51 protein-coding genes (1 of these 51 cut by a window edge) are annotated in these 57,435 nt (G+C 61.3%); 24 read left to right on the top strand and 27 right to left on the bottom strand.

From position 1 onward, the window contains the following. Positions 1–106: 106 nt before the first annotated feature. The gene (locus tag Q1A34_RS18425; RefSeq protein WP_300037876.1) at positions 107–1,972 is read left to right on the top strand and encodes an EAL domain-containing protein; all 1,866 of its coding nucleotides are present in this window, start codon (positions 107–109) and stop codon (positions 1,970–1,972) included. A 510-nt stretch (positions 1,973–2,482) separates the two neighbouring features. On the opposite strand, the gene Q1A34_RS18420 is transcribed toward Q1A34_RS18425, so the two are convergent. Next, on the bottom strand, positions 2,483–3,868 hold the full coding sequence (locus Q1A34_RS18420) for a DUF3179 domain-containing (seleno)protein (protein WP_300037873.1): 1,386 nt from the start codon (positions 3,866–3,868) through the stop codon (positions 2,483–2,485). 606 nt (positions 3,869–4,474) lie between these two features. Here Q1A34_RS18420 and fabB point away from each other — a divergent pair. The 3 genes from fabB to Q1A34_RS18405 all read left to right on the top strand — a co-directional run bounded on the left by fabB (position 4,475) and on the right by Q1A34_RS18405 (position 6,926). Next, complete coding sequence (gene fabB / locus Q1A34_RS18415; RefSeq protein ID WP_300037870.1) at positions 4,475–5,704, top strand: beta-ketoacyl-ACP synthase I; 1,230 nt, start codon at positions 4,475–4,477, stop codon at positions 5,702–5,704. Positions 5,705–5,714: 10 nt separating this feature from the next. Next, positions 5,715–6,506, top strand: coding sequence for an enoyl-ACP reductase (locus Q1A34_RS18410; protein ID WP_300037867.1), 792 nt, complete (start codon positions 5,715–5,717; stop codon positions 6,504–6,506). Positions 6,507–6,605: 99 nt separating this feature from the next. Continuing rightward, positions 6,606–6,926 (top strand): hypothetical protein, encoded by a 321-nt coding sequence (locus Q1A34_RS18405; protein WP_300037864.1) that lies wholly within the window; start codon positions 6,606–6,608, stop codon positions 6,924–6,926. A gap of 19 nt (positions 6,927–6,945) precedes the next feature. On the opposite strand, the gene Q1A34_RS18400 is transcribed toward Q1A34_RS18405, so the two are convergent. Continuing rightward, a complete protein-coding gene (locus Q1A34_RS18400; RefSeq protein ID WP_300037861.1) occupies positions 6,946–7,380 on the bottom strand; it encodes a peptidylprolyl isomerase in 435 nt (144 codons plus the stop codon). 184 nt (positions 7,381–7,564) lie between these two features. On the opposite strand from Q1A34_RS18400, the gene Q1A34_RS18395 reads away from it, so the two are divergent. From Q1A34_RS18395 to Q1A34_RS18360, 8 genes are all read left to right on the top strand, one after another. Continuing rightward, positions 7,565–8,251, top strand: a complete 687-nt coding sequence (locus tag Q1A34_RS18395) for a haloacid dehalogenase type II (RefSeq protein WP_300037858.1) — start codon at positions 7,565–7,567, stop codon at positions 8,249–8,251. After that, entirely contained in the window at positions 8,251–9,075 is an 825-nt protein-coding gene (locus tag Q1A34_RS18390; RefSeq protein WP_300037855.1) for an alpha/beta hydrolase, read from the top strand. Before Q1A34_RS18395 ends, Q1A34_RS18390 begins: the two co-directional genes overlap by 1 nt. Beyond that, positions 9,072–10,049, top strand: a complete 978-nt coding sequence (locus Q1A34_RS18385) for a threonine/serine dehydratase (RefSeq protein WP_300038205.1) — start codon at positions 9,072–9,074, stop codon at positions 10,047–10,049. Before Q1A34_RS18390 ends, Q1A34_RS18385 begins: the two co-directional genes overlap by 4 nt. Before the next feature lie 15 nt (positions 10,050–10,064). Then, positions 10,065–10,853 carry a 3-oxoadipate enol-lactonase gene (gene pcaD, locus Q1A34_RS18380; protein WP_300037852.1) on the top strand — a complete coding sequence of 263 codons (789 nt, stop codon included), beginning with the start codon at positions 10,065–10,067 and terminating at the stop codon, positions 10,851–10,853. A 43-nt stretch (positions 10,854–10,896) separates the two neighbouring features. Beyond that, positions 10,897–12,222, top strand: a complete 1,326-nt coding sequence (locus tag Q1A34_RS18375; protein ID WP_300037849.1) for a lyase family protein — start codon at positions 10,897–10,899, stop codon at positions 12,220–12,222. Between the two features lie 3 nt (positions 12,223–12,225). Then, positions 12,226–13,434 carry a TCR/Tet family MFS transporter gene (locus Q1A34_RS18370; protein WP_300037846.1) on the top strand — a complete coding sequence of 403 codons (1,209 nt, stop codon included), beginning with the start codon at positions 12,226–12,228 and terminating at the stop codon, positions 13,432–13,434. A 99-nt stretch (positions 13,435–13,533) separates the two neighbouring features. Continuing rightward, complete coding sequence (locus Q1A34_RS18365; RefSeq protein WP_300037843.1) at positions 13,534–14,625, top strand: Zn-dependent alcohol dehydrogenase; 1,092 nt, start codon at positions 13,534–13,536, stop codon at positions 14,623–14,625. 27 nt (positions 14,626–14,652) lie between these two features. After that, positions 14,653–15,885, top strand: coding sequence for a mandelate racemase/muconate lactonizing enzyme family protein (locus Q1A34_RS18360; RefSeq protein WP_300037840.1), 1,233 nt, complete (start codon positions 14,653–14,655; stop codon positions 15,883–15,885). Between the two features lie 37 nt (positions 15,886–15,922). On the opposite strand, the gene Q1A34_RS18355 is transcribed toward Q1A34_RS18360, so the two are convergent. The 3 genes from Q1A34_RS18355 to Q1A34_RS18345 all read right to left on the bottom strand — a co-directional run bounded on the left by Q1A34_RS18355 (position 15,923) and on the right by Q1A34_RS18345 (position 18,849). Then, positions 15,923–17,293 (bottom strand): glutamate--cysteine ligase, encoded by a 1,371-nt coding sequence (locus tag Q1A34_RS18355; protein WP_300037836.1) that lies wholly within the window; start codon positions 17,291–17,293, stop codon positions 15,923–15,925. Between the two features lie 64 nt (positions 17,294–17,357). Continuing rightward, positions 17,358–17,879 (bottom strand): hypothetical protein, encoded by a 522-nt coding sequence (locus Q1A34_RS18350; protein ID WP_300037833.1) that lies wholly within the window; start codon positions 17,877–17,879, stop codon positions 17,358–17,360. Positions 17,880–18,117: 238 nt separating this feature from the next. Then, positions 18,118–18,849, bottom strand: coding sequence for a 16S rRNA (uracil(1498)-N(3))-methyltransferase (locus Q1A34_RS18345; RefSeq protein WP_300037830.1), 732 nt, complete (start codon positions 18,847–18,849; stop codon positions 18,118–18,120). Positions 18,850–18,861: 12 nt separating this feature from the next. On the opposite strand from Q1A34_RS18345, the gene ubiA reads away from it, so the two are divergent. From ubiA to Q1A34_RS18330, 3 genes are all read left to right on the top strand, one after another. Continuing rightward, positions 18,862–19,824, top strand: coding sequence for a 4-hydroxybenzoate octaprenyltransferase (ubiA, locus tag Q1A34_RS18340; RefSeq protein ID WP_300037827.1), 963 nt, complete (start codon positions 18,862–18,864; stop codon positions 19,822–19,824). Positions 19,825–19,893: 69 nt separating this feature from the next. Further along, positions 19,894–21,798, top strand: coding sequence for an OmpA family protein (locus tag Q1A34_RS18335; protein ID WP_300037824.1), 1,905 nt, complete (start codon positions 19,894–19,896; stop codon positions 21,796–21,798). Continuing rightward, entirely contained in the window at positions 21,785–22,111 is a 327-nt protein-coding gene (locus Q1A34_RS18330; protein ID WP_300037821.1) for a hypothetical protein, read from the top strand. The genes Q1A34_RS18335 and Q1A34_RS18330 overlap by 14 nt, the downstream gene beginning before the upstream one ends. Positions 22,112–22,145: 34 nt before the next feature. On the opposite strand, the gene Q1A34_RS18325 is transcribed toward Q1A34_RS18330, so the two are convergent. The 12 genes from Q1A34_RS18325 to Q1A34_RS18270 all read right to left on the bottom strand — a co-directional run bounded on the left by Q1A34_RS18325 (position 22,146) and on the right by Q1A34_RS18270 (position 31,548). Next, complete coding sequence (locus Q1A34_RS18325; protein ID WP_300037817.1) at positions 22,146–22,592, bottom strand: universal stress protein; 447 nt, start codon at positions 22,590–22,592, stop codon at positions 22,146–22,148. A gap of 79 nt (positions 22,593–22,671) precedes the next feature. After that, positions 22,672–23,118, bottom strand: coding sequence for a molybdenum cofactor biosynthesis protein MoaE (locus Q1A34_RS18320; protein WP_300037814.1), 447 nt, complete (start codon positions 23,116–23,118; stop codon positions 22,672–22,674). Positions 23,119–23,122: 4 nt separating this feature from the next. After that, positions 23,123–23,368, bottom strand: coding sequence for a molybdopterin converting factor subunit 1 (gene moaD / locus Q1A34_RS18315; protein WP_300037810.1), 246 nt, complete (start codon positions 23,366–23,368; stop codon positions 23,123–23,125). Then, the gene (pgsA, locus tag Q1A34_RS18310) at positions 23,368–24,033 is read right to left on the bottom strand and encodes a CDP-diacylglycerol--glycerol-3-phosphate 3-phosphatidyltransferase (RefSeq protein WP_300037807.1); all 666 of its coding nucleotides are present in this window, start codon (positions 24,031–24,033) and stop codon (positions 23,368–23,370) included. Before pgsA ends, moaD begins: the two co-directional genes overlap by 1 nt. Before the next feature lie 147 nt (positions 24,034–24,180). Beyond that, positions 24,181–26,058, bottom strand: a complete 1,878-nt coding sequence (gene uvrC, locus Q1A34_RS18305; RefSeq protein ID WP_300037804.1) for an excinuclease ABC subunit UvrC — start codon at positions 26,056–26,058, stop codon at positions 24,181–24,183. 292 nt (positions 26,059–26,350) lie between these two features. Further along, entirely contained in the window at positions 26,351–27,130 is a 780-nt protein-coding gene (locus Q1A34_RS18300; RefSeq protein ID WP_300037801.1) for an SDR family oxidoreductase, read from the bottom strand. 24 nt (positions 27,131–27,154) lie between these two features. Then, entirely contained in the window at positions 27,155–28,102 is a 948-nt protein-coding gene (locus tag Q1A34_RS18295) for a calcium/sodium antiporter (RefSeq protein WP_300038202.1), read from the bottom strand. 5 nt (positions 28,103–28,107) lie between these two features. Next, positions 28,108–28,281: a hypothetical protein gene (locus Q1A34_RS18290; RefSeq protein WP_300037798.1), complete on the bottom strand. Its 174-nt coding sequence runs from the start codon at positions 28,279–28,281 to the stop codon at positions 28,108–28,110. Between the two features lie 4 nt (positions 28,282–28,285). Beyond that, on the bottom strand, positions 28,286–29,083 hold the full coding sequence (locus Q1A34_RS18285; RefSeq protein WP_300037795.1) for a S49 family peptidase: 798 nt from the start codon (positions 29,081–29,083) through the stop codon (positions 28,286–28,288). Positions 29,084–29,153: 70 nt separating this feature from the next. Beyond that, positions 29,154–29,915, bottom strand: coding sequence for an ABC transporter permease (locus tag Q1A34_RS18280; protein ID WP_300037793.1), 762 nt, complete (start codon positions 29,913–29,915; stop codon positions 29,154–29,156). Further along, entirely contained in the window at positions 29,912–30,853 is a 942-nt protein-coding gene (locus Q1A34_RS18275; RefSeq protein WP_300037790.1) for an ABC transporter ATP-binding protein, read from the bottom strand. Before Q1A34_RS18275 ends, Q1A34_RS18280 begins: the two co-directional genes overlap by 4 nt. A gap of 182 nt (positions 30,854–31,035) precedes the next feature. Next, a complete protein-coding gene (locus Q1A34_RS18270; protein ID WP_300038199.1) occupies positions 31,036–31,548 on the bottom strand; it encodes a CoxG family protein in 513 nt (170 codons plus the stop codon). A 129-nt stretch (positions 31,549–31,677) separates the two neighbouring features. Here Q1A34_RS18270 and Q1A34_RS18265 point away from each other — a divergent pair, with 129 nt between their 5' ends. Continuing rightward, positions 31,678–32,655 carry a DMT family transporter gene (locus Q1A34_RS18265; protein ID WP_300037787.1) on the top strand — a complete coding sequence of 326 codons (978 nt, stop codon included), beginning with the start codon at positions 31,678–31,680 and terminating at the stop codon, positions 32,653–32,655. Positions 32,656–32,752: 97 nt separating this feature from the next. On the opposite strand, the gene Q1A34_RS18260 is transcribed toward Q1A34_RS18265, so the two are convergent. From Q1A34_RS18260 to Q1A34_RS18245, 4 genes are all read right to left on the bottom strand, one after another. Then, on the bottom strand, positions 32,753–34,765 hold the full coding sequence (locus Q1A34_RS18260) for a hypothetical protein (RefSeq protein WP_300037784.1): 2,013 nt from the start codon (positions 34,763–34,765) through the stop codon (positions 32,753–32,755). Positions 34,766–34,863: 98 nt separating this feature from the next. Further along, complete coding sequence (locus tag Q1A34_RS18255; protein ID WP_300037781.1) at positions 34,864–36,096, bottom strand: biotin/lipoyl-binding protein; 1,233 nt, start codon at positions 36,094–36,096, stop codon at positions 34,864–34,866. A gap of 1 nt (position 36,097) precedes the next feature. Continuing rightward, the gene (locus tag Q1A34_RS18250; RefSeq protein WP_300037778.1) at positions 36,098–36,448 is read right to left on the bottom strand and encodes a hypothetical protein; all 351 of its coding nucleotides are present in this window, start codon (positions 36,446–36,448) and stop codon (positions 36,098–36,100) included. A 409-nt stretch (positions 36,449–36,857) separates the two neighbouring features. Beyond that, positions 36,858–37,820 carry an NADPH:quinone oxidoreductase family protein gene (locus Q1A34_RS18245; protein ID WP_300038196.1) on the bottom strand — a complete coding sequence of 321 codons (963 nt, stop codon included), beginning with the start codon at positions 37,818–37,820 and terminating at the stop codon, positions 36,858–36,860. 194 nt (positions 37,821–38,014) lie between these two features. On the opposite strand from Q1A34_RS18245, the gene Q1A34_RS18240 reads away from it, so the two are divergent. Further along, the gene (locus Q1A34_RS18240) at positions 38,015–38,677 is read left to right on the top strand and encodes a DUF1045 domain-containing protein (protein ID WP_300037775.1); all 663 of its coding nucleotides are present in this window, start codon (positions 38,015–38,017) and stop codon (positions 38,675–38,677) included. 125 nt (positions 38,678–38,802) lie between these two features. Here the strand turns inward: Q1A34_RS18240 and Q1A34_RS18235 are convergent, their stop codons facing one another. Together Q1A34_RS18235 and Q1A34_RS18230 are read right to left on the bottom strand one after the other, a co-directional pair. After that, positions 38,803–42,003 (bottom strand): 4Fe-4S double cluster binding domain-containing protein, encoded by a 3,201-nt coding sequence (locus tag Q1A34_RS18235; protein ID WP_300037772.1) that lies wholly within the window; start codon positions 42,001–42,003, stop codon positions 38,803–38,805. Between the two features lie 163 nt (positions 42,004–42,166). Further along, entirely contained in the window at positions 42,167–43,777 is a 1,611-nt protein-coding gene (locus Q1A34_RS18230; protein ID WP_300037769.1) for a choline dehydrogenase, read from the bottom strand. A 93-nt stretch (positions 43,778–43,870) separates the two neighbouring features. On the opposite strand from Q1A34_RS18230, the gene Q1A34_RS18225 reads away from it, so the two are divergent. From Q1A34_RS18225 to Q1A34_RS18210, 4 genes are all read left to right on the top strand, one after another. Continuing rightward, a complete protein-coding gene (locus Q1A34_RS18225; protein ID WP_300037766.1) occupies positions 43,871–45,103 on the top strand; it encodes a TRAP transporter substrate-binding protein in 1,233 nt (410 codons plus the stop codon). Positions 45,104–45,222: 119 nt separating this feature from the next. Then, entirely contained in the window at positions 45,223–45,891 is a 669-nt protein-coding gene (locus Q1A34_RS18220) for a TRAP transporter small permease subunit (protein ID WP_300037763.1), read from the top strand. After that, positions 45,891–47,252, top strand: a complete 1,362-nt coding sequence (locus Q1A34_RS18215) for a TRAP transporter large permease (protein ID WP_300037757.1) — start codon at positions 45,891–45,893, stop codon at positions 47,250–47,252. Before Q1A34_RS18220 ends, Q1A34_RS18215 begins: the two co-directional genes overlap by 1 nt. 33 nt (positions 47,253–47,285) lie before the next feature. Further along, the gene (locus Q1A34_RS18210) at positions 47,286–48,050 is read left to right on the top strand and encodes an IclR family transcriptional regulator (protein ID WP_300037755.1); all 765 of its coding nucleotides are present in this window, start codon (positions 47,286–47,288) and stop codon (positions 48,048–48,050) included. Between the two features lie 150 nt (positions 48,051–48,200). Here Q1A34_RS18210 and Q1A34_RS18205 read toward each other — a convergent pair whose 3' ends face one another. Next, the gene (locus tag Q1A34_RS18205) at positions 48,201–49,085 is read right to left on the bottom strand and encodes a sugar phosphate isomerase/epimerase (protein WP_300037752.1); all 885 of its coding nucleotides are present in this window, start codon (positions 49,083–49,085) and stop codon (positions 48,201–48,203) included. Continuing rightward, on the bottom strand, positions 49,082–49,984 hold the full coding sequence (locus Q1A34_RS18200) for an NAD(P)-dependent oxidoreductase (RefSeq protein ID WP_300037748.1): 903 nt from the start codon (positions 49,982–49,984) through the stop codon (positions 49,082–49,084). The genes Q1A34_RS18205 and Q1A34_RS18200 overlap by 4 nt, the downstream gene beginning before the upstream one ends. A gap of 287 nt (positions 49,985–50,271) precedes the next feature. On the opposite strand from Q1A34_RS18200, the gene Q1A34_RS18195 reads away from it, so the two are divergent. Both Q1A34_RS18195 and Q1A34_RS18190 read left to right on the top strand, forming a co-directional pair. Then, positions 50,272–51,348: a PLP-dependent cysteine synthase family protein gene (locus Q1A34_RS18195; RefSeq protein WP_300037745.1), complete on the top strand. Its 1,077-nt coding sequence runs from the start codon at positions 50,272–50,274 to the stop codon at positions 51,346–51,348. A 78-nt stretch (positions 51,349–51,426) separates the two neighbouring features. Beyond that, positions 51,427–52,413, top strand: coding sequence for a LysR family transcriptional regulator (locus Q1A34_RS18190; RefSeq protein WP_300037742.1), 987 nt, complete (start codon positions 51,427–51,429; stop codon positions 52,411–52,413). On the opposite strand, the gene Q1A34_RS18185 is transcribed toward Q1A34_RS18190, so the two are convergent. After that, positions 52,397–53,917 (bottom strand): trimethylamine methyltransferase family protein, encoded by a 1,521-nt coding sequence (locus Q1A34_RS18185; RefSeq protein ID WP_300037739.1) that lies wholly within the window; start codon positions 53,915–53,917, stop codon positions 52,397–52,399. The two genes, Q1A34_RS18190 and Q1A34_RS18185, sit on opposite strands and share 17 nt — an antisense overlap. 188 nt (positions 53,918–54,105) lie before the next feature. Here Q1A34_RS18185 and Q1A34_RS18180 point away from each other — a divergent pair, with 188 nt between their 5' ends. Next, the gene (locus tag Q1A34_RS18180) at positions 54,106–56,526 is read left to right on the top strand and encodes an FAD-dependent oxidoreductase (protein WP_300037736.1); all 2,421 of its coding nucleotides are present in this window, start codon (positions 54,106–54,108) and stop codon (positions 56,524–56,526) included. A 40-nt stretch (positions 56,527–56,566) separates the two neighbouring features. Here the strand turns inward: Q1A34_RS18180 and Q1A34_RS18175 are convergent, their stop codons facing one another. Beyond that, positions 56,567–57,435, bottom strand: the 3' portion of a protein-coding gene (locus tag Q1A34_RS18175) for a sodium:alanine symporter family protein (RefSeq protein ID WP_300037733.1). 685 nt of this gene lie beyond the right edge of the window; 869 of the gene's 1,554 nt are visible here — the last part of the coding sequence; its start codon lies beyond the right edge, outside the window; its stop codon occupies positions 56,567–56,569.

Here is a 57,435-nt window from a genome sequence, read left to right as displayed (position 1 = left end):
AACGGGCCACCATAATCCCACGGGCATCACATGCGGCAATGAAAGCGCCGCCATTAACGTCAAACTAATCGCTGGCAGCATAGTTTTCGGACAACGGAAGCGAGTTATGTCAGTGATACCATCACAGATTCTGGAACAGGTCCCTCTGAAATGTGCAGAGGGCCTCGGTCTCGCTCTGGCCAGCGATCAGGACGGTGCTGTCATGGTCTTCAAATGGTGCAACAAGGCATTTTCAGAAACAACAGGATATTCATCTGACGACGCGATTGGTCAGCGTGGGAAAATACTCATCGGCCCGGATACGGAGCAGGGAACACACCTTCTGATCATCGACAAACTCATGAAATGGGAACGTTTTTCCGTCATCTCGAACTCAAATCGCAAGAGTGGCGAGCCGTACAGGGCCAGGATGAGCTGGACACCACTCTCCGATCCGGAAAACGGCGATCGGTGGTGGCTTTGCTCGCTGATCGAGCTGGATTCTGCCCTGGAAACGAGCGCTCCTGCCCGGTCAGACACCGGTACAGCGCCCGACGGAGCCGTCGTGACAAAGTACTCTGAGGAAATTCTGCGTCTCGAAAAAGAAAACCGCCGCCTGAATGAACTGGCGCGCACCGTAACAAAAGAATCCAACGAGGACCCGCTGACAGGGCTCTCCAATCGCCGGCATTTTGAGGTGGAGTTCAAAGCCTGGGTCGCCGCACTTCGAAAAGGCGGTCCCGATTTCGCGCTGATTTACATTGACCTCGACCGGTTCAAACCGGTGAACGACACACTGGGCCATGACGCAGGTGACAGGGTTCTCGTGTCCGTCTCGCACATGTTGCGCCGGGTCAGCAGTGAAACAGACCTGGTGGCGCGGCTCGGGGGCGATGAGTTCATCATCATGAAACCTCTGGGCGAGAGCGCTCTGAACATCAGCGCCCTGGCGGACAGGATCGTCGAGGAAATGCGTACACCCTTTACGTTTGACGGCAAAACCGTGTCGTGCAGTGCCAGCGTCGGTGTTGCGATTGCGGATACAAAAATGTCCAGCCCCGAGCAGGTCATCGCCGATGCCGACACTGCCATGTATCATGCAAAGGCGCACGGTCGCGGACGATGGTCTTTTTTCACAGCGGAAATGCACGCAGAATCGATTGCGACAAAGCGGCTGGCAACAGAGTTGCTGGTCGCCGTGGACAGACGGGAGTTTGTCCCATTCTTTCAGCCTCTCATCGATGCCGCTACCGGCAGGATCTCGAGCGCTGAGGTGCTGGTCAGATGGCGACACCCCTCCAAGGGACTGTTGCCGCCTGCAGAATTTCTCGATGTCGCCGCAGACATGGGCATTCTCAACCAGGTGGATGAGATTGTGTTCAGCCAGTTGCGTGAGCTCCTTGAGGTGTTTGATACGTCGGAAATTGAGCTGCCCAAAGTCGCGATAAATGTTTCTGCGGGGCGTCTGACCGATCCGACTTTCATACATGACATCCGAACCTCTGGTATCAGCCCCGGGCGGCTGACCGTCGAAATACTGGAGTCTGTTTATCTGGAACGCATGGGAGATCTGGTAAGCTGGGCCATCGATGAGCTCAACGAAATGGGCGTCACCATCGCGGTTGACGATTTTGGGACGGGTCATGCCTCGGTCCAGGGGTTGCTGCACATCAAACCGGACCTGCTGAAAATTGACCGCCAGTTCATCCAGCCTATGGTTGAAAATGAAACGTCCCGGGGATTGGTGGCATCCATTGCCGCAATCGGCAAAAGCCTTGGAACCAAAATCGTCGCCGAGGGTATTGAATCAGAAGCACATGCTTATCTGGCCCGTGATATGGGATGTGATCATCTTCAGGGATTTCATTTCGGGCGCCCCATGAGCGCGGAAGATCTGCGGCAGAAACTGATCCGGACAAAAGGTCAGTTCTGGCACCCGGCACCGGACATGTCAGTGACGGCAGGTGCCGTAACACGTGGATCGACTGCCTAGCTCCCAACGTATAATGTCGTCGCCTTGCAAGCGCGGCAGGATCCCCACTTTCCGGCAATGCACACGCAGCGTTCGGGCTATGGTCCTGTTGGTTCAAGGGTTGCCCGGGGCAGTACCGCTCCAACTGAACGTTGTTTAGTCCGTGCGTTGGCGTCCACTGGTACACTCGACCTTTCATGACCAGGCGAATGTCTTTTGCGAAAACGCGCAGGACTATGGATCGGTAAGAGGACGCGAGCACCCGCGCACAGCAACGGGGTTTTCCCAGCACGACTTTGAACTCCCTGCCCCCGGCAAAAAGACAACCCCTCTATGCCTGCGGGGCTGGCAAAGACGCGACATATGCAGCCGACAAACCCCACTCTCTTCGCGTTGTGGCGTTCCTTGTCACAGCGCGGGACTGGCTACTGCATTGCTTCCAAAGCTCGGCTCAACCCCAATTGCCCCAACAACAATCCAAAACGGGCAGTTCGCCTCTGGCCGGCCGAAAAAAACAGTTGGGGTCCGCAGTTACTGGCTCCACAGTTCCGTCCGGGGATGAAACTGCGACCAGGCAAACCAGAACGCCTGATGGCTGGCCAGATCGGCCCCATTTTTGTCCACCGCCCTGATCCCGCCTGCGTCAAGCTCCAGGCGGACGTTCTCAAACGCTATCTCATCGCCCCGCTTCAATGCGACAAAAGCCGTGCTGCGCTGAAAGGCAACGGGCGTGCCCGAGGCTGTGATAACACCGATGACATCTTCATGTACCGAAAGCCGCGGATCGACATCCCCGACCGGGAAAATCGGGCCGTTGGCATCGCGGCCATTGCGGAAATCCGGATCACGGCCAAGGGCATACCGCTCCAGCAAGACAGTGGTTTCCGGATGCGCATTTTTCCATGTGCCCCAGTCGGTGGTCACGACGGTTGCCTGGCTCAGACGAATGTTTTTATCTGCCAGCGGCCCGGTCACGGCATGCCCCAGGAAGGTATCGAAAACAGAGTAGGTCTTGATATCGTACATGACCTTGTTGGACCGGCTCAGCAGTCCCGACGTGCGCAACACCGGCCGTTCAACGCCGGGAGGCAGATCATCCGTAAAGTAAGCCTGGGCGGCCCCGCAAAGGGTGCAGTAGGGAATGCCCAGATCGCGCCCGCCCAGGGTATCGTTGACCATTTCGCGCACTTCCATAATGCGCCGGGGATACGCCCTGTATTCGCCGTTCACTTCAATGCCAAAAACAACATCATCGTCCCTGAGCCACCGGGCATCCGCCGCACTGGTAACGACCGGATTGTCGGCAGCAGGGATGCAATTGCACCCGTTGTCCGTTGTGTCATAGGGACGGTCATCGATCAGCACACCGCCCCAGGAAACCAGCCGCCAGTCGATATCCCCTTCAACGAAAATCCGCTCCCAGCCAAGCACGATACCTGTGAAAATCGCGCGTTTGTACCTCAGGTACTCCGGCGGTGCAGGAATATCCCATGCGATCAGGTGATCCGTGACAACGCCCCAGCTGTTTTCAAACCGAAACTCTTTCCCGAGCAGATCGGACGCCGCATTCGTAAGCGCTTCGTTCAGCTGCTCCGACGGCACGAACCGCATCAGATCACTGATCAGCCAGACAAGACGGGGATCGCCGGATTTCGAGATTTCGGCAAGCGCCTGGGTCTGGTTTTCGTCCCACGTCGACAGCGCCACACTGTCAACAAACGCGACCCGCAGAGCAAACTGCATCCCTGCAGAGAGCGGGCCCTCCGGCACGGCGGGCGGCGGCCCAAACTCTTCAATGACATAGTCCGGCAATGTGTCGGCACTTTGTGCGTGTACCATCCCGGACAAGAGGGTGCTCAGAGCAAGAAAAATCGCCGCCACCTGAAAGCGGTAACCGGTTCTGGTTGCTGAAATCATAACGTGGCCTTTCAGTTTCCGGGTGTCCGGACCTGTCCTGTGTTCCCTGGATTCCGAGGGCCAGTATCAGCGTCCGTTCAATCTTTTACTCCCGCTCGAAACAGCGGGTCAGGCGGATGTTGCATTGTCCGCCGATCAACACCAAATCACGTTTCGATCAGAGAACGGTGATGAGCCCGCACCGGCGCGATCTGCATGTCAGGCCTGCAAGGGCCCGATCCCAGAACAGATCAGGCGCGGCGGCCGACCCAACGTCGCTCCGGTTTCACTCAGGATGCGACCACGGTGATAGAGCAATCTGCAATGCCGCCAGGGGCTCTGGTGGCTGGCACACATCCTGGTTCTGATCCCGGGCAATGGCTGATGGCAAAGACCTCGGCACCACCGGCCGCAGCTTTCAAAACATGCAGTGCCTTCAGCGGTTGCGGTCGGTGTTTACCCGCGCCCGGGCCCCAACGCCCGCGCCGGAATGCGCTCCGGCGGTGTCATCGAACCCCATTTCGGCACACAGAACGGTGACCATACCGGCAAACTGAACAGTCTAACGGCTTGCCCGTGCTGCGGCGCTGACTTACACAGGCGATGTGTTACAGAAGGAATGCGCCCATGCGCCGCGTCGTCGTTACAGGGTTGGGGATTGTCTCATCCATCGGGAACAATGCTGAGGAAGTACTGTCCTCGCTCAAGGCAGGTACCAGCGGCATCGTAGCCAGCCCCGAAATGGCAGAGCATGGGTTTCGCAGCCAGGTCGCCGGCACCCTCAAGATTGACGTGTCGGAACATATCGACAAACGCACCCTGCGGTTCATGGGACCCGGAGCCGCCTATGCCTGGATCGCAATGGGCCAGGCCATCGCGGATGCAGGCCTGGACGAGGAGGTTATCTCCAACCCGCGCACGGGTCTTGTTGCCGGATCGGGCGGCCCGTCAACATCTGCAATGCTGACGGCCCATGACGTGGTCAAAAACACCGGCGCGACCAAACGGATCGGACCGTTTGCTGTGCCGAAATGCATGTCCTCAACCGTCAGTGCCAATCTGTCCACAGCCTACAAGATCAAAGGTATCAATTATTCAATCACCTCGGCCTGTTCGACCTCTCTTCACTGTATCGGCAATGCGGCCGAACAGATCATGCTGGGCAAACAGGATGTGATGTTCGCAGGCGGCGGCGAGGAACTCGACTGGACGCTGTCGTGTCTCTTTGACGCGATGGGCGCGATGAGCAGCAAGTACAACGACACGCCAGAGCTGGCCAGCCGGGCCTTTGACGCCAACCGCGACGGGTTCGTGATCTCCGGTGGTGGCGGCATCGTGGTGCTGGAGGATCTGGAACACGCGCTGGCGCGCGGTGCAAAAATCTATGCCGAGGTCACAGGCTATGCCGCCTCATCGGACGGCCACGACATGGTGGCACCCTCTGGTGAGGGTGGCGAACGCGCTATGCGTCTGGCCCTCAGCACGCTGCCAGAGGGTCGCAAAGTCGGCTACATCAACGCACATGGTACCTCGACCCCTGTCGGCGATGTCGGCGAGGTCGAAGCGGTTCGGCGCGTATTTGGCGAAGGCAACACGCCGCCCATCAGCTCGACCAAATCCATGACCGGCCACGCCCAGGGGGCAGCCGGTGCGTTAGAGGCGATCTTCAGCCTGCTGATGCTGGACAATGATTTTATCGCGCGCTCGATCAATGTGATTGATCAGGACCCGGCGATCAGTGACGGAGAGATTGCACGGGAACTGGTCGAAAATGCGGACTTGGATTCCGTGATGACGAACTCTTTTGGGTTTGGCGGCACAAACGGATCGATGATCCTGTCAAAATATACCGGATAAGGGATTTCAGATGTCAGGTGTTCTGAGCGGAAAACGCGGGCTTGTCATGGGCGTGGCCAACGAACGCTCCATTGCGTGGGGCATCGCCAAAGCCATGGCTAGGGCCGGCGCTGAACTGGCCTTCACCTACCAGGGCGAAGCTTTTGGCAAGCGTCTTGAACCGCTGGCACAGTCCGTAGGCTCCGACTTTATGGTCGATGTTGATGTCACAGATGATGCCTCTCTGGATGCGGCCTTTGATGCACTGGGGGCGCGCTGGCCCACAATCGACTTTGTGGTTCACGCCATTGCCTTTTCAGACAAGAACGAACTGACCGGCCGGTTTCTGAATACCAGCCGGGCAAACTTTAAAAACTCGATGGATATCAGTGCGTATTCGTTTATCGAAATCGCCCGGCGCGCCCATCCACTGATGACGGAAAACGGCGGCACCCTGCTGACCCTCACCTACATGGGGTCCAACCGCGTGACCCCCAACTACAACGTCATGGGTGTCGCAAAGGCCGCTCTGGAAAGTGCGACACGGTATCTGGCGAATGATCTGGGCCCCGAGGGTATCCGCGTCAATGCGATCTCACCGGGACCCATGAAAACCCTGGCCGGTGCGGCCATCGGCGGTGCGCGCAAAACCTATAAACACACGGACATGAATGCGCCGCTGCGCTCCAATGCAACGCTCGAAGCTGTGGGCGGTACTGCCGTGTATCTCGCCTCGGACGCAGGGGCCTGCACAACCGGCGAGGTTATCCGCGTCGACGGCGGCTTCCATGTTCTGGGCATGCCACAGGCCGATAACCTCTGAGCGCTGCGGGCACCCCGGAGACAGATTTTCCACAGCTTTCCATTTTTGTGCCCAGGTCGCGCCAGAATCGCGCACCACGGTACGGCTATGGAACATAAGATGAGCATCCGTGAATACCGGCAGATCACCTGCGTTCAGCGCGGACAGAAAGCACGTTACCGCGCCCGGATGCTGATCCCCATCGCCGCCGTAATGCTGTCGACGGCGCTCTGGTCCGACCCGGTGGCCCAGCCAAAGATGCGGTTGCAGATCGAAAGCACAAAACTGATGGCACAGGTTCTCATGGATGGAGGCACCCTGCCCGAGGCCGCCGCAGCGGCGCGCAGCGCAAAGCTCCCCGATCTGCCTGGCAAAGCCAAACTGGCCGGGCTGCCCGCCGCGCGGCTGTCTGAATCCAAAGTGCGCGTTAACCGGCCCTGAGTTCTGCCTGCAACCGGGATCAGGCCGCGTCGATGCGCATCAGCTCAATGTCGAACTTGAGGTCCTTGCCCGCCAGCGGGTGATTGGCATCCAGCGTAACAGTTGCCTCGTCCACCTCGACGACCATGACGGGCATCGCCTGACCTGATGGCGTCTGCATCTGCAGTTGCGTGCCGACTTCCAGCGGAATGTCTTCGGGAATGCCATCGCGCGGGACGGCCTGCCGCATTTCCGGATTGAGCGGCCCATAGGCCTGATCACAGGGAATATCGACTGTCTTTTTGTCCCCGACGGTCATGCCGGGAATGGCGGTGTCGAGGCCCGGGATAATCTGGCCGGACCCAACGACAAACTCCAGCGGATCGCGGCCGTCTGATGAGTCAAACGTGGTACCGTCCAGAAGAGTGCCGGTGTAATGAATTGCAACGGTATCGCCCGTTTTTACCTGGGTCATGAGCTGTCCTGTCGTAGATGTTGGGGAATGTGCCGGAGGCCGCGTATCTGCGCAGGTGCTCCTGAGGTGACAGCAACCTGCCTGCGGCACCTGGCAGAGTAAAGGTTAAAATCCCTGTTTTGGTCTTTCCGAGCGGACCGGGGCGTGACAGTGTAGCGCCAGCCTCCGGGGAAGGATACGTCTCATGCCTGTCACGACCTGTGTCTTTGACGCCTATGGTACGCTCTTTGACGTCAGTGCGGCGGCACGCCAGGCCGCTGCAGAACCGGCGTTTGAACGGATCTCCGGGTGCTGGCAGGCGATTGCGGAAAACTGGCGGCAGAAGCAGCTGCAATACACTTGGCTGCGGGCCGTGGTGGATGCACACACAGACTTCTGGACCGTCACCGGTGAAGGGCTCGAATGGGCGCTGGAGCGCAATGGTTTTGACGGGGATACAGCGCTTTACGACAGGCTGATGGCGCTCTACCGCGAACTGCAGGCCTATCCCGAGGTGCCGGACATGCTTGCAGCGCTCAAGGCAGTGGGAAAAAACACAGCAATCCTGTCGAACGGATCACCCGATATGCTGGCCGCTGCTGTTGCCTCTGCCGGTGTGACTGACCTGCTGGACGACACGCTGTCGGTCGAAAGCGTTGGCATCTTCAAACCAGACGCCCGGGTCTATGACCTGGTGTGCAAACGCTTTGGATGTGACAAATCAGAGGTACTGTTTGTCTCCTCCAATGGCTGGGATGCCGGCTGTGCAACAGGCTATGGGTTCACCACGGCCTGGGTAAACCGCGCAGGCGAACCGGTGGACCGCCTGCCCTGGCGCCCGGCGCATATGATACCGGATCTGACGGGGATACCCGAACTGGCAGGCCTGTGATGGCGGAATTTGCCTCTCATGACGGACTGATTCTGCATTACTCGGACGAGGGCTCCGGTCTGCCCCTGCTCTGTCTGCCGGGGCTGACCAGGACCACCGCCGATTTTGACTATGTGATACCCTACCTGCGCGACTGCCGTATTATCCGGATGGACTACCGGGGGCGCGGACGTTCGGCCTGGGACAGCAACTGGGAAAACTATTCGCTGCCAGTAGAATGCCGGGATGTTATCACCCTGCTCAACCACCTGGGCCTCGACAGGGTCGCCATTCTGGGCACGTCGCGGGGTGGCCTGAACGCCATGAGTCTGGCCATGAGCCACAAGGACCGGCTGACAGGTGTTGCGCTGAACGACATCGGACCAGAGCTTCATCCGGACGGGCTTGCGTTTATCATGGGGTATCTGGGCCGCAACCCGGGCGGCAAGTCTCATGTCGATGCCGCACGCGGGCTCGAACGGGCGATGACCAACTTTGTCGACGTGCCCTTTGCCAGGTGGATGGAAGAGGCGGTCAAACACTACCGCGTAACTTCCTCCGGTCTCTCCATCACCTATGATCCGAGGCTGCGCGATGCGGTCGAGGCCCAGGCTGCTCAGGAAACCCCGGATCTCTGGCCGCTGTTTGATGCGCTTCAGGGGATGCCCATCGCCTGTATCCGGGGCGAAAACTCCGATCTGCTGAGCCAGAAAACCCTGCGGGAAATGCAGCGGCGCAGACCGGATATGATTGCGGCAACCGTTGTTGGACGCGGTCACATACCTTTTCTTGACGAACCGGAGGCTGTTGCAGCGCTCCAGACATGGATCAACGAACTGAGATGAACATAGACATGATCCGCGCGGCCCGGGATCGGATCGGCGCGTATATCCGGCAGACGCCTTTGCTGAACTCGCCCTTTATCGATGAAACTGCCGGCCGGCGGGTCTGGATCAAACCTGAATGCCTGCAACACACTGGCAGTTTCAAATACCGTGGTGCACGCTCGGCGGTCTCTGCCCTGCCCGCAGACGTCCGGGCCAGGGGGGTGATCGCCTATTCCAGCGGAAATCACGCACAGGGGGTGGCTCTTGCCGCGCGCGAGCACGGCGTGGATGCGGTGATTGTGATGCCAGCGGATGCGCCGCGCATGAAAATCGATAATACCCGGGCACTGGGGGGCGAGGTCGTGCTTTATGACCGCGCCGCCGGAGAAGATCGCGATGCCATCGGCGCCGAAATATCGGCGGCACGTGGTCTGACCCTGATCCGACCCTTTGACGAGCCGCAGGTCATTGCCGGTCAGGGCACAGCAGGGCTGGAAATTGCAGAGCATGCACAGACACTGGGGATCACAGAGGCCGACGTGATCGTCTGTTGCGGTGGCGGTGGTTTCTCAGCCGGTATCGCGCTCGCGCTGGAAGCCGAAGCCCCGGGCCTGCGCGTCAGACCTGCGGAACCGGCGGATTTCGATGATATGACCCGGTCGCTGGCCACGGGAACACCCTGCCGGAACGCGAAACCATCCGGCAGTCTGTGTGATGCTATTGTCTCGCCACAACCCGGTGATCTGACCCTGCCTGTTCTGAACCGACTGGCCGGACCCGGGCTGGTGGTCAGCGACGATGAAGCGCTCCATGCCATGGCGATTGCCTTCAGCCGTCTCAAGCTGGTGGCAGAACCGGGCGGCGCGGTCGCGCTGGCGGCGGCACTTTTCCGGCGCGACGAGATTGACGGCGACGACGTCATCGTCACAATCTCAGGCGGTAACGTGGATGCTGAGGTTTTTCAGGACGCTCTCAGCCGATACGCCGAATAAATCAGGGAGAAACCCATGCATATCGCAGATCTGGGCGACGTACGGCTGCACTACCGCGTCGATGGCCCGAACGACGGGCCAACGGTTGTTTTTGCAAACTCGCTGGGCACGGACCTGCGCCTGTGGGACCCGATCCTGCCGCACCTGCCCGCAGGCCTGAGGCTCATTCGCTACGACAAACGCGGGCATGGGCTGTCAACCTGCCCGCCCGCGCCTTATTCCATGGGCGCGCTTGTCAGTGACGCGGAAAAACTGCTCGACATGCTGGAGGTTCGCGACTGTGTCTTTGTCGGGCTGTCCATCGGCGGGCTGATCGCGCAGGGCCTGGCGGTCAAACGGCTGGATATGATCCGCGCGATGGTGCTGTCCAATACAGGCGCAAAAATCGGGAACGCGGATATGTGGTCCGAACGTATCGAAGGGGTTCGCACGGGCGGCATCGAAAGCCTCGCAGATACCGTGATGGAGCGCTGGTTCTCGCGGAAATTCTGCCAGACGCCCGAGCTTGAACTGTGGCGCAATATGCTTACCCGCCAGGAGGATCAGGGGTACATGGGCTGCTCTGCGGCGATCTCCGGCACCGACTTTTACGCGACCACGGCCAGTCTGCGGTTGCCGACCCTCGGCATCGCCGGAGACGAGGACGGCTCAACCCCGCCCGATATGGTGCGCGAGACCGTGGGGCTTATTCCCGGAAGCCGGTGCCATCTGATCCGCGGCGCGGGACATCTGCCCTGCGTGGAAAAACCTGTCGAGTTCGCCGAAACCCTGTCTGGTTTTCTGCGCGAGGTCGGGCATGTCTGAGGCCACCGCAACACGCCCGCCCACCCGGATCGGAGCGTAGCCCTTGGCCGCAAGCGTTTTTGACAGCTCCCTTCACGCAGGTCTCTTTCCGGCAGGTGAGACCAGCAGGCTGTTTTCCGACAGCGCCGCATTGCGCGCCATGCTCCTGACCGAAGGCGCGCTGGCCCGGGCTCAGGGCAAAATGGGGCTGATCCCGGAAATCAGCGCACAGGCCATTCAGCGCGCGACCCTTGAGGTCCAGATTGATCCGGGCGCGCTGACCGGTGGAACAGCCACAAACGGCGTCTGCATTCCTGCCTTGGTTGCCGCCTTTCGCGCGGAGATGAACGCACCGGAACATGCCCAGTACGTGCACTGGGGCGCCACATCGCAGGACATCATGGATACCGGGCTGATGCTGCGTCTGCGCCAGGCGCTTTTGCTGGCCGAGGAGGATCTGCGGCAGTTACTGACCCTGCTGGCCGATGGCGCGGAAAAACACGCGGTCACCGTGATGCCCGCCCGTACCTGGGGGCAGCAGGCAACACCCACAACATGGGGCGCTGTTCTGGCCGGATGGGGCATGCCGCTGGCCGATGCGCTGGATGCGCTGGATGCGCTGCGCGACAGCAGCCTGTGGGTATCGCTGTCGGGTGCTGCGGGCACCGCGTCAGAACTGGGCGACACCCCTGCAGCGCTGCGTGCGGCCCTGGCTGAGGGCCTGGGCCTCAGGGATCCGGGCAGAACCTGGCACACCGACAGGGGGCCGGTGCTGCGTGTCGCAGGCTGGCTGGCCGGTATCACCGCCACCCTTGGATCTCTGGGCGAGGGTCTGACCGGCCTCGCTGCCAGCGGGATATCAGAGGTGCGCCTTGCCGGTGCCGGAGCATCGTCCACCATGCCACAGAAACAAAACCCGGTGGGACCTGCAGCACTTTCCGCACTGTCCTGCCAGACGGCAGGTCTTATGAGCAGTCTGCAGATCTCTGCCACGCACCAGCACCAGCGGGATGGTGCAGCCTGGTTCACCGAATGGATGGTCCTGCCGCAGATCGTACTGGGCTGCGCCGCATCACGGGCAATCGCGCTGCGTCTGCTGGAAAACCTGGAGCCGGACCCTGCCACCATGCGCCGGGCGCTTGCCGCGAATGGCGGCGTCATCTATGCCGAAGCGCTGAGCTTTGCGCTGACAGAGCAGATGCCGCGCCCGCAGTCACAGCAGGCCGTCAAAGACCTCTGTGCAGAGGTCAAGGCCAGCGGGCGTACACTCGCCGAGCTGGCACAGGAAAAATGGCCCTGGCTGCCCGCATCCCTTTTTGAGCCTGAAACATCCACCGGCCAGGCCCCGGCGGATGCCCGCGCCTTTGTTGCCAGGGTCAGGGGCCTGTGATCCTTGCGCCCTGACGTTCTGTTCATTCTGATCACCGTGATGATCGACGCCATGGGGATCGGGCTGATCATTCCTGTGATGCCGGATCTGATCCAGGGTCTGGGCGGCGGCGATCTGGGCCGGGCGGCGCTTTGGGGCGGTGTGCTCTCTACAGCTTTTGCGGTGATGCAGTTCCTCTTTGGCCCTGTGCTGGGCGGGCTGTCTGACCGCTTCGGGCGCAGGCCGGTGTTGCTGGTCTCGCTCCTCATTATGTCGCTGGACTATCTGGTCATGGCGGTCGCCGGCAGCATATGGCTGCTGCTCGCCGGTCGGGTTGTCGGCGGTATCACGGCAGCCACCCAGTCCACGGCCAATGCCTATATGGCCGATATCTCCGGCCCCGAAGACCGTTCTGCCAATTTCGGTCTGGTCGGTGCCGCCTTTGGCGTGGGCTTTGTGCTGGGGCCGCTGATCGGTGGTCTGCTCGCAGGCTATGGCACCCGTGCGCCTTTTTTTGCGGCGGCCGCCCTGTCGGCTGCCAATCTGGTCTTTGGCTGGTTTGTCCTGCGCGAAACCGTAACAGACAGTATCCGGCGGCCCTTTGCCTGGGCGCGGGCCAACCCGCTGGGCAGCCTGAAGCACCTGCGCAAACTGCCCGGTATCGGGCCGATGCTCATGGTCTTTTTCATCTACCAGGTCGCCTTTATCGTCTATCCGGCTGTCTGGGCGTATTTCGGCAAAGAGCGCTTTGGCTGGGATCCCTCCACAATCGGGCTCAGCCTTGCGCTTTTCGGGATCATGCTCGCCATTGTGCAGGGCGGGCTGATCCGCCCCGTCATGCGCCTGCTGGGCGAGCGCGGCACGGTCATTTACGGCCACGTGTTCGACATCGCGGCCTTTATGGCGCTGGCCTTTGTCAGCAACGGCACCCTGGCCCTGATCCTGACACCACTGGCCTCGCTTGCCGCTGTAATCACACCAGCGCTGCAGGGCATTATGTCCAAGGCTGTAGGCGCGGATGCTCAGGGGGAACTGCAGGGCGCTCTGACCTCCCTGTCCGCGCTTGCCATGATCTTTTCACCGATGATCATGACCTCCACGTTTGCAGCATTTACAGCGGATGATGCCGTGGTTTATCTGCCGGGCGCGCCCTTTTTGCTGTCCGCCGGGCTGATCTGTGTGGGCCTGGCCGTCTTTGTCCTGCGCGGCGGGGCCGCGACATCAGACCGGTAACACGACACCCTTTGTCGCCTTCTGACTTGCACCCACCGTCCCGGCGCGACAGGCTGCCATGAACAGAGGCAACACGCCCGACAACAGAGAGACTGAACTATGCAGAAAATCCGGGCCGCCGTGTGCCATGCTTTTGGAGAACCCCTGGTCGTGGAGGAGATCAACCTGCGCGCCCCCGGTCCGGGCGAGGTAGAGGTCACCCTCGGCGCGGTCGCGATCTGCCATTCTGATATTTCCTATGCCGATGGTGCCTGGGGCGGTTCTTTGCCAGCTGTTTACGGACACGAGGCGGCGGGTGTGGTCACTGCGGCGGGCGACAGTGTCAATGGGCTGTCGGCAGGCGACAGCGTGATTGTGACACTGATCCGCGCCTGCGGCACCTGCGGCAACTGTGCCTCTGGCAAACCGACAATCTGCGAAACGCCCTATGACGGGGATCACGGCCCGATCACAACGGCAGAAGGCGGCAAACTGCATCAGGCCATGGCCTGCGGTGGCTTTGCCGAAAAGGTCGTGGTGGATCAGAACCAGGTGGTGAGGATCAGTCCGGACATTCCCAAAGAAGCCGCAAGTCTGATTGCCTGCGGTGTCATCACCGGGGTCGGGGCGGTGGTGAACGCCGCCGGTCTGCGCGCGGGACAGGATGTGGTGGTGATCGGTGCAGGCGGTGTCGGGCTCAACGCTATCCAGGGTGCGCGTATCGCCGGGGCGCGCCGTATCGTGGCCGTGGATATGAGCGAGGACAAACTGGACACGGCGCGCGACTTTGGTGCGACGCACGGGGTTCTGGCGACCGGTGCGAAGCCCTGGCGCGATGCCCACAAAGCCCTCGGCGGGCGCGGTGCTGATGCGGTGATCGTGACCGTCGGTGCCATTCCTGCTTACGACCAGGCGCCACGTTATCTGGGCACGGGCGGCAAGGTCATTATGGTCGGGATGCCCCATTCCGGTGCCATGTCGAGCTATGAGCCCGTGATGCTGGCCGCCACCGGCCAGGGGATGACCGGATCCAAGATGGGCGATGTGGTGATCCAGCGCGATATACCCTGGATGGTCGATCTTTATGCTCAGGGGAGACTGAAGCTGGATGAGCTGATCTCGGGCCGCTGGTCGCTGGATCAGATCAACGAGGCGATCGCAGACACCAAAACGGGTGGTGCCCGGCGCAACGTCATCATCTTTAACACCTGATCCACCCGCCCGCTGAAGGAGCCGGATATGAAACTGCGTGATCTCGATATCATCGTCACGGCCCCGCCCGCACCGGGCTGGGGTGGCCGCTACTGGATCCTGGTGAAAGTCACCACCGACAATGGCATCACCGGTTGGGGCGAATGTTATGCTTCATCGGTTGGTCCCGACGCCATGCGCGGGGTCATCACGGATGTCTTTGCGCGCCATATGGAAGGGGAAAACCCCGAAAACATCGAACGGATGTTCCGCCGCGCCTATTCTTCGGGCTTTACCCAGCGCCCGGACCTGACGGTGATGGGGGCCTTTTCCGGGCTTGAGATCGCCTGCTGGGATATCCTGGGCAAAGCGCGCGAAAGACCCGTCTGGGCGCTGCTCGGCGGGATGATGAACGAGCGCATCCGCGCCTATACCTACCTCTATCCGCAACCCGGGCACGATCTGGCGTCCTTCTGGACCTCGCCCGATATGGCCGCCGAAAGCGCCCGCGCGATGGTCGACAAAGGCTACACTGCGGTCAAGTTCGACCCTGCAGGCCCCTATACGATGCGCGGTGGCCACATGCCGGGCATGCGCGACATCAGCCAGTCCGTGGCCTTTTGCCGGGCGATCCGCGAGGCCGTGGGCGACAGGGCGGACCTGCTCTTTGGCACCCACGGCCAGTTCACGACAGCGGGGGCAATCCGGCTGGGCCAGGCGCTGGAGCCCTGGTCACCGCTGTGGTTCGAGGAACCGATCCCCCCGGACGCTGTCGAGGAGATGGCAAAGGTTGCGCGCGCGGTGCGCATCCCTGTCGCCACCGGAGAGCGGCTGACAACCAAAGCCGAATTCGCACAGGTGCTGCGCAGCGGAGCGGCCACAATTCTGCAACCGGCCCTGGGCCGGGCCGGTGGCATCTGGGAGATGAAGAAAGTCGCCGCCATGGCCGAGGTCTGTAACGCACAGATGGCCCCGCATCTTTACGCGGGACCTGTGGAATGGGCCGCCAACATTCATCTGTCGGCATCCATCCCCAATCTGCTGATGGCCGAAACAATCGAGACACCTTTCCACGACGCGGTGATCAAAGGGTCAATCCGGGTCGAGAACGGATTTGTCACACCGCCCGAAGCGCCGGGCCTTGGGATCGAGGTGGATGAGGATCTGGCCCGTGCCCACCCATATTCCGGCGACGGGCTGCATCTGCAGATGCACGACGGCCCCTGTGACTATGTGAACGGCAACGATTTTGAGGGCGGAGCCCCCGCACCGCGCGACTGAAGCACGCCGCCCGCGCCAGCTCTTGCCGGGCGCGGCCTCAGTAAGAGTATTCGGCGTAAATGCGGTTCAGATCGCCCTGCCAGTCGCCGTGATACTGCTCCAGCAGCTCATCCGCAGGCACCTTGCCTGTCTCGACACTCTCGTGCAGCGCGTTCAGGAAATGGGTCTCATCGGGGACCATGCCCCCTGCCCCTTCGCGCGCGCGCGCTTTCAGCCCGGCATGGCTGATCGCAACGGCCTCGCGAGCGATGTCGTGCAGACGAATGCCATGCACCTCGGCCTGCAGACCATCCACCGACGCGGCCACCCGCATCAGGTCGCGCGTGCCCATATCCCAGCCTTTGACCAGGTCCCAGGCCGCATCCAGTGCGGTCTGGTCATAGGTCAGCCCCACCCAGAACGCTGGCAGCGCACACAACCGCCGCCAGGGGCCGCCATCCGCACCGCGCATCTCGATGAACTTCTTCATCCGCGCCTCGGGAAAGGCCGTGGTCAGGTGATCCGCCCAGTCTGAAAGCATCGGCACCTCACCCGGCAGCGCGGGCAGTTTGCCTTCCAGGAAGTCGCGGAACGACATGCCCAGAGCATCCACGTACTTACCGTCGCGATAGACAAAATACATCGGCACATCCAGCGCATAGTCGACCCAGCGCTCAAACCCGAAACCGTCCTCAAAAACAAAGGGCAGCATCCCGGTACGCGAGGCATCCAGATTGCGCCAGGCCACCGCGCGCCAGGATTTATGGCCGTTGGGTTTGCCCTCAAAGAACGGTGAATTGGCGAAAAGCGCAGTTGCCACCGGCTGCAATGCCAGCGCCACGCGCATTTTTTTGACCATGTCCGCCTCGGACCCGAAATCCAGGTTGACCTGCACCGTACAGGTCCGGCGCATCATGACGCGGCCCATGGTGCCCACGCGCGTCATGTAATTGTTCATCAGTTTGTACCGGCCTTTGGGCATCAGATCCATGTCGTCATGGGTCCAGTGCGGGGCCGCCCCGAGACCGATAAAGCCTGCGCCGATACGGTCTGCCACGTCCTGCACTTCGCGCAGGTGGGTGTTCACCTCGTCACAGGTCTCGTGAATGGTTTCCAGAGGTGCACCGCTCAGTTCCAGCTGCCCGCCGGGCTCCAGACTGATGTTTGCGCCGTCTTTTTCCAGCCCGATCAGGTGACCGCCTTCGGTGACCGGCGACCATCCATGCCCGTCACGCAACCCTTCCAGCATCACGCGGATCGACCGTTCGCCGTCGTAGGGCAGTGGTTTCAGCGTGTCGCGGCAATAGCCGAATTTCTCGTGCTCTGTGCCGATGCGCCAGTCTTCGCGCGGTTTGCAGCCGTCTTCGAGGTACTGCGCCAGCTGATCAAATGAGGTGATGGGGCCGCCACCGGACTGGGGAATGGACATGAGGGGGATTCCGTTTCGCTGAGCCGTTTTGCTCTGTCAGGGATGGTCCGATTTCAGCGGGGTGTCAATGCACCGCACCCTGTGCAGGAATCGCAATATCACGCTGCCAGATCACGATCTGGTCATGCGCAGGGTGCTCCAGCGCACGCAGCATCTGGGCCGTGCGCAGGCCTGGCAGCGTGGCAAAGGCATCAAAAAGCGCCTCTGCGCCATCGGCATTGACCGGGATCATGAGCGCGGGCTGGCCGGGTTGTTCCAGCCGCCAGTGCGCCGGACGTGCGGTGCCATCAAGCGTCAGCCGCCGCAATTCACGCAGCGCCACAGCCCCACCGGTCAGCGGGCCGAAATAGGTGATCTGCCCTTCGTCCACATCGACTGACCCGGGTCCCGTCCCGGCTGAGCGGAACCGCGCCCGCTGCACACCGATCCAGATCAGCGCGACACCGGCGAGAAGCAGCGCGAGGGCGGGAATCGTGAGCAGCCTGCCGGGACCGGCCAGCCACCACAGACCGGTCAGCAGTGCGGCACTGCCTACCAGCACTTCGCGCCAGCGCATCAGCTGGGCTCTGGCTTCAGGGCGGATCATCCGGCCCCTCCGGCCTTGTTCCGGCGGGCAGCGAAAACGTGCAATAGCATAGTGACGGGACCTTTTATTGCGCGCGACATGGCCGCGCCGCCCTCTCTATATGGAAACGCGATGCCCGCAATGCCAGCACTTGGGCGTTGAAATGTGCAATGTCCGAGGCCCTGCGACCTGCCTTGCAAATGGCACCAGCGCACACCGGCTTTTGTGCACAGCCCGGGCAACTCCAGGCGCAGCATGATCACCCCCAGTCGCCCATGGCCTGCTGCCACAGGGTCAGCGCCGCCACCGCCGCCGTATCCGCTCGCAGTATACGCGGGCCCAGCGAGACTACATGCGCATGCGCCAGGCTCTGCAACCGGTCGCGCTCCTGTGGTGAAAACCCGCCCTCGGGCCCGATCAGCACCGCCCAGGGTCCGGGCAGGTCCGGCAGCACGCGCGCTGCGGCGGCCGCGCCTTCATCGCAGAACATGATCCGGCGCGCGCTGTCCCAGTGATCGAGGACGGACCCCAGCTTTTGCAACTCTGCCACTTCCGGCACAAAGGTTCCGCCACATTGCTCTGCGGCCTCCACGGCATGCGCCTGCAACCGGTCACGCTGTATACGCCCAGCGTTGGTGAAAGCAGTCTGCACCGGCAGAATGCGCGCTGCCCCCAGTTCCGTGGCCTTTTCAACAATGAAATCCGTTCGGGCTTTTTTGATCGGCGAAAACAGCAACCACAGATCCGGCGGCATCTGCTGAGCCTTTGTCTGATGCAGAACACACAGTTCGCCACCGCGTTTTCCGGCCTGGGTGACTTCGGCCAGCCATTCGCCGTTCTGTCCGTCAAAGACCAGAACCTGAGCCCCGGCACCCAGCCGCATTACGCCGAACAGGTAATGCGCCTGCTCCCGCGACAAAGGAAGCGTTTGCGCCTCCCCCAAAGGGTGCTCTACATAAAGCCGGATTTTTGCTGATACCTCACGTTCCATAAAGGGGACCATATGCAAGAGCACAGCCCCACACCAGATGGCACCGTCGCCGATGCGGTGAAAGACAACTGGGTCGATACCTGGGCGCCGGAGGCCACCCGGCCCTTGTTGCGGCTGAGCCGTGCGGACCGGCCCATCGGCACCTGGCTTTTGCTGTTGCCCTGCTGGTGGGGCCTGACGCTCTCCATGCTGCACGACGGGCGCGCTACCCTGCACGATTTGTGGATCGCCCTGGGCTGCGCACTGGGGGCCTGGCTGATGCGGGGTGCGGGCTGTACCTGGAATGATATCACCGACCGCGACTTTGACGGCGCGGTAGAGCGGACGCGGTCGCGACCGATCCCATCGGGTCAGGTCAGCCTGCGGGGGGCCGTGATCTGGATGTGCGTCCAGGCACTGCTGGCCTTTGGCATTTTGCTGACATTTAACCTCGCGGCCATTACCCTGGGCATTCTGGCGCTGCTGCCCGTCGCCGTTTATCCCTTTGCCAAGCGGTTCACCTGGTGGCCGCAGGTCTTTCTCGGGCTCGCTTTTAACTGGGGAGCCCTGCTGGCCTGGACGGCCCACAGCGGCACACTCGGGGCCCCGGCGGTGCTGCTCTATTTTGCGGGGATCGCCTGGACATTGTTTTACGACACCATCTATGCCCACCAGGACACAGAGGACGACGCGCTGATCGGCATCAAATCGACCGCACGTCTTTTCGGCGACAAGACCGCCGCCTGGCTGCGCCGCTTTCTTATGGCGACGGTGGGGCTGATGGGTCTGGCGGTGGTTTTTGCCGTGCAGCCTGCCGGAAACGTCCTGGCACTGGTGGTCGCGCTGGCGGGGCCATGGGCCATGGGCTGGCACCTGGCCTGGCAGCTCAGAGGCCTCGATACAGAGGACAACGCGAAACTGCTCCGGCTCTTTCGCGCGAACCGCGATACCGGCATGATCCCGCTGCTCTTTTTTGTGCCAGCCCTGCTGGTGTGATTGAAACCTGTGCCACCCGGGCGTATCACAGACATACACCCCGACCGGTATCCTGATCTGACTGAGCTTATGCGCAACACCCGCCTGCCCCTTATTTCAGCCGCCTTTGTCTGTGCCGCGGCACTGTCCCTCGTGGCAGCCAATTCCTCTGTGAAACTGGTCGAAGACAGCTCCGAGATCGGCGTGCGGCAGGCGCTCGATCTGAATGACCTCGGCTGGGCAGAGGTGGAGGCAAACGGCCTGCAGGTTACGCTGGCCGGCACAGCCCCCAATGAGGCGCTGCGTTTTCGCGCGCTGAGCCTTGCAGGCTCTGTTGTGGATTCCGCACGCGTTATAGACAGCATCGAAGTGGCCGCGGTGGCTGCGATTGAACCGCCGCGCTTTTCTGCGGAGGTTCTGCGCAACACCGCAGGGCTCTCGGTGATTGGCCTGATCCCGCAGAGCACAGACCGCCAGGCCCTGATCGACGGCTTCAGCGCCATGAGCGATCTGCCGGTGACCGATCTGCTGGAAACTGCGGATTACCCCGCCCCCACCGGCTGGGAAGACGCGCTGGCCTATGCCATTGCCGCGATGCAGGATCTTCCGCGCGCCAAGATCTCTGTCGATGCCGGGCGCGTTGAAATCACCGCCATTGCCGACAGCGCCGAGGACAAGGCAGAGATGGAAGCCCGGCTGACCCGGGCCGCCCCGCCTGCGCTGCGGATTTCCCTGAACATCACAGCACCCCGGCCCGTGATCACGCCTTTTGCCCTGCGCTTTGTCATGGACGAAGCCGGCGCGCGCTTTGACACCTGCTCTGCCGACACCGAAGAGACGCGGACCGAAATCCTCAGCGCCGCCTTTGAGGCCGGGCTGACCGGCCCGGGGCGCTGCACCGTCGGCATGGGCGTGCCCAGCCCACGGTGGGCAGAGGCCGTGAGCACTGCCATCAGCGCGCTGGCCCGTATCGGCGGCGGCACCGTCACCTTTTCCAACGCTGATGTGACCCTGGCGGCCGCCGAAGGCACCGATTTTGCGCTTTTCGAGCAGACGGTGGGCGAGCTTGAAAACGCGCTGCCGGAAGTCTTTGCCCTGAACGCCGTTCTGCCCAGACCGGAAAACCCCGACAACGGCCCTAGCGAATTTGTGGCAACCCTCAGCCCCGAAGGACAGGTGCAGCTGCGCGGGCGCATCTCCGGCGATAAGATGCGCGAAGTGGCTGACAGTTTTGCCCGCTCGAAATTCGGCTCGGACAATGTCTATACAGCGGCCCGTATTGTGCCTGGTCTGCCCTCAGACTGGCCCGCCCGTGTTCTGACCGGGATCGAGGGCCTCAGCCTGCTCAACAACGGTGCCGTTGTTGTCACGCCGGACACGCTGCGCCTGTCCGGTGCCTCCGGCAATCCCGATGCTGCGGACCTGATTACCCGGCTGATGGTCGCGAAACTGGGCGAGGACAGCACCTTTGAAATCGATGTAACCTATCTCGAAGCGCTCGATCCGGTGGCCGGGCTGCCCACGCCCGAGGAATGCGAGGCGCAGATCGCCGGGATCGTGGCCGGCAGCAAGATCAATTTCGAGCCCGGGTCCGCCACAATCGATGCCAGCGCCTTGTCGGTCATGGACGAGATTGCCGGTGTCCTGCAGAACTGCGGCGATCTGCGTCTTGAGGTCCAGGGCCACACCGACAGCCAGGGCCGCGAGGAGATGAACCTGGCCCTCAGCCAGGCGCGGGCAGAATCGGTCCTCAACGAGCTGCGCGCCCGCCGCGTGCTGACCGGATCCTTCCTGGCCAAAGGGTACGGCGAGGCCAATCCGATCGCCGACAACGGCTCTGAGGAAGGCCGTGAAGACAACCGCCGCATCGAATTCCGCCTGATCCGCCCGGAACCCGGCATCCCCGAAGGTGAATCAGCGCTGGAAAGCATCGCAGAAAACAGTGATACAGGGGCCGGGACGGGCACTGAGGAACAGGGCGATGAGCAGGACTGAGTTTGTGGTGGCAACAGCCATCATTTTATTTGTTGCCTTTTGTCTGGGGTGGTTTGCCAACTGGCTGGTGCACAGGTTCTCGCGGGTGGCGGCGGATGATGTGGCCCAGCTGGACCGGATGAGCCAGGAACTGCACGAGGCCGAGGAAACCCGCGACCAGGCCATCACCTACCTGCAGCAACGCGAGGCAGAGCTGACCAATCAGCTCGCCCAGACCGAGGCAGAACTGCGCGCCGCGATGGACGGGCTGCGTGACGCCCGGCACGAGGCCGAGGAAATCCGCGCCCATCTCAAATCACAGCAGGCGGGCTGACACCCGCCCACTGCCCTCCCGGTAAGGTGGCGCGTCAGGCCACGGTCAGATGCGCGCATTTCGCGTCATGGCTGATCTTCTGCGAGGTGCTGCCCAGCAGCGTGCCGGCGACAGCGCCAAGACCGCGCCGCCCCGTCACAATCAGATCCGCGCCACAGGCCTCGGCGCAGGCCACCAGATCATCGGCCGGATCGGTTGCGCCGATATGCAGCTGTTCCGCCGCCAGATCCTGCCCCACAACGTTTTCCTGTGCCGATGCCAGCACCTTTTCCGCGGCCTCTTTCACCTTTTCCGGTGCGGGCATGGTGGTGGCCGCATGATACCCCGCAACCGCCCCCAGGGCGAAAGCCACAGTCTCCGCCTTTGGCGTATGCACAAGGTGGATTTCCGATCCGTACTTCTGCGCCAGATCACAGGCCACGCCCAGAGCGCGGTCCGACTGTTCCGAGCCGTCAAGGCCCACAACGATACGTGTAAACATAGTCAGATCTCCCTTCGATCAGTGTGGCCCCACCTTACGGGTCCGCACCGATGCGCGGTATGATCCAGGTCAATACGCGCTACCAGCGCTCCAGAGCTGCCTCATCATCGTCTTTTGCTTCGACCCAGGACGCGTCGCCGTCAGAGGTGACTTCCCGCTTCCAGAAGGGCGCGCGTGACTTCAGATAATCCATCAGAAAGTCCGCCGCCTCAAACGCATCGCGCCGGTGCCGCGCGGCCGTGGCCACCATCATGATCACCTCGCCGGGCACCAGATGCCCGTGGCGGTGAATGACCAGAACATCCCCCAGTGACCACCGTTCCACTGCGCGCTCTGCAATGGATGTCAGGGCCGCTTCGGTCATGCCGGGATAATGCTCGATTTCCATCGCCTGCAGCTGCCTGTCACCGGTGTCCCGCACCACGCCGGTGAATGTCACAACCGCCCCCATATCGGTACGCCCGGCAGAAAAATCCGTCAGCACGGCACCGGGATCAAAAATGTCTTCCTGAACCTGGATCCGCATCGCGTCAGCCCCCGGTCATCGGCGGAAAAAAGGCCACCTCGCGGACACCCGCCAGCGGCGCGTCAAAATCAGTGAGTTCCTGATCAAGCGCCACACGCAGCGCCGAGATATCCGCGAAAGCCGCCGCATAGCGCTCCTCGCGGGCACGCAACTCCTCTACCAGCTCCTCCACTGTCTCAGCCGAAGTCTCAACCGTCTCGCGCGGCAGGCCGATCCGCTCCCGGACCCAGGCAAAATACAGAACTTCCATCAGGTCTCATCCTTCAGATGCGGCATCGCCTTTTTCAGGTAATCAACGCCGGTGATAAAGGTCAGCAGTGCCGCAATCCACAACAGGACCAATCCGACAAGCCCGGCCCACTCCATCGCGGTATGCTTCCAGCGCAGCCCCTGCAGATCCTCGACCCGGCCCTCAAAGACGTCTGCCACCATCTGCTGATCCATCCCCCAGGCCGACATGCCCAGATAATGCTCAAACACGCCCTGCGAAAAGAGCACAGCAATGGCAACCATCTGGCAGGTCGTCTTCCACTTGGCCAGCTGCGTCACCTTCAGGGTTCCGGCTGTATCGCCCAGAAACTCGCGCAGACCCGAAACAAATACCTCCCGGAAGAGGATCACAGTGGCCGGCAGCACCAGCCAGGGCGACCAGCTCGAAAAGCCGATGATCACCATCAGCGCAATCACCACCATCGCCTTATCCGCAATCGGATCCAGCATCGCCCCCAGTTTCGTCTCCTGTTTCCAGGCCCGGGCCAGATAGCCGTCTATCCAGTCCGTCAGGGCTGCCAGCACAAAAAGCACCAGCGCAAACCAGTCCGCCCAGGGCCGCGTGAAATACAAAAACATCACCGCAACCATGGGCGCGGCCACAAGACGCACAATCGTCAGGATGTTGGGCAGTGTCAGTGTCATGGCCGCACCTTACAACGCGTCAAATCCGGGCGAAAGCGGCAACCGTCACCCGCGCACACCTCCGCCTGCCTGTGTCCCGCCGGTTTCTTCTGGCCTGAAATATCCTCGCCGAAGGCCGTCCTGCCCCGGGCAGGACATTCCCGCGCCTCAGCCCTGCTCATGGAAATAGTCGTAAATCCGCCCTGCCAGCGCCGCAGAGACCCCCTCAACCGCTTTCAGGTCACTCAGATTGGCACGCGATACCGCCTTGGCCGAGCCGAAATGCGCCAGCAGCGCCCGCTTGCGTGCGGCCCCCACACCGGGCACATCGTCCAGTGGCGTGGCGCCCACGGCTTTTGACCGTTTGGCCCGGTGCGTGCCGATGGCGAAACGGTGCGCCTCATCCCGCATCCGCTGCACGAAATACAGCACCGGGTCATTGTGGCGCAGCGCAAAGGGGCGGTGGCCCGTGCGGTGGAACTCTTCCTTGCCGGCATCGCGGTCGATCCCCTTGGCCACGCCGACCATGGGAATGTCTTCTACCCCGTATTCCTGCATGATCTCCTCAACAGCGCTCACCTGACCGGCACCGCCGTCGATCAGCAGCAGATCCGGCCAGAGCCCGTCCCTGCGCTCCGGGTCCTCTTTTTTCAGCCGTTTGAAACGGCGTGACAGAACTTCCTTCATCATGCCGAAATCATCCCCGGGGGTCAGGTCCTCGCCCCGGATATTGAATTTCCGGTACTGGTTTTTCACAAACCCTTCGGGGCCCGCTACGATCATCGCACCAACGGCAAAGGCCCCCTGAATATGCGAGTTGTCATAGACCTCGATCCGCTCCGGCGGGGCGGCCAGATCAAAGGCCTCCGCCAGCCCTTTCATCAGCCGCGCCTGCGTTGCACTTTCGGCCATGCGCCGCGCCAGCGCCTCGCGCGCGTTGCGCAGTGCCCCGTCGATCAGTTCCGCTTTCTCGCCGCGTTTCGGCACCAGCAGTTCGACCCGGCGACCCAGCTTGCCGCTCAGGGCATCGGCCATCAGATCGGGGTTCTCGATCTCGTTGGACAGGATGATCTGCCGCGGCGGCTCCCGCGTGTCATAGAACTGGCCCAGAAAAGCCTCCAGCACTTCGGCCGCGTCCACATCCGCCCCCACACGCGGGTAGTAATCGCGGTTACCCCAGTTCTGATTGGCCCGGATGAAAAAGACCTGCACACAGGCCTGCCCGCTGTCCATATGCAGGGCAACGATATCAGCTTCGGACACACTCTGCGGGTTGATCCCCTGGGCTGTCTGCACCTGGGTCAGCGCTTTGATACGGTCCCGCAGGGCGGCGGCGCGCTCAAATTCCATCTCCTCAGAGGCGGTGTTCATCTCGGCGGCAAGACGCGCCTGAATGTCGGTGGTTTTCCCTGTAAGAAACTTCTCCGCATCGCGCACGGTCTGGCGATACTCTGCGGGGCTGATCCGGCCCACACAGGGCGCCGAACAGCGTTTGATCTGATATTGCAGACAGGGGCGCGTCCGGCCCTCGAACTCGGAATTGGAACAGTTGCGCAGCAAAAACACCCGCTGCAGCTGGTTGAGCGTCCGGTTCACGGCACCGGCGGAGGCAAAGGGGCCGTAATAGCTGCCCTTTTCCTTTTTCGCGCCACGGTGCTTTTTGATCTGCGGATAAGCGTGTTCTGCGGTCACAAGGATGTTGGGAAAGCTCTTGTCGTCGCGCAGCAAAACGTTGAATTTCGGCTTGAGCTGCTTGATCAGGTTCTGTTCCAGCAACAGCGCTTCGGTCTCTGTCCGCGTGGTCAGAAACATCATCGATGCGGTCTGCGAGATCATCCGTGCAATGCGCCCGGAATGGCCCGCCGGGCGCGCATAGTTCGACACCCGAGCCCGCAGATTGCGCGCCTTGCCCACATAAAGAACCCGGCTTTCGGCATCCAGCATCCGGTAGACACCGGGCGAACTGTCCAGCGTGCGCAGATACCCCTGGATCACGTCATGGCCCGTGGCCACTTCCTCAGGTTGTGTATCGGGCGAATCTGTCATGCGAACTCACGTTGATTCCTCACTGGCGCTGCACTGTACCGGCGTCGGCTGCAAGAGAGAACCTTTCCACGGTTCCTGTGGACAACTCTGCAGATAACTTCCGGGCACCGCAATTTTTTCTTTAAGTTTTGGGCGTTTCTTCGGTTTGCCTAAAAAACAGGCAGTATTTTAACTCATTGATTTCCATGGATATTTTTATTGATAGGGGCCAGGGCTTTGAAAACAAAGGCCTTTTGGTAACAGTTTTGTAACACCTGTTAATCCGGTGCAAAACTTCCCGTGCAACCAGCGGTTACTCCACCCCCAGCACGTCGGGCGTCTCCCAGCCAAGGTGCTGACCGCCATCCACACACAGCAACTGCCCGGTCACGGCTTTTGCCTCCAGAAAGTAGCCCAGAGCGGCCGTGATATCCGCCGGATCCGACCCGCGCTGCAGCACCGTGGCGCCGCGCTGGCGGGCAAATTCGTCCTCTGTCTGCCGCCCGCCGCGCAGGGTAGGCCCGGGCCCGATCCCGTTCACGCGGATGGCCGGTGCCAGCGCCTGGGCGCTGGTCTGCGTCAGCGCCCAGAGCGCGGCCTTGGCCAGTGTATATGTCGAAAACTCGGGCGTCAGCTTGCGCACACGCTGATCCACCATATTCAGGATCAGACCGGTGGCCACAGGCTCACCGTGGTCGTCACGCGCGGGCTCCAGGCCCTGGGCTGCCATTTTCTGGGTCAGTACATAGGGCGCGCGCAGATTGCTCTGCATGTGCCGGTCCCATGTCCCGCGGGTGGCGGTTTCAATTGTGTCATACTCAAAGATCGAGGCGTTGTTGACCAGACAGGTGACTGGCCCCCCGAGTACGGCGACGGCATCATCAAACAGCTTTGCCGTCTGCACGTCATCCAGCATATCGGCCTGCAGCGCATGGGCCTGGCCCCCCTGTTCCCCGATCAGGCGCACAGTCTCGAGCGCACCGGCATCCGAGGACGCATAATGCACCGCAACGTCATACCCGCGTCCGGCAAGAAAAAGGGCGATGTCACGGCCAATCCTGTGCCCTGCTCCGGTTACCAGCGCTCTGGTCATAAAGCTCTCCTGTCGTGTGTTCACTCAGCTCAGCAACAGCAGCATATAGCCGCCATAGAGGGCCGTCAGCAGAATGCCCCAGCCCCGGGTGATGTCTCTGTTGCCATAGACAAAGACGGCCAGCAGCAGCGACGCCCCCAGCATCACCCACAGATCAAACCGCAGGAATTCCGGATCGACCGGAATGGGTCCGACCAGGCTCGCAATCCCGATGATGGCCAGCAGGTTGAACATGTTCGACCCGATCACATTCCCCAGCGCCACGTCGGCCTGGCGGCGCAGCGCCGCCATGGTTGTCGTTGCCAGCTCCGGCAGCGATGTCCCGATGGCCACCAGCGTCAGGCCGATCACCGTGTCCGACACGCCGTATTCGCGCGCGATGATGGTGGCGTTGTCCACCAGCAGGTCCGCCCCCAGCGGCAGACCGATAAGACCCAGCACCAGAAACACCCCGATGCGCCAGCCCGGCATATCCGGGTCCGCACCCTCGGGCTCTTCCGCGTCGTCCCCCTTGCAGGCATTGCGGTGCTGGTGCGCATCGCGAAAAGCATCCCCCAGCACCAGCGCCAGAGCTGCAAGCAGTACAACACCGGCGATCCAGTCAAAGACCCCCCGGTACGCCAGCCCGATAAACAGCAGCGATGCGAGGATCATGAAATTATAGGTCTTGCGGGTATTGCATTCGCCGGTGTGCATCGCGGCCAGGATCGCCGGCACTCCGAGTACCATCAGGATATTGGCTGTGTTGGACCCGACCACATTCCCCAGCGCCAGACCAGGGGCACCTTCGAGCACCGCCTGGATCGAGATCAGCAGTTCCGGTGCAGAGGTTCCAAAGGCCACAATCGTCAGTGACACGATCAGTGCGGGCACCCCCAACCGCAGGCTCAGATTGACGGCACCCTTGACCAGCGCGTCCCCTGCGAGCAGCAGGATCACAAGGCCAAGACCCGACAGCAGCCAGGGCATCAGGTCGCTCATGACGAACGCCCCCCTGCACCACAGGCACAGGGCCCGCGTCCGATGCGGTAGCGCCCGCATCCCCGGCACTTTGCGTTTTTCAGCCGTTTGCCACCCAGCCAATGCATTTTACCAAACATGGCCAGAACGCCCATGAAGATGAGGAAAAGGGTGACAATCTTGAAAATCATTCAGTTACAGCCCGTACTGCGCAAAGGCACTGCGCTCTTCCACGGACTGAAGCGCATCATCCATCATCTGCGCGCCCAGGCGCGACAACAGGGATTTGCGCGCGCCATAAGAGCGGAACCGTACCTTGTCGCCAAAACGGTCGCGCAGAACGGGTTTCATGTGTCCGATCCCGTCGATCAGACCCAGCTCCACCGCGCTGCGGCCCAGCCAGACCTCTCCGGTGAAAAGGTCCCTGCCCTCTGCCAGTCTTGCGCCCCGGCGGCGGGTGACATGTTCCTTGAAGTTTGTGTGGATGTCTTCGAGCAGCCTTTTCAGGCGTTCCACATCCTCCGGCTGTTCCGGGCGGAACGGATCCAGCATGGATTTCGACCTGCCGGCTGTATAGACCCGCCGTTCCACCCCGTAGCGCGCCAGCAGCTCATGCGCGCCAAAGGAGGCGGAGATCACCCCGACAGAGCCCACAACCGAGCTGTCATCGGCAAAAATCTCGTCAGCCGCCGACGCCAGCCAGTATCCGCCCGAGGCCGCAACATCCTCGACAAAGGCAAAAACCGGCACGTTCTTTTCTTCGGCCATTCGGCGGATGCGCGCCCCGATCAGCGATGACTGCACCGGGCTGCCCCCCGGCGAATTGATCTGCAGAGCCACCGCAGCCGGTTTGCCGCGGGAAAACGCCTTGTCGATGAGGGGGGCGAGAGAGGCGTCATTCAGCGTGCCGCGCCCCGATGCGCTGATCATACCCGACAGGCGCACAACGGCCACCTCCGGGTCGGATTTCATAAAGGGTATCCAGCGTTTCATGTGACCCCATGTAGAACGCCCCAGGCACCCAAACAAGGCGCGCGGGCACAAGAGTTTTCAGCCTGCGTCTTTATTGCCGGATGCGCCAGCCGGTTCTGAAAATCCACCAGATCGCGGCGAGGCAGAGCGCTGTGAAACCCGCAATCGCAAAAAGGGAAATTCCAATCGGCACATCCGAGGTTTCAAAAAACGCCCAGCGGAACCCGGAGATCAGGTATACAACCGGGTTGAACATGGAAATCGTCTGCCAGACCGGCGGCAGCATCGAGATGGAATAAAACGCCCCCCCCAGAAACACCAGCGGGGTCACAACCAGCAGCGGCACCAGCTGCAGCTGCTCGAAACTGCCCGCCCAGATGCCGATGATGAACCCCAGCAGCGCGAAACTCACACAGGTCAGCACCAGAAACACCAGCATCGCCAGCGGATGCGCAATCTGAACATCCACAAAAAAGAAAGAGGTGGTCAGGATAATCACCCCGATGATCAGCGCCTTGGCCGCTGCAGCCCCGACATAGCCCGCCACAATCTCCAGAAAACTGACCGGCGCCGAGAGCAGCTCATAGACCGTGCCGATAAACTTCGGAAAATAAATCCCGAACGAGGCGTTGGAAATCGCCTGAGTGATCACCGACAGCATGATCAGTCCCGGCACAATAAACGCGCCATAGCTCACCCCCTCAACTTCCTGGATGCGGCTGCCGATCGCGGCCCCAAAGACCACAAAATACAGCGATGTGGACAATACCGGAGAGATCAGGCTCTGCGCCAGGGTCCGGAAAAACCGCGACATCTCAAACAGAAATATCGCCCGTATGGCCAGCAGGTTCATGGTGTCTCCTCCTCTTCGTCGCGGTGCACCAGATCGACAAAGATATCCTCCAGGCTGCTCTGACGTGTCACCACATCGCGCAGCACCAGGCCTGCCCTGCTCACATCCTGCAGCAGCTTGGTAATCCCTGTGCGCTCAGCGCGCGTGTCATAGCTGTAGGTCAGCGTGTGCCCGTCGCTGCCCAGCACCAGGTCATACCCCGCCAGCGCTTCCGGCACCGTCTCCAGAGGGGCCGAGAGCTGCACATCCAGCTGCTTTTGCCCCATCCGCGCCATCAGCGCACCCTTGTCCTCAATCAGCAGCATCTCGCCCCGCGCAATCACCCCCACGCGGTCCGCAATGGCCTCGGCCTCTTCGATGTAATGGGTGGTCAGAACGATGGTGACACCCGCGGCCTTGAGCCCCTCGACAATCTCCCACATGTCCTTGCGCAGTTCCACATCGACACCGGCCGTCGGTTCATCCAGAAACAGCAGCTGCGGCTCATGGCTCAGCGCCTTTGCGATCAGCACCCGGCGCTTCATGCCTCCTGAAAGCGCGCGGATCTGATTGTTGCGCTTGTCCCACAGCGACAGCTGCCGCAGAATACGCTCGATCGCGCCATCATTCCGGGGTTTGCCGAAAAGACCCCGCGAAAACCGGACCGTGTTGATCACCTTCTCAAAGGGCTCCAGATTGATCTCCTGAGGCACCAGACCGATCATACTGCGCGCCGCACGGTAGTCCCGGAGCGTGCAGTGCCCGCCCACTTTCACATCGCCGGATGTGGCCGTGGTTATCCCGCAAACGGTTGAAATCAGCGTTGTCTTGCCCGCCCCGTTAGGACCAAGCAAGGCAACGATCTCACCCTTCCTGATCTCCAGATCGACGCCTTTGAGCGCTTCAAACCCGTCCGCATAGGACTTGCGCAGACCCGTGATTTCCAGAATTGCTGACATGTCGCACCCTCCCAGCGCTTTCCGCTTCCCTAAAGACGACCGCCCCCAAAGAACAGCGCGCTGACGCACAGTTTACCCGGGCTCTGTGCACCTGGCCGCGAAACGCGCCCGCCGGCCCTGCGCGGCGCGTTCCCCCTTCACCCTTCCGGAAATACTCAAAATCCCGGCATCTGCCGTCCCGCTCACCCCTTGCCGGTGACGCGCTTCAGCCAGCTTTTCTTCTCAGCCTCCGGTTCCTCATCACCAGGCTCTGCCGGGCCCTCCAGCGTTTCCTGCAGCGTGGTGAAAAACTGATCCGCCATTTTTTTGGCAAAACCGTCGATGATGCGGCTGCCAAGCTGCGCCAGCTTGCCGCCGACCTTGGCCTCCACATCGTAACTCAGCGCGGTGCCGCCACCGGCCGCTTCCATTCTCACATCCGCACCACCTTTGGCAAAACCGGCAGCACCTCCCTTGCCCTCGCCGCTGATGGTCAGCGACCGGCCCGGCACCATATCCGACAGGGTCACCGCCCCTTTGAACGTGGCCTTTACCGGCCCGACCTTCTGCACCACAACGGCCTCAAATCCTTCCTCGGGCGAGCCTGTCACCTCCTGGGCGCCCGGCACACAGGCTTTGAGCACCTCCGGCGACAGCAATGCGGCGTAAACTTCCTCCGGCGTGGCGGCGATCTGGCGCGTGTCTGACATCTGCATCCGGGCATCTCCCTGTTGTTGATCCGGCCATGGCAAACGTACCCCATGCGCGCGGGGCACGCCAACCGGTTTTGCCGCAATGTCGTTTTCCGTCGCGACGGCCCCGGCAAAGCTGATATGCCCGCCGGTATGACAGACCACGCCCCGAACAACGCCGCAACCGGCATCGCCTTCGTGCTCGGCGGTGTGGTTGCGATCTCGCTCAACGATATGCTGATCAAACAGCTCTCGGGCGGCTATCCGCTGCATGAAATCGTCTTTATCCGCTCCTTTGTCGGTTTGATTTTCACGCTGTTCCTGATCCGGATGGAGGGCGGCTGGCGCATCCTGAAAACCCGCAGGCCCGTGCTGCATGCCATCCGGGGTCTGCTGATCGTCGTCGCCAATATGAGCTTTTTTGCCGCTCTGGCCGCGATTCCGCTGGCAGATGCCACAGCGTTGTTTTTTGCGGCCCCCCTCATGATCACCCTCCTGTCGATCCCGATCCTCGGCGAAAAGGTCGGGCCGATGCGCATGGCCGCCGTTCTGGTGGGCTTTGCCGGTGTGGTGATCATGCAGCGGCCCTGGGCTGATGCGGGCGAATTGCAGGCCTCGCGTCTGGTGCTTCTGCTGCCGGTGCTCGCCGCGCTGACCTATGCGCTCAACCAGCTGATGACCCGCAAACTGGGGGTCGAAAGCAAAGCCTCCGCCCTCTCGGTCTATGTGCAGCTGGCCTTTATCGTGGTGTCGGTGGCGTTTTTCCTGGTCGCCGGTGACGGACGTTTTGCCACCGGTCTGACCGATCCCTCGATGCAGTTTTTGCTGCGCGCCTGGATCTGGCCCACAGGGGCCGACCGGATCTGGCTGCTGGGGATGGGGGCGAATGCAGCCGTAATCGGCTATTGCCTCAGCCAGGCCTACCGTGTGGCCGATGCCGCCACCGTGGCCCCTTTCGAATATGTCGGCCTGCCGATGGCCGTCTTCTGGGGCTGGATCATCTTTGGCGATCTGCCGGTGTGGGAAGTCTGGGCCGGTATCGCACTGATCCTGGGCTCCGGCCTGTTTGTGTTCCTGCGCGAAAAGCAAAAGGCCCGGGTCATTTCCCGCGCCCCCGTGCGGCGGCGGTAACCGGACAGGCGTCGAAACCGCGGCTGACGGCCGTCACAGGCCGAACCATAGACGAACAGCACCGCACCGGGCGCCGCTTCGGACCCGAAAACACCCGTCAGCCCGTCTCAGAATCCCGCGTTTTTACAAAATCCCGTCGCATACCGCGCAGGGCCTCTTCGCTTGCGGGATCACCAATCCGGCGGCAGATGTCGATCGCGGCGTCACAGTTTGTAACAGCCGCCGTGATCAGCTGCATCTCCTGTGCCGGGTCATCGGTATGATTGACCAGCAGCGCCTGCGAGAAAGCCAGCCCCTGCAGCGCGCCCAGGGTCTGTACCGGAAAATCCTCGCGCTGCCATATCCCGATGGCCTCTTCGAACAAAACGACAGACCGTTCCAGCATCCCCGGCGCCTCTCCGGCATCTGCGGACCTGGAAATGTGGAGCAGCGCACTGGCCAGGTTTTTGGCCGCCCGTGCCGTTTCGAACGGCTCAACCTTACCTGCGCGGGTGTAATCCAGCGCTTTGCGATAGTTTTCAAGCGCCTCGCGCCGATGGGCCACAAGGGCCTGCCCGGTGCCGCGCTCCGCCAGGTCCATATACGCATTGCCGATGTTGATATGCAGCGTCGCACAGTAGGCCCCGGGAGAGGCGACCGCACTGCCGAAGGACAGCCCCTGCTTATAGGTTTCAATCGCCCGGTGCAGGTAAGCCTCGCCCTCCGGGCCCTTTGTGCCCTGTCCAAGGTACCGCAGCGCATAGCCCAGATCGGTCAGAAATCCGCTTTTAAAGCCCGCAGCCAGATCCCCCTCTTCCAGTTCCAAACCCAGCAGCGCGTCTCTGACATCGGTCAGTTCCTCAACGGCTTCCTCCAGAAACACCCGACCCGCCTCACCACCCGTGCCGACCCCCAGAAATGCGAGCGACGCGCCCAACGCATGCCGGCCCATGTCCCACAAAAGCGGATCGCGCTCTGCAAGGTCCTGCGTCAGGGCACCGCGCGCCATCTCGACAGAAAAGGCGGGACTGTCCCCGCCAAATCGCTCCCAGTGTTCATTAAGGACAGGCACAGAGGTAAAAAACATCCGGCGCGCCGGCCCCAGCGGATCACTGCCGCCAAAACTGTCCGCTGCCGCACAGAGCAGATGAAAGGCTTGTTCCACCTCTCCGCGCAACAGCGCATTGCGCGCCCTGACCTCTTTGGTTTCTGCCGCAATTTCGGTCTGCACATCATCAATGCGGGCCAGGTATTCCTCCACACCCTCGAAATCCAGTGCTGCGGCGGCTTCGTCGGCAGACGCCTTGAGAGTTGCGAGCTGTGTCAGCCTGTCATCAATGGCACCTGTCTGGCGCCGGAATTCCTGGTATTCCTCTGCTTTGCTGCGGATAAACTGCATGAGCTCAGACGGGCTGCAGTCCGGGTCACCACCGAACAAACCTGCAAGCGTCTGCAAGTCATCGCGCCCCAGTGCCTCGGGCTGCGACAACAGCCCGCCTGCGCCGCCGGAACGCTCCAGCAACTGCGCCAGCAGCGCCTTTTGCTCTGCCAGACCGGCCCGCAGGTCGTCCTGACCGGACTGCAGATCGCCCAGCTTTGCGGTCTGCTCCGTCTGACCTTCGGCAATGGATTCGAGCCTGTCCAGTGTCTGCCGGGCGATCCCGGGTGCCAGCGTCCCGACAAACCCGGGGCTGGAGAGCAGATCTTCGATCACCGGCGTCACACAGTCCTCAAAGAGCGCCAGATTGACCGGGTCGCCAAACTCCGACATCGCCGGGTTCGACGCGGCCTTCCCGGCCAGAACCTTCTGCATCTGCGCCATAACCCTTGCCGCAGACAACGCACCGCTGACAAAAGCCTCCTCGTCGGGCACGCTTTGCTCGATCATCTGTGCCACGACAAGCTGCCGGTCGGCCGGTTGATGCGCCAGCTTCTCCGCAAGATCCCGGCCCAGCTGATCCACCAGACCCGGCGGGCTTGTATCGGCAACCGTCTTCTTCAGGATCGAGGCGGACTGGCCGAACAGCCGCGCGCCGCTCGACAGGCCCGGGGACGTGGCAAAGCCAACCACCGCCGTCAGCAGGGAAACAGCGCTGGATGCTGCATCGATGGACTTATGCGACAAGGGCAAGGGAAATCTCCAATCCGCCCGGTCCATCGGAAAGTAAGCGCGGGTCCAAGTCAACAAGTCTGCCCTGCACCGCGCCGCACCCACCAGGGCGCGACCGTTCAGTGCCCGGTAAAGACCAGCGTCTGCAACGGCAGCAGGATCGACTGGATACGCAGCCCCGCTGCATGAACCACGCCCACCGTGTCGACCACATGCATGAAAATCCAGCGCCCCGTGCTCAGGTCGGGATCATCCAGCCGGTCATGATTGTTGGTATAGGCCGTCGCCACACAGCGGCTGCCGGGCGGGATGTCATCTGTCTGGCCCTCATAGATAGGTTCCATAAAGGCCGTGACCGTGCCTGGTGCGCCCTGAAACTGCGCATCCGCCAGCCGGTCTGACGGGCGGATCTGGCCCGCTGCAATCACGTCCTGCACATCCGTGATCACCATGGGGATCACCGTAAAAGGTTTGGACACACACATGATCTCCGCCACGCCACCGGGCCTGATCACCTGGGCGGATATCTGCGGAAAGCCTGCCTGGAACCGTCCCTGCCCGGCACCTTCCGGCACCAGAATACCCGCCGGGCGCAGCACCGGGCTGACGATATCGCCCTTGCGCAGGGTAAACTGCTCGATCGTGCCCGAGGTACCGGCATAGACGGTCAGCTTTTCGATCTCGACCTCCGCCTGCTCCAGGGCAGCTTCGGCAACCGCGCGCTGTGCGGGCAACAGAACGGAAATGGTGGCATCCACCGCGGCCACGCCTGCTTCGGCGGCATCCAGTGCCCCCTGACGGACGTCCAGTTCGTTTTCCAGGCTCTGCACTTCCTGCGCCGACACAGCGGTCGAGCCGCGCTCCTGCAGCGTCCGGCGACGCTCCAGATCCTCAAAGGTCTGCCTGTAGGCGGCGCGCGCCTGATCCAGCGTGCCGATGGCGGCAGCCCGGTCTGATTGCGCCAGCGTCAGCGCTGCATCAGCCTCGCCGATCTGGCGCAGCGCGGTTTCACGGGCCGCCTCCTGGCGGCTGCTGTCCAGCCGGAACACCGGGTCACCGGCCTGAACGCGCTGATTGTTCTCTACATAGATCTCCTCCACACGCCCCCCGGCCTCGGACAGGATGGTGACCGTCCGGAAAAACGACGCGACGCTGGAGGTGGTCGGGTGATAGTAAAAGACGATTGTGATCAGACTGATTGTCAGCATCGCACAGAGCGTGATGCCCCAGCGCAGCTCGTACCAGACGGTAAAGAAATTGATCTGATCTCCCCAGCGTTTGCCCTGAAACTGACGTCTCAGCAGATAATCCGGCAGGATCGTGACCAGCGAACAGATGATCAGTTCCAGCATCTCAGCGCTCCCGGCTCACAAGGTTCTGGAGGGACTGCGCCATGGAATTCAGCGGCGCCGCCAGATCCGGTGGCCGGAACGCGGCCAGCACCAGCGCGCCGACCCAGAAGAGATTGTTGTGCGTAAAGAGCGCCAGCATACACAGGATCGAAATCAGCTGCAGCTGTGCCGAGTTGCTCTTGTGCGCCATCCGTTCCGGCAGGGCATGCAAGGTGAAATAGGCGACACCCAGCAACAGAATGAGGCCCAGCACAAAGATGACCATGATGGTGAACAGCCCGTCGCCACCATCAGCGCTGGCAAACCAGTGCGGCAGGTGATGCGGGGCGAGCGGATGGATGTTTTCGGACATGGGCAACCTCAAAGGGGGCGTAAAATACGATCAGGCTACACAGATTCCCCGGCACCCGCTATGGGTTTCCGGGCCCTTTCTCCCCTGCACCTGTGATTGTGTCCCAGACAACCGGTGCAGCGCCCGTTCCCCGGCACGCATATACCGCCCCGGCCTGCCCCCGCGCCCCGAAACGCCACAACAAACCCGCGTGCCGGCACCCGCCGCACCGTGCGGCGCAGCAACACTTCGTGCACAAACCACAGCGACCGCTGTGTTAACCCCGCCCCGTCGGTGCCGGACACCGACGTAATACCGACGTTATACCGACGTTTTACCGACGCGGCCAAAACCCTGAAAACACGGCGTTAACCTGCCCCGCAGGGCAGATCGCGTCCCGCCCCTGCATTTCCGTTGCGCGTGCGATGGGTTAGGAGATTTTTACAACCACCTTGCCCGTGGCCTTGCGGGTGCGCAGCAGATCGAGCGCCGCGTTGGCCTCTTCCAGCGGCAGCACGTTGCTGACATGCGGATGGATCTTCCCCTCGACATACCAGTCGGTCAGAACCCGGAAACTGTCCGTCAGAACTTTTGGATTCACCCGTGTATACCCGCCCCAGTAAAACCCGATCACGGTCAGGTTTTTGACCAGCAGATGATTGGCCGGTATCTGCGGCACCTCCCCGCTGGCAAAGCCAAGCGGGATCAGCCGCGCCTCGGGCCTGCAGGCCCGCAGGGCCGCTTTGAACTGGTCACCGCCAATCGGGTCATAGACCACATCCGCCCCGCCCAGACCCTTGACGATTTCGCGGATATCGTCGGTCTCTGAATTGATCAGGTGGTGCGCCCCTGCGGCCCCCGCCACGGCCAGTTTCTCGGCCCCGCGCGCCACGGCGATCACCTCGGCCCCCATCAGCCGCCCCAGCTCCACAGCCGTCAGACCAACACCGCCCGACGCGCCCAGAACCAGCAGGCGTTCGCCCTCTTTCAGGTGCGCCTTATAGTCCAGCGCGACGTGACTGGTGCCATAGGCAATCAGAAACGCTGCCGCATGCTCATCGCTCATCTGATCCGGAACCGGCACGCAGACACTCGCAGGAATGGCCGCATAATCCGCCAGCGCATCGAACCCGCAATAGGCCGCAACGCGCTGTCCCTCGCGCAGCTCTGTCACCCCCTCGCCCACGGCAGTGATTGTGCCGCAAAGCTCCATCCCAAGGGTAAAGGGCACCTGGGGCCGCTCCTGGTAAGTGCCTTTAATGATGAGCAAATCTCCGAAATTCAGCCCGCAGGTATGCACCCGCACCACAACCTGCCCCGGGGCCGCTTCGGGGTGCGGAATATCCTGCATGCTCAGGGACTGGCCCAGTTCTGTTACCTGCATCGCGCGCATCATCTGTCTCCGCCTGAAAAATCTCTCGCGCGATGTGGCCCTTTTGCGGCCCGGATGGCAAGACCCGCTGTGCGGCGCGCCACAATCCGGTGCGGCCCGCAGATCAGGCATTGGCTGGCGGGGCCGGACATGGCAGGTTTCTGAAAGCCGATGACGCACCCGCAAGACCCCGGCACAGACCGTCAGGATACCCCGTGAATTTCACCAGATACGCCATATACTATACCGCCCCGCCCGGCGAATTCGCACACGCCGGTGCCACCTGGCTGGGCTGGGATATCGCCACAGGCCTGGCCTGTGATCCGGTCGCCGGTCCTGCTGCCGAACGCCCGGGCAAATATGGCTTTCACGGCACCATCAAACCGCCCTTTGCGCTGGCTGACGGCATGGCCCCGGGCAAACTGCAAGAGGATGCCCGCGCGTTCTGTGCCAGGCTGCCCCCTGTGCGTTTGCAGGGGCTGCACATCTCTGTTCTCGGGCGGTTTCTGGCCCTGACCCCCGTCGGCCCGACGGATGCACTGGCCGCGCTGGCAGCAGATGTTGTCCGCGGTCTGGATCCCTGGCGCAAACCGCCGACAGAGGCAGAACTGGACAAGCGCCGCAGACCTGGCATGTCAGCCGTTCAGGAGCAGAACCTGACCCGATGGGGCTATCCTTACGTGCTGGATGCATTCCGGTTTCACATGACCCTGACCGGCCTGCTGGACGCTGCCGGGCGTCAGACGCTGCAGGATCAGGCGACGGCGCATTTCCGCCCCGCCCTGCCTGCGCCGCTGGTCATCACAGACCTGAGCCTGTGTGGCGAGCGTGAGGATGGCCGTTTTCAGGAAATCTGTCGCCTGCCGCTGGCCGGTTGATGTTGCGTACAATCTATACAGATCAATGCCTTGCGTCGAATTCTCTGCGCAAACAGCAGGTCACCACGGCAGGATGACCATACCACCCGGAGCAGGCTCTTAAACCTCCCCGCCCTTTGCTCTGGTCACAGATCGATGTGCAGTACGCCGTCTTTTTCAGCCGCACGTGACTGACACAGGATGATGTTGTCCTGCCGCTGCGCCCTGGACAGAACAAAATCGCGGTGCTCCACCTCGCCTGCCAGCAGCCCGCATTTGCATACCCCGCACAGGCCGTCCGAGCACTTCAGATCCACCGGCACACCGTTGTCGATCAGCACCTGTGCTGCAGAGCTATCCGCCGGTACCTCCAGCACACGCCCGTCGCGCAACTGCAGGCGAAACGGGTGGTTCACATAGTCGGGCGTTTCGGGAACGGCAAAGTATTCCAGATGGCAGGCCTCTTCGGCAAACCCGGACTGCGCTGCGGCGTCCATCACCGCCGACATGTAACTGTCGGGACCGCAGGCGTAGACATGCGCGCCCTCTGACCGGTTCCGGAACAAAGCAGGCAGATCCGCCCGCGATCCCACGTCAGAAATATGAACCGTTACCCTGTCCGCCCAGGGCAGCGCCATCAGGTGCGTCCGGAACGCAGCCGCCTCGCCGGTACTGACAGAGTAGTGCAGCTCAAAGTCCCGCTCCTGCCGCGCCAGCGTGTGCCCCATGGCGATCATCGGTGTGACCCCGATACCGCCCCCCATCAGAAAATGCATCTGCGCAGTGGCATCGACAGGAAAATGATTGATGGGCCTGGCCGCGAAAACCCGACGGCCAGGCTGGAAAATACGGTGCAACAGCTCGGACCCGCCCCTGCCATCCCGCTCGCGCAGAACCGCAATTTCATAGTGTCGCCGGTCGGCCGGATCGCCACACATCGAATACTGCCGCAGTTTGTCGGGGCTGACGACGACATCCAGATGCGCGCCGGCTGTCCATTCCGGCAGATCAGACCCATCTGCTGCCTCAAACACATAGTGCGAGATATCCGGGGTCAGTTTCCGCACCTCTGCGAGTGTCAGCTCAACAACAGGATTGTCCCTGTCAGACCTGTATTCATGGTCCCACGGCCCCGTTTCACCCGCCGCGCGCCGTGCGCGATACTCATCCGGGGTGATCATGTTCTGATAGGCCTCGATACCCGCTTCCCGGTCCATCGGAAAAGGATAGGGTGCGGGCGGTGGTGCCAGCGGTGCGGGGTAGACCGCAAGCGTCTGATCCGCATAGCGCAGCTTCAGCCCGGGCTGCAGAGCGCGGGCATTCACCGGCTGGCGGGTCGGATGGTACCCGCCGTCCTCTGCCAGCTCGATGTCCCACCACCACTTCTTGACCGGGTTCAGACCACCCCGCGCCAGCCGGTCATCCAGACGCGCCAGCACCGGTGCCGCCGCCGGCAGTTTCATCGCGGCCCAGCGGAACGGCTTTTCTGCAAAGAGCCCCTCCAGGTTCCAGGGGCATGTTTTCATGCAGCGCCCGCACATTGATCCGCCAGAGGTGGTAATCCGGTAAGTGGCGCATTTCTGACTGTCTGACTTCCAGGTCTCGTACCCGTTGAACATCAGCTTGGGGCCCGCAGTGATGGCGCCGGACGGGCATTCCCGCGCACATTTATTGCAGCTTTCACAAAACCGCTGCAGGCCGAAATCAATAGGTCTGTCATGGGCAAGGGGCATGTCTGTCGTTACGACGCCCGATTTCAGACGCGGACCCAGAAACGGGTTCAGGATCACCTCGCCGATGCGGCTGACCTCTCCCAGACCGGACAGCAGCAGCAGCGGTGGCTGCAGCACCTCACCGTCCATCACCGTATGGGCTTTGGCCTTGTACCCCAGATTGCGGATCTGGCGGGCGACGACACCGCCCAGCAGCGAAAACCGCAGATAGGCGCGCATGGACTGGGCCACGCTGATCCAGTCATCCCCGCTGGCGCCCTCCATCGTGTCGAACCCCTGGTCGATGATCATGCTGATGGCCTGATCGTGCGGCGGGTCAATGGGTTTACCGGTTGCATCATGGCTGTACCAGGTCCAGTCCGGACAGGCCGAAAGCCCCGTCGCATCCACGCCCAGAAAGTAGCACAGCGCCTTGATGTTATCCGCATTCCGGGCCGCATCATCCGGGCGCGGGCCGGGACCTGCGGGCCCGTCCTGAAGCAGGGTCAGCGCCCCCAGCATCCGCCGTTGTGCCATCGACGGCGCGGCCTTGCGCGCATAGTGCCCGCCCGCGGCCCCCTCCTGAACGGCCTTGCCCATATCCCCAAACTGGGCACGTGCGAACATATCGGCCCGTTTGGGCACACGGGCGACGCGGCCCTCGTCGATATAGGTGGTCGGCTTGTCTGTGCGCTTCAGCGTCTCAAAGGGGTGTGGCCCGTCGCGGAAATTGCGCCGCGCATAAGGGTCCCGGTTCATGGCAGATTTCGACGTGCCCGCCCCCAGCCACCAGGACAGACCACCGGTGTCCCTCAGCGCTTCGGGCGCCAGCGGCAGATCATGCGCCAGAGGCATTGTCGTGCTGACACAGGCAACACCAAACCGCGTGCCCAGAAACGGGCAGATCAGCCTGCCCTCCTGCACCCCGGCCAGGCCCGCCGCCACCGCCGCCTGGTTGAGATCGATATCCGTACTGGTTGGCGTATGCGCACGGGCATCCCAGCCCAGCAGGCGGATGTAACTGGCCAGGACCACGGCCGTTTCGGAACTGCGCAGGCTGGCCCGGTGGTGCTGTGCATCCGCAAGCCAGTCCACGCCCGGCTCATCCGGCCTGGGGTCACGCGGCCATTCATAGAGAAAGACAAGCACATTCGGATGCCCGGTGATCGTGGTCACCGGCGCCTCCATACTGTCGCGCAGATCCGCCAGGATCACGTCAATCCCGGAGGCAAGCGTTTTCGTCTGGCGTGTGCGCAGCTCACCGGCGAGGCGGTCGATATCCGGGTTTCGCAGTGGTTCTTTCAGCAAAGCTGACTGCGGCAGCGGTCCGATGCCAACCATCGAGGCGTCGCAGAAATACCCGAAAGACTTCAGATGCTGCGCGCGGGCCAGCGGGTCCGGGTCGATTACAGCGCGTGTCCGGTTCACCAGACCATCGCGCAGGGCATCCATAGTCGCCTGATAGTCCCCCATGGCATTGACAACGGACGCGGGCTGTTCGGGCCGGTGAAAGCTGATGGGCTCCATTGCAGGCACGGCGGAGAAATCTGCGTCTCTGGTCCGCGCCAGCTTTTCCAGCGGGTAGCTGCCCAGGTGCGGCGCACGACGCGCTGCCGAAAATAGTTTTACCGACATGTCTTCATCTTCCAGGACACCGCACCGGTACGGCACGGTACACGGGGCGATGCCCGCGCGCGCCGACTGTCGTTAATCCTGCACCGAAAGACAATGCACGCAGAGCCAGGAAATATCTGGCTGCTCCCCGGCTCATCAGAATGTGATGAACCGGTGCCGGCTGTCAGCTGTCTTCGAGCACCAGATCAGAGGCTTTTTCACCAATCATGATCGCAGGCGCATTGGTATTGCCTGAAACGATCTCCGGCATGATCGAACAGTCAGCAACCCGCAGCCCTTTGATCCCGTGTACCCGCAGCCGGTCATCGACAACGGCATCCGCGTCCGAACCCATTTTGCATGTGCCGGTCGGGTGATAAATCGACGCCGTGTTATTGCGGGCCCAGTCCAGCGTGGCACCATAGTCATCAATGTCCAGGCTGGCGTGCGGCCGGTATTCCTCTGAAATCTTGGACGTCAGCGGGGCGTGACGCGCGATGGTGCGCGCGATGTTCACGCCTGCGACTACGGTCCGGCAGTCTGTTTCGGTCGACAGATAGTTGGGAATGATCTTTGGGTAGGCGCGCGGCTCTGCCGAACTCAGACGGATCTCGCCTTTGCTCTCGGGCCGCAACTGACAGACTGACATCGTAAAGGCCGAGAACTTGTCAGCGCCTTTGCCCGGATTTTCCGCAGACAGCGGCTGGACATGAAACTGAATGTCAGGTGTTTCCAGATCGTCGCGCGTTTTCAGAAACCCGGTTGCCAGGCTCGCGGCCATAGTCATTGGCCCTGCCCGGAACATCAGATATTTCAGCCCGATCTTTGCCTGACCCATCAGGCTGGATACCTCGTCGTTCAGGGTTGGCTCGTTACACTTGTATACCAGGCGCGCCTGCAGGTGGTCCTGCATGTTTTTACCAACACCCCTGAGGTCTTTCTTCACCTCGATACCGTGCTCTGCCAGTTGCTCTGCTTCTCCGATACCGGACAGCATCAGCAGCTGCGGAGAGTTGATGGCGCCGCCGCACAGAATGATTTCGCGGCGCGCGGTGACAGTGACAACACTGCCGCTGCGGTCGCGGTAACTGACACCGGTTGCGCGCCCGTCGCTGATTTCGATCCTGTCCGCCTGTGCATGGGTGACAATCCTGAGGTTCGGACGGCTGCGCGCGGGGTTCAGATAGGCAACAGCCGAACTGCACCGTCTGCCATTGCGGGCGGTCAGCTGGAAAAACCCGACACCTTCCTGCTCAGCGCCGTTGTAGTCGGGATTGAACGGATAGCCTGCTGCCTGCGCCGCGGCGACCCAGGCATCGGTGATCGGACGTTGAATCCGCATGTTGGACACCGACAACGGCCCCTGGTCTCCATGGAATTCATCCGCGCCGCGTTCGTTCTTTTCCGCCCGCTTGAAAAGCGGCAGAACGTCATCCCAGGCCCAGCCGACGTTGCCCATCTGCCGCCAGCGGTCATAGTCCTGCGGCTGTCCGCGGACATAGAGGAGCCCGTTCAGCGACGACGACCCGCCCAGCACTTTGCCGCGCGGCCATTCAATGGAGCGACCGTTCAGCCCGGGATCGGGTTCTGTCTTGTAACACCAGTCTACGGACGGGTTGTGAATCGTTTTGAAGTAACCAACCGGAATATGGATCCAGGGGTTCAGATCGCGCCCGCCGGCCTCCAGCAGAATAACGCTGTTTTTGGGATCAGCGCTCAGACGGTTGGCCAGCACGCAGCCTGCTGAACCTGCGCCAATGACAATAAAATCCGCTTCCACGTCGCGTTCCTCCATGTAGTATGAAAAAAACTCTAGGCAGAAACACAATATCATACTAGTGTTTTTTGGGACGATTAGTCTCAATAATCGACGTTCAGGGAGGAACGCATGAAAACATCAAACAACATCAATGGCATATCGCGTCGCGATTTGTTTAAGATCGCGGGTCGCTACGGCATGAGCTCGACACTTCTGGCGGCCGGTACTTTCGGTGGCGCCATGAGCGTGGCAAATCTCGCCAAAGCTGCTGAATCTACTTATGAAAAGCGCTTTGCCAAAGAAGCCAAATACACGCTGAAATTCGGCGCGTCAGGCTTCAATGCCCGCAACCTTCTTATCGAACGTGCAGGTTGTCTCGAGTTCGCCCGCGACCTCGAAAGCCGTACGGACGGAGAGATTCGCGTTGAATTCATCGGCGACAACCAGATCTGTGGTCAGACGTCCTGCGTCGAGAAAACACAGCAGGGAATCGTTGATATCTACGCGGCATCCACTCAGAACTCCGCTGGTGGCGCACCATATCTGAACGTTCTGGACTATGCCTACATGTTCCGTAACCGGGCAGACCAGTACCACTTCCTGTACTCGCCCGCGTCGCAGGCACTGCTGCGCGAGCCCTATGAAAAGCGCCACGGCCTGAAGTTCCTCTTCAGCCACGCTGAACTGCGCGGGATCCAGCTGGGTCTGAACTTTGCGGACAAACCAACGGTTACATCGATCGACGAACTTGCGGGCACAAAGAACCGTGTCACGGGTACACAGCTTGGCCGTATCGCCATGGAAGCTCTGAACCTGAACCCTGTTCCGGTTGCCTGGGAAGAAACACTCGACGGTCTGAAGCAGGGCCTCATCGATGGTGCGGAAACATGGGCCTCTGCGGTTGCCTATGCGAACATGTCCCCGGTTGTGTCCCAGTCGGTTCACCTGAACTTCTTCTGCGGTACAGAGCACACAGCCATGTCGGCTTCTGTGTTCGACAGCCTTGGCGGCGAGCTGCAGGATGCCGTGATGGAATCTTCCTATCTGGCACAGGTCCATGTTCAGGCGGCAAACGAGGTCGCGCTGATCAACACAGTTGGTCAGTCCGATCCGCAGCTTCCGAACACGATCTTCGCACAGAACGACGTGCGCAACGCGTTCCTGTCGGAAGCCGAGATCAAGAAAGCCGAAGAAATGTGCTCGCCAGAGTACCAGCCGCAACTGTGGGAGCAGTGGCGCGAGCGGCTTAACGGCTGGTCCGGTGGCCTCGATACTTATCAGGACATCTATGACGAAGTACGTACGATCCCTGGTGACACTCTGCCAGAGAACGTCGAGCCTCGCCGGTGGTGGAAAGCCTGATCCGGGCATCTGCTTAACCTGAGACCGGGCTGATCCGCGCAAAAGTGCGGGTCAGCCTTTGTCATCTCTAAAATACCGACCGGAAATGGCGGAATTCTTTAAGCGAGGGGGAGATCTTTATGTCGATTTTGGCTGAAGCGGTGGCCGTTGTTCCCGCACTATTCTCAGGCAGCTCCTGGGACATGAGGCAGGCGTTTGACGCCGATGGTATGTGGCTTTTCTGTTTTGTGGCGACGTTCGTGTGTGGATTTGTGGCACACATGTTTTACAAACTGGTGCCATTCGCCGAAAAACATCTGGAACGCGGACTTTCTGTCACGATGTACCTGATCATCGCCGGCATCATCTGCTGGGGCGTTATTGACCGGTTTGTGTTCTCGAACCAGTGGTCCGGATCGACCACGGTGCCGCCTTTCCTCTTTATGGTCATGGCCTGGTTTGCGTGTTCGTATAACGTAAAACTGCGCACCCACCTGAGCTTCAGCGAATTCCGCGCGAAAATGAGCCCGACCGGGCAGATGCTGACACTGACAATGGACGCGCTTTTGTGGCTCGGCTTTTGCTGGATCGCCATTACAACCTCGCTGCGCTTCACCGCACTTTCGGCAGACAACTTCCAGCTCGTCGACGGCGTCGATGATGTGATGAAATGGTGGTTCTACATCACTGTCCCCATCGCCTTCACGCTTATGTCTGGCCGCGTCATCGGAAACTGGCTGGAAGACTGGGACAACTACCGTTCCGGCAGCCCGATCATCAAGCAAGCCGTTATCGGGGGAGACGTATAATGTCCGACGGATCATGGATCACACTTATTTCGCTGGGCGTAACGGCGCTCTTCATGCTCGGAACGCCGGTACTTCTTGTCATCTTTTACTGGGTTATCGGCTGCAGCTTTGTCATCGGCCTGCCGTTGTCCAACACCGGCAACGAACTGATTAACGTGTTCAGCAAGGGCTTTGCGCTTCTTGCCATGCCACTCTTTATTCTGACGGGGGACCTGATCAACCAGTCAGGCATTGCCCGACGATTGTCGAATTTTGCCTATTCCTGTCTGGGGTGGCTGCGCGGGGGCCTCGCGATGGCCTCTATCGCGGCTTGCGGCCTGTTCGCTGCGATCTCCGGATCAAACTCCGCAACGACCGCCACAATCGGCTCCATGCTGCATCCGGAAATGGTCAAGGGCAACTATGATGAGCGCTTTTCGGCGGCAACCGCCGCTGCGGGTGGTACGGTCGGGATCATCATTCCGCCGTCGATCATCTTCATCGTTTACGGCTTCCTGATGAACCTGCCCATCTCCGAGCTGTTTATCGCGGGGATCCTGCCCGGAACGCTGATGGTCATTGCCATGATGCTGGTTGCATTCATCGTCTGCACCATCAACGGCTGGGGCATCCTGATCCGGCTGTCCTTCGCGCGGGTCGTCAAAACCGCCTTTGGTGCCTGGCTGGGCTTCTTTGCCATCGGCCTGGTTCTGTGGGGCATCTACACCGGTAAGTTCTCACCAACCGAGGCCGCCGGGATTACCGTTGGTTTCTGTGTCTTTGTGGGTATTCTTTGCTACCCGCTGAACAAACTGCTGGGCAGCGACGCAGACATTCCCGTCGAGGAAAAAAGCTTTATGTCGATGTTTGTCGTCGAAGGCTTCACACTCCCAAGCGTGCCGGCCATCGTATCCCGCTCTGCTCAGATCACGGGTATTCTGGTGCCGCTGATTGCTGTGTCGGTTGCGATGCAGCAGGTTCTGTCATCACTGGGTGCCAAAGAGTACATCGGCGACTTTGTCACCGGCATGGGCGGTTACTACGCGGTTCTGGCCACGGCGATGGTCATCGTGTTTATCACCGGTATGATCCTTGAATCCCTGCCCGTGACGATCATCCTCGCACCGATCCTCGCGCCGATTGCGGTGTCTGTTGGTGTGGATCCGATCCACTTTGCGGTGGTCTTCCTCGTGGGTGCTTCAATCGGGTTCATTACACCGCCCTATGGTCTGAACCTCTATGTCGCGTCCGGGGTGACGGGAGTGCCGTACTTCAGGCTGCTCAAGTTCTCCACGATGTATCTTGTATCACTGCTGATCGTCTGGATATTTGTTGCACTGACGCCAGTCACCGCCTTGTGGTTGGTTCAGTTGATGCAATAAGCAGAAGGCAAGACAGCATTGCCGGACGGAATCATGACTGAAAAACAGGACCAGATACCCACAAATCTCAGGTTACTGGTCCTGTTAGAGGAAGTGGTCAAGGCCGGCGTGCCTGTAACGCCTTCGGTGATCAAGGACGCCCTGAACCTGCCAAAGCCAACGCTGCACAGACTGTTCAACACTGCCGAGGCCGAAGGGTTCCTGCAACGCGATATTGATGGCCGTTCCTATTCTCCGGGGCCCCGGCTCCGGACAATGGCCGTCAATGCAATTTCTTCACAGCGCGTGCGTATGCTGCGCCTGAGTATTCTGCGCAGCGTCGCCGCCGAAATCGGAGAGACCTGCAACATTGCCATGCCTGACCGCGAAGGCATGACCTATCTCGACCGGATTGAAACGCACTGGCCTTTGCGGATCCAGCTGCCTGTGGGCACGCAGGTCCCCTTTCATTGTACCGCCAGCGGCAAGATGTATCTTTCCTCGCTGCGCCCTTCTTATCTGGACCGGTATCTGGAAAACGCAAAGCTGGAACGGCACGCGCCCGGCACCATTACGGACCGCGCAGCACTCAAGGCAGAGATCGAACTGACCCGCAAACGGGGTTTTTCCTGCGACAACCAGGAATTCATGGAAGACATGGCCGCGATTGCGGTCCCGGTGCTCGATAACCAGAAACGGCTGATGTCCACCCTTTCGGTCCATGCGCCCGTCCAGCGCCATTCCCTGGAAACGCTGCAGCGTTTTGTGAACCCGCTCAAACAGGCGGCAGAAAAACTCTCTGACCAGATCAACGCCTGACGGATCATTCAGTTCTTACGAATGCACTTTCCCGTTGCATGGCGTACCTGAGGCAGCCAGGTTTCGGGCCCTGCGCCGGAACGGCATCCGGGCGGGCACTGAACTCCAGCGCAGATTGCCCGCGCGGATGTCACCCGCCCGGCCCCGCAGTTAATGCGTCGTGTCAGGCCTGTCGCCAAAAACGTCGCAGAACCTGCCCACGCACTGCCGGAACCCGTCCTCGAAGCTGCCGTTCCCCGGATGCCAGACGCTTTCCAGCGAGACCACCCCATCCCAGGCCTCTGCCCGCAGCGCAGCGGCGATGGGCTCGAGCATAGGCCCCAGCTGCCCTTCGCCCAGACGCCGCACTTCCAGCGTCGCGCGCGGGGTGTCGACAAAAACATCCTTGATGTGCAGATGGCCCAGGTACCCGCCGCGCAGGGTGTCATATCCGTCCGGCCAGGCCAGTTCGTGACACCAGCAGTTGTTGGCCGGGTCCCACAGAACCTGCAGCGTATCCAGCGCATCCAGCTCATCAATCAGGCGCTTTGCGGTATGGTTTGAATTCACCATCGTCCCGTTGCCGGTTTCAACAACCAGCCTGATCCCCTCCCGCCGTGCCAGCTCAACCGCCGGTGCAATCAGCGGCGGCATGGTATCCCAGGCACCCTTCGCGACGTTCCAGACTTCGGCGCCGCCACTGCCCCAGAGGATCTGTTCCTTTTTCTGGGTCATGATCCGCACCAGCGGCGACCCGGTTACATGCGCCATATCGATCACCCTTTTCAGAGCATCCATATGCTGTGTGTGCAGCGCATCACCCGGCCGGTTTTCTGTTGTCATGCCCGCAAAGATATGGCGGGACAGGCAGGAAACCGGTTTGCCCCTGTCGCGCAACAGTCGGTCGATATCGCGGATCTCTCCCGCCGTATGATCGCCGACTTCCTTATCTCCCACAAACTGCAGTTCGGCATATTCCAGGCCAAACTCATCCATGACATCAACAGCATGACGCAGATCCCGGCTGATCCCATCACAGATCACACCCAGCTTCATGTGGCAGCTTTCCGGTGCAGTTCGGCGCCGACAATCTCCTCGATGACGCGGGTACAAACCCAGTTGTCACCGTCCGGATACTTCGTACGTCCGGCATGAAAGATCTGCATGGCAGCCGCCGCAGTGTGCAGCGGCACGCCGAGCTCTTCACCCAGGCCCATCGAAATGGTCAGATCCTTGTGCATGGTGTTGATGTGGCTGCCCGTGCCCTCAAACTGCCGGTCGATGATCTTTTCAAGCGCATTGTTGACCACCCCGCAACCGGCAGAAGAGGTCGAAAAAACATCCAGAATGACCTGCCCGGGCACGCCGGCCTTTGCCGCCAGGGCCGCCGCCTCAAAGGTGGCAGAAAACTGCGCCCCGATCAGGGACTGCAGGCAGGCTTTGACCGTCTGACCATCACCGGGCCCTGTGCCGACGCGGTGAATGCTGGCAGAGACAGCCTGCATAAAGGGCGCAAACCGGTCCAGTACGTCGTCCGGCGCTGCGGCCATCATGGTCAGCGTGCCGCTTTGCGCGCCGGGGAAACCGCCCGAAACCGGCGTGTCGATCAGATGGATACCAGACCCGGACATGTCCTGACCAATGGCACGGGCCTCGTCGGGCCGGATTGTGGCGCTCAGGATGATCGCTCCCCCCGGCTCCATACTGGCCACCAGCCCGTCTGGTCCCAGGATAACATCGCGTGCCTCGGCTCCTTTCATGACCATGACAAAAACTGCCTGCGCGTTCCGGCCAACTTCTGCCGTGCTCTGCGCGGCCCGCCCGCCCATCGCCTCAAAGGCGTCCATTCTGTCGGGTTTCAGATCCCGGCCGGTCACCTGGAACCCATTTCTGATCAGGTTCAGCGCGATCCCGCTGCCCATATCTCCGATGCCGATTATACCTGCTTTTTTCATGGCGAATGTCTCCCCGTCCAACGCGTTTCACAAGCCCCGCCCAGGGGGCGTTCAGGCGGAGATTTCACGCGTCGCGCGGCGACGTCGGGCGGGTCCGGTAGACACCCCGCTGCCCGGTTAGGTGGGCCAAGGCTAACACCGGTTTTCGGCGTCTGGCAAGATCACGCCCGACGCCAACCGATGACCGGAAAAAGTTAAGAGGTTGCCAAACAGGACCCGCCTGCGTGATGCTGACCCCCTACGGGGACACAGCCGCCCCGACGCACCCGGGACAGAAAGGAAATCACATGTCTTCTTCAATCCGCCGCACGACCGGTCAGGGCAGGCTCTACGACTCTGTGCTGGATACTGTGGGCAACACGCCCGTGATCCGGATCAACAACCTGGCCCCTGAGGGTGTCGAGCTTTACGTCAAAGCAGAGTTTTTCAACCCGGCAGCATCGGTCAAGGATCGCCTGGCACTCAATATCATCGAGGCCGCAGAGCGCTCCGGTACGCTCAAACCCGGCCAGACCGTGGTTGAGGCCACTTCAGGCAACACAGGCATCGGCCTTGCGATGGTCTGTGCGCAAAAGGGCTATCCGCTGGTTGTGACGATGGCCGACAGCTTTTCCATTGAACGCCGCCGCCTGATGCGGATGCTGGGGGCAAAGGTCATCCTGACACCGCGCGCGGAAAAAGGCTTTGGCATGTACAACAAGGCCGTGGAACTCGCCAAAGCAAACGGCTGGTTTCTGGCGAGCCAGTTCGAAACATCCGCCAACGCGGATATCCACGAGGCGACAACAGCCCAGGAAATACTGGGGGACTTCAAAGACAAGCGTCTGGACTACCTCGTCACCGGCTACGGCACGGGTGGCACGGTCACAGGGATCGCCCGGGTGCTGCGCCAAGAACGCCCGGACACAAAGATCATTCTGACGGAGCCTGCCAACGCACAGCTTGTGGGCAGTGGCATTGCCCAGGACCGGCATGACAACGGTGCCCCTGCTGTCAGCCACAGCGCCTTTGAACCGCATCCGATCCAGGGATGGACACCGGATTTCATCCCTGCGGTTCTGCAGGAAGGCCTGGACACCGGGTCCTATGACGAGCTGCTGCCAGTCCCGGGACCAGAAGGCATAGCATGGGCCCGCAAGCTGGCCGCCAAGGAGGGCATCCTGACCGGGATTTCGGGCGGGTCTACCTTTGCCATTTCTCAGCAGGTGGCGAAAACGGCTGCACCGGGCTCTGTCATTCTGTGCATGCTGCCCGACACGGGTGAGCGGTATCTGTCAACGCCGATGTTCGAAGAGATCGAAGCGGAGATGAACGCGGAAGAAACAGAAATTTCGCAATCCACTCCGGGCTACCAGATGGGCTGACCTTCGAAACCCGGTTTCGAAATTTTCAAAAACAATGCAGGATGGACAGGCTCTGACCTGCACACAACGGAACCGGACATGCACCGATCAAAACTCAGCCTCAAGTCGCTGGAGATCTTCCGCGAGGCCGCCCGGTCCGGCCAGGTGCAGACAGTGGCCCGGGAAGCCGGTCTGTCCATCAGCACCGTCTCTCATCATCTGCGCCAGCTGGAACAGGCGTTGGGGGTAACACTGCTGGATCATTCGCGCCGCCCCATGGCGCTGACAGCGGAGGGCACAGCTTTTCTGGACTATGTGGAAGAGGCCCTCGCACTGCTGCGTCGCGCGGAAAGTGCCGCGCTGACGGGTCGTTTGTCTGATGTGCGCAATCTGCGGCTGGCCCTGATCGAGGATTTTGACAGCCAGATCGCCCCTGAGCTGGCCAAACAACTGGCGCGCGTCATGCCTGATTGTCGTTTTGCACATCTGACGCGCCCCAGTCACGACATCCTGTCGCTTCTGCACAGCCGTGCCATAGATATCGGGATTGCCACGCTGCCACAGGCCCTCCCCGACGGGCTCACTGATATGCCCTTGCTGCGCGATCCCTACGTTCTGGCATTGCCTGTGGGTGCGGCAATTGACCCGCAGGATTGCATGAAAGGTGCCTGCACGTTGCCGTTTCTGCGCTACAGCGACGACCAGATCATCGGAAAACAGATCAGCACACATCTGCGCCGCCAGCGGATTGAACTGCCCCACCGGTTTCAGTTTGAGAGCAATCAGTCCCTGATGGGCATGGTGGCCGATGGCACAGGCTGGGCCATAACCACGCCAACGAATTACCTGCGCGCACGGCGTTTCAGCGAAAGGGTTACGATCCTGCCCCTGCCTGGCAAGGAATTTGCACGCTCCATCTCTCTGCTGGCCCAGGCAGACCTGGCCCCCGCGACAACGCGTCTCGTCTGGCAGCATATGCGGCGACTGATCAGCGACTACGCCATTGAACCGGCACTGCAGCAACTGCCCTGGTTGCGGGGCCGGTTTATCCTGCCAGATCCGCCCGGGATCACATCAGAAGTCTGAACCCCGACCGCATCGACGCGTCCTGCTCAGCGGTCAGATACTGTGGTCTGTGATCCCGCAGGACTTCGCGCGCCCGTTCTCTTGCGCGGCTCCACGCATCCAGAGCGCCGTTTTCCTGCCAGGTGCCCGGCGCATCGCGGTCTGCAATCGAAGGATAGAAATAGTCCCGTTCCATTGCGGCATAGGTGTGCTGGCCACCCAGAAAATGACCAGGCCCCAGCACCGCCTCGCAGATCGCTTCAAAGCCCAGGTTTTCCTCGGTCACTTCGATGCCCCGCAGCGCCCTGTAGGTGGCGGAATGCATCTCGTCATCCAGAATAAACGCCTCGAAACTTGCGCCCAGCAGGGACGCGGTCATCCCGGAACTTTCATAGATCAGATTGCCCCCGGCGAGGGCTGCGGCCAGCGATGTCATCGCCTTTTCTGCACCATACTGCGCATCGATCGCTTTGGCATCGGTCATGGATGCGGCAACCCCTGACGGCAGGCCAAGCCAGTTGCTCAGCTGCGCCGATGCCGCATTCAGCAACGCCGTTTCACCGCCCCCGCCCGCAAACGCCCCGGTGCGCAGGTCCACCACCAGCGGCCAGTTGGAAAAGACCATCGGGTGCCCGGGTTTCACCGCGTGAACCATCAGCAGCGATCCCAGGGTTTCTGCCAGCGACTGTGCCAGAAAACCCGCCAGTGTTGCGGGGGCCGTGGCGCCGGACTGTGCTGCCGTAATACAGGACACAGGGATGTTGTGCTCAAGACAGGCATATGTGACGTCCACCGCATCCTCGCCGTAGCGCATGGGCGAAATGACAGGGCTGATGTGTGCCTTGACAAAGGGACGCCTGGCAAATGCGCCGTCACCCCCGGCAGCGACATCGAACATCTGCACAATCGGAGCCACATGCCCAGGCAGCGTAAAGGCAGTTGCCACCGGTTTGGTCGTATTCCGGAGCAGCGCATAGGCTGTGTTCACATCCAGATCGAACGGGTCCGCCACATCGGTCGCGATACAGCAGCGCGTGAACCAGCTGATGTTTGTCAGACTGTCCTGCAGACGGGTAAAATCATGAAGGTCTGCCAGCGTTGACGGGCGGTAGAGGGCGGTATCAAGATCGAGCGTCTGTACCGCCGCGCCTCCCGTTCCAAACCAGACGCGGTCGCCCCCCACTTCGATGGACCGGGCCGGATCGCGGCCGTGCAGAACAAATGTCTTTGCAGCGCCGTCGATTGCATCGAGCACAAGGCTGCGCGGGAACACCAGCCGTCCGTCCGGGCCGTTTTCTGCCCCGGCTTTAAGCAGGTCCTTGCGCAGACGGTCCGGCACCTCGCCCATGCCCAGTTTCTCCAGCAGGCGCAGAGCCGTATCAAAGATCGCGTTCAGATCCGCTTCGTTCAGCGGTCTGTAGGCACCCCCCACGGGCCCCGGAGCCGCTGGGTTGAAAACCGGCGCGCGGGCACGCTGTGCTTTAACCGCAGCACGCCCTTTGCGGCGCTCGCGTTGTTTTGCCATCCCGTGCCTCTGCAACTGTTTCCACGGAAAGCTGATCCCGGCCCGAAGTAACTGGCAAGCAGGGAAGAGCGGTTCCTGCTTTTTAGAATATTACTTTCGATTTTCTGACACCCGCCGTGATCTTCTTGACCGCGCGCACCTGAATGGTCCCTTTGGCGCACCGCCGAAAACACAGGAGCCCGCCGGGAATGAAGAATACAGCAAAGGTCGTCGTGATCGGGGGAGGGATCGCCGGCTGCTCAACACTTTATCACCTCACGCAGGAAGGCTGGAGCGATGTGATGCTGCTCGAGCGCAACGAGCTGACCTCGGGCACGACCTGGCACTCGGCAGCGCAGGTGACGAATTTCGGCATGAACCAGACCATGGTCGGGCTGAAGACCCATTCGATAAATCTGTACCAGGAGCTGGCGAATGATCCGGACTATCCGATCAATTATCACCATGGTGACGGGGGCATCCGCCTCGCGAATACCGAAAAACAGATGGACGGATACCGGCATTTTGCGTCCATGGCACGCGGGATGGACGTGCATTTTGAGGTCATCGACGCCGCCGAATGTGCGCGCCGCCATCCCCTGATCTCGACCGATAATCTGATCGGCGGGCTGTGGGATCCGCTGGATGGCGATATCGACCCGGCGCAGCTGTGTCAGGCGCTGGCGCGGCGGGCGCGCAAAGCCGGCGCCGAAGTGCACCGCAACACACCTGTCACTGCGCTGCGGCAACTGGCAGACGACAGCTGGATCGTTTCCACCGACAAGGGCGATGTTCACGCAGAGATCGTCGTGAACGCCTGTGGGTATCGGGTGAATGAGGTCGGCGCGATGATGGGCGTGCACCACCCGGTGATGTCGATGGAGCATCAGTATTTCCTGACCGAGGAAATCCCCGCGATCAAAGAGGCCGGGCACCGCATGCCGCTGCTGCGCTGTCCGATCAGCGATTACTATTGCCGCCAGGAAAAGAACGGTCTGCTGGTGGGGTTCTACGAGCAGGACTGCAAAACCTGGGGCATGGACGGGATCGACCCGAACTTTGTGAATGCGCTTTGCCCCGACGATCTGGACCGCGTCACAGACGTGCTGGAAGGCGCGTTTGAACGGATGCCTGCGCTGATGGAAACCGGCATTCATACGGTGGTCAACGGCCCGATCACCTATACCATCGACGGTGCGCCGCTGGTGGGCCCCATTCCGGGCAAGCGCAACGCGTTCTGCATCATCGGATTGCGCGCGGGCCTCGGCGAAGGCGGCGGGCATGGCTGGCTGCTGGCACAGCAGATTGTGCATGGCGAGGCCTGCTATGACACCTGGGTGATCGACCCGCGCCGTTTCACCGGACATGCGAATGTCGAACTGACAGCGCTCAAGGCGATCGAGGATTATCAGAACGAGTTCCGGTTCCACTTTCCACACGAAAACCGCCCCGCCGGCCGGCCCATGAAGACGACGCCCCTGACGCCGATCCTGGCGGCAGAGGGGGCCGCGTTCGGTACGGTGAACGGCTGGGAACGGATGGAATACATCAAACCGGACCCCGATTTTCACGAAGACTATGGGTTCCGGTTCAACAATGTCTTTGATCTGGTGGCAAAGGAGGTGGCGACCGTTCAGAACGCTGTCGGGCTGACCGAGGTCAACGGCTTCAACCGGTTTGAACTGACCGGATCAGACGTGGATACCTTCCTCGACCGGATGATCTGTGGCCGCCTGCCAAAGACAGAAGGACGCGTTGGTCTTGGGTATCTGCTGAACCATCATGGCATGGTCAAGTCCGAGGCCACGGTGGCCCGGCTGCCCGGGGGGCGTGTCTGGTATGGCTCGGCTGCGGCGTCAGAATTCCACGATATGGACTGGCTGCAGGCGCATCTGCGCGCGGGTGAGGATGTGCAGATCCGTTCACTGACGAACGAGCATACGATCCTTGTGCTCGCCGGACCAAAGGCGCGCGACGTGCTGTCTGCTGTCAGCCGCGAAGACTGGTCGGCGGATGCCTTTGCCTGGCTGCATGTCCGGGAGTGTTTCATTGGCATCGCACCCGCTGTGGTCATGTCGGTCAGCTTTTCGGGCGAGCTGGCCTATGAAATCCATGTGCCGAACAACCAGCTTTATGCCGCCTGGCTGGCATTGCGCGCGGCGGGTGCAGAGCATGGCATGGGTCTTTTTGGCAGCCGGGCCGTCGAATCCATGCGGCTGGAAAAAGGCTACCTGCACTGGAAAGCCGAAATCCTGACGGAGTTTGACCCCTTTGAGACCGGCCTGTCACGTTTTGTTAAAATGGACAAACCGGGTTTTGTCGGGCGCGATGCGCTGGTGCAAAGACAGGCGGAGGGCCCGCGCAAAACGCTGGTCACGCTGACAGTCGGCAGTCAGAACGCACCTGCCCAGGGTGGAGCGTCTCTCATGCAGGATGGCATCGTTGTCGGGACGGTGACGTCTGGCGACTATGGCCACCGGACGGGCCTGAACCTGGCGCTGGCTTTTGTCGATCCGACCCTCGCTCAGCCGGGTCAGAGACTTGATCTTGATATGCTCGGAGAGATGGTCAGCTGTGAGGTGATCACGCCCTGTCCTTACGACCCGGAAATGCTGCGGGTCCGGGAGTGAGCGGAGTTCCGGGGGCGGATCACCGCCCCCGGCTGTTTCGTCAGTGCGAGAACTTCTTGATCTCACCTGATTTCAGGCGCGCGCTGTAAGACTCCAGCTCACGGCGCACCAGTTTCATCAGGAAGTAGAGTGCGAAGATGTTGACCACCGCCATGGCAAAAATCGCCGCATCCGAGAAATCGATCACAGGGCCGAGGCTGGCCGCCGCACCGATCACGATAAAGATGCAGAAGATCACCTTGAAGGTCAGCTCAGAACCTTTGCCCTCGCCAAAGAGATAGGTCCATGCTTTCAGCCCGTAGTACGACCAGGAGATCATGGTCGAGAAGGCAAAGAGCACAACCGCAACGGCCAGCACATAAGGGAACCAGCTGATACCGGACGCAAAGGCCGCCGATGTCAGTTCAACACCCGAAACACCGCCCACTGTCGCAATCGCCGTGCCCGCTTCGTTGAGCACATAGTTGCCCGTGACCTCATCAATGATCAGTTGCTGCGAGATCACGATGACGAGCGCCGTCATGGTGCAGATCACAACCGTATCGATAAGCGGCTCGAGCAGGGACACAAAGCCTTCGGTGATCGGCTCCTTGGTTTTCACCGCAGAGTGTGCAATCGCCGCAGAACCAACGCCCGCCTCGTTCGAGAAGGCCGCCCGTTTGAAGCCCTGGATCAGCGCGCCGACAAAGCCGCCCGCTACCCCAAGCCCGGTAAAGGCACCGGCAAAGATCTGACCAAAGGCCCAGCCGATCATGTCAAAGTTGACGATCAGAATGATGAGTGCCGCACCGACATACAGGATACCCATGAAAGGTACGACTTTTTCGGTCACGTTGGCGATGGATTTGATACCACCCACGATCACGGCAAAGACAACACCCGCAAAGATCAGACCGGTAATCCAGCCCG

The sequence above is a fragment of the uncultured Roseobacter sp. genome (assembly GCF_947491795.1).
GTDB lineage: Bacteria > Pseudomonadota > Alphaproteobacteria > Rhodobacterales > Rhodobacteraceae > Roseobacter.
Note: the sequence above shows the minus strand (reverse complement) of the source record. Positions and strands in the feature narration are given on the sequence as shown.

Excerpts from the sequence above, each read along its gene's own strand:
- Q1A34_RS18425 (WP_300037876.1), top strand. The coding sequence starts at position 107 with ATGTCAGTGATACCATCACAGATTCTGGAACAGGTCCCTCTGAAATGT.
- Q1A34_RS18420 (WP_300037873.1), bottom strand. The coding sequence starts at position 3,868 with ATGATTTCAGCAACCAGAACCGGTTACCGCTTTCAGGTGGCGGCGATT.
- fabB (WP_300037870.1), top strand. The coding sequence starts at position 4,475 with ATGCGCCGCGTCGTCGTTACAGGGTTGGGGATTGTCTCATCCATCGGG.
- Q1A34_RS18410 (WP_300037867.1), top strand. The coding sequence starts at position 5,715 with ATGTCAGGTGTTCTGAGCGGAAAACGCGGGCTTGTCATGGGCGTGGCC.
- Q1A34_RS18405 (WP_300037864.1), top strand. The coding sequence starts at position 6,606 with ATGAGCATCCGTGAATACCGGCAGATCACCTGCGTTCAGCGCGGACAG.
- Q1A34_RS18400 (WP_300037861.1), bottom strand. The coding sequence starts at position 7,380 with ATGACCCAGGTAAAAACGGGCGATACCGTTGCAATTCATTACACCGGC.
- Q1A34_RS18395 (WP_300037858.1), top strand. The coding sequence starts at position 7,565 with ATGCCTGTCACGACCTGTGTCTTTGACGCCTATGGTACGCTCTTTGAC.
- Q1A34_RS18390 (WP_300037855.1), top strand. The coding sequence starts at position 8,251 with ATGGCGGAATTTGCCTCTCATGACGGACTGATTCTGCATTACTCGGAC.
- Q1A34_RS18385 (WP_300038205.1), top strand. The coding sequence starts at position 9,072 with ATGAACATAGACATGATCCGCGCGGCCCGGGATCGGATCGGCGCGTAT.
- pcaD (WP_300037852.1), top strand. The coding sequence starts at position 10,065 with ATGCATATCGCAGATCTGGGCGACGTACGGCTGCACTACCGCGTCGAT.
- Q1A34_RS18365 (WP_300037843.1), top strand. The coding sequence starts at position 13,534 with ATGCAGAAAATCCGGGCCGCCGTGTGCCATGCTTTTGGAGAACCCCTG.
- Q1A34_RS18360 (WP_300037840.1), top strand. The coding sequence starts at position 14,653 with ATGAAACTGCGTGATCTCGATATCATCGTCACGGCCCCGCCCGCACCG.
- Q1A34_RS18355 (WP_300037836.1), bottom strand. The coding sequence starts at position 17,293 with ATGTCCATTCCCCAGTCCGGTGGCGGCCCCATCACCTCATTTGATCAG.
- Q1A34_RS18350 (WP_300037833.1), bottom strand. The coding sequence starts at position 17,879 with ATGATCCGCCCTGAAGCCAGAGCCCAGCTGATGCGCTGGCGCGAAGTG.
- Q1A34_RS18345 (WP_300037830.1), bottom strand. The coding sequence starts at position 18,849 with ATGGAACGTGAGGTATCAGCAAAAATCCGGCTTTATGTAGAGCACCCT.
- ubiA (WP_300037827.1), top strand. The coding sequence starts at position 18,862 with ATGCAAGAGCACAGCCCCACACCAGATGGCACCGTCGCCGATGCGGTG.
- Q1A34_RS18335 (WP_300037824.1), top strand. The coding sequence starts at position 19,894 with ATGCGCAACACCCGCCTGCCCCTTATTTCAGCCGCCTTTGTCTGTGCC.
- Q1A34_RS18330 (WP_300037821.1), top strand. The coding sequence starts at position 21,785 with ATGAGCAGGACTGAGTTTGTGGTGGCAACAGCCATCATTTTATTTGTT.
- Q1A34_RS18325 (WP_300037817.1), bottom strand. The coding sequence starts at position 22,592 with ATGTTTACACGTATCGTTGTGGGCCTTGACGGCTCGGAACAGTCGGAC.
- Q1A34_RS18320 (WP_300037814.1), bottom strand. The coding sequence starts at position 23,118 with ATGCGGATCCAGGTTCAGGAAGACATTTTTGATCCCGGTGCCGTGCTG.
- moaD (WP_300037810.1), bottom strand. The coding sequence starts at position 23,368 with ATGGAAGTTCTGTATTTTGCCTGGGTCCGGGAGCGGATCGGCCTGCCG.
- pgsA (WP_300037807.1), bottom strand. The coding sequence starts at position 24,033 with ATGACACTGACACTGCCCAACATCCTGACGATTGTGCGTCTTGTGGCC.
- uvrC (WP_300037804.1), bottom strand. The coding sequence starts at position 26,058 with ATGACAGATTCGCCCGATACACAACCTGAGGAAGTGGCCACGGGCCAT.
- Q1A34_RS18300 (WP_300037801.1), bottom strand. The coding sequence starts at position 27,130 with ATGACCAGAGCGCTGGTAACCGGAGCAGGGCACAGGATTGGCCGTGAC.
- Q1A34_RS18290 (WP_300037798.1), bottom strand. The coding sequence starts at position 28,281 with ATGATTTTCAAGATTGTCACCCTTTTCCTCATCTTCATGGGCGTTCTG.
- Q1A34_RS18285 (WP_300037795.1), bottom strand. The coding sequence starts at position 29,083 with ATGAAACGCTGGATACCCTTTATGAAATCCGACCCGGAGGTGGCCGTT.
- Q1A34_RS18280 (WP_300037793.1), bottom strand. The coding sequence starts at position 29,915 with ATGAACCTGCTGGCCATACGGGCGATATTTCTGTTTGAGATGTCGCGG.
- Q1A34_RS18275 (WP_300037790.1), bottom strand. The coding sequence starts at position 30,853 with ATGTCAGCAATTCTGGAAATCACGGGTCTGCGCAAGTCCTATGCGGAC.
- Q1A34_RS18270 (WP_300038199.1), bottom strand. The coding sequence starts at position 31,548 with ATGCAGATGTCAGACACGCGCCAGATCGCCGCCACGCCGGAGGAAGTT.
- Q1A34_RS18265 (WP_300037787.1), top strand. The coding sequence starts at position 31,678 with ATGACAGACCACGCCCCGAACAACGCCGCAACCGGCATCGCCTTCGTG.
- Q1A34_RS18255 (WP_300037781.1), bottom strand. The coding sequence starts at position 36,096 with ATGCTGGAACTGATCATCTGTTCGCTGGTCACGATCCTGCCGGATTAT.
- Q1A34_RS18250 (WP_300037778.1), bottom strand. The coding sequence starts at position 36,448 with ATGTCCGAAAACATCCATCCGCTCGCCCCGCATCACCTGCCGCACTGG.
- Q1A34_RS18245 (WP_300038196.1), bottom strand. The coding sequence starts at position 37,820 with ATGCGCGCGATGCAGGTAACAGAACTGGGCCAGTCCCTGAGCATGCAG.
- Q1A34_RS18235 (WP_300037772.1), bottom strand. The coding sequence starts at position 42,003 with ATGTCGGTAAAACTATTTTCGGCAGCGCGTCGTGCGCCGCACCTGGGC.
- Q1A34_RS18230 (WP_300037769.1), bottom strand. The coding sequence starts at position 43,777 with ATGGAGGAACGCGACGTGGAAGCGGATTTTATTGTCATTGGCGCAGGT.
- Q1A34_RS18225 (WP_300037766.1), top strand. The coding sequence starts at position 43,871 with ATGAAAACATCAAACAACATCAATGGCATATCGCGTCGCGATTTGTTT.
- Q1A34_RS18220 (WP_300037763.1), top strand. The coding sequence starts at position 45,223 with ATGTCGATTTTGGCTGAAGCGGTGGCCGTTGTTCCCGCACTATTCTCA.
- Q1A34_RS18215 (WP_300037757.1), top strand. The coding sequence starts at position 45,891 with ATGTCCGACGGATCATGGATCACACTTATTTCGCTGGGCGTAACGGCG.
- Q1A34_RS18210 (WP_300037755.1), top strand. The coding sequence starts at position 47,286 with ATGACTGAAAAACAGGACCAGATACCCACAAATCTCAGGTTACTGGTC.
- Q1A34_RS18205 (WP_300037752.1), bottom strand. The coding sequence starts at position 49,085 with ATGAAGCTGGGTGTGATCTGTGATGGGATCAGCCGGGATCTGCGTCAT.
- Q1A34_RS18200 (WP_300037748.1), bottom strand. The coding sequence starts at position 49,984 with ATGAAAAAAGCAGGTATAATCGGCATCGGAGATATGGGCAGCGGGATC.
- Q1A34_RS18195 (WP_300037745.1), top strand. The coding sequence starts at position 50,272 with ATGTCTTCTTCAATCCGCCGCACGACCGGTCAGGGCAGGCTCTACGAC.
- Q1A34_RS18190 (WP_300037742.1), top strand. The coding sequence starts at position 51,427 with ATGCACCGATCAAAACTCAGCCTCAAGTCGCTGGAGATCTTCCGCGAG.
- Q1A34_RS18185 (WP_300037739.1), bottom strand. The coding sequence starts at position 53,917 with ATGGCAAAACAACGCGAGCGCCGCAAAGGGCGTGCTGCGGTTAAAGCA.
- Q1A34_RS18180 (WP_300037736.1), top strand. The coding sequence starts at position 54,106 with ATGAAGAATACAGCAAAGGTCGTCGTGATCGGGGGAGGGATCGCCGGC.